The sequence below is a fragment of the Pseudomonas sp. FW305-3-2-15-C-LB1 genome, assembly GCF_058787615.1.
The window spans coordinates 1-52,490 of sequence record NZ_JBYSZX010000024.1 but is presented as its reverse complement, the minus strand read 5'-3'; the positions used below and the strand labels follow the sequence as shown (position 1 = coordinate 52,490).

The following is a 52,490-nucleotide window of genomic DNA, read 5'->3' as shown; positions in this document are numbered from 1 at the left end:
TTTTGTCCCACACCGGCACATGTGGCTCGATGTCCTTTTCCTCCAACATCCAGGCCAGCATCGACGCGGTACCGTAACCCGGGCAGGCGAATCAAGCTGTACGCCTTTCCGTCGGTTCCCGGCTCGAGCACGCCCCGTTGCAGCAGCTCCTTGTTCACCGCACTGATATTCATGCCCTTGAAGATTTCAGCCCTCCAGGCTTCCGGCAGCACGTAGTAGGTGTTGGTGGTGTGCAGTGCGTCCCCCATGCCGTGTTCCAGGGTCTTGCGAAAGCCCAGCCGATCAATCGTGCGTGGGCCGTGTTCATCGATTTTTGCGGCAGCAGATTCCCAGCGGGTAAAGCGGCTTTCTCCAAACCGCTCAATGACCTGTCTCAGCCGCGCCAAAATCGCATCACCCTCGAAATTTCCGGCGCCGCCATGCTCGGCCAGCCACGCATGCAGACACACGCGCGCGGCGGTCGTGGCTGTGCCGTCAGGCCAGCCGGTGACGCCGAAAGCGGTGGCCAACTCTCCGGCCGCTGCTGCGAGGCCAAAGCGAAGGGCTGCACGCTGGGCCTGTCCACTGGCCGATGCGGGTAGGTTTTGTGTGATGAACTGCTCCACCGTGCGGCGAACGATCACCGACCATCTGAGCATTTCTCCAGGCGCGCACAGTGCGTGCAGGAAGGCGGTGAGGGGTGTGCCGTAGTATTTGGCTACACGGACCTTGAGCGCATCGGAGAGGGCAGCAGCGTCCTCAAAACCGTTCAGCTCATCGAACATGCCGAGGCCTTTGCTCTTGTCAGCTGGCAGGGCGAGCATGCGAACTTCCATACCGGCTTTCAGCTCTTTGTTGACGTCTGCCATGTGCTGCGCCAACGTCTTCTCGCCCGTAGAGAGAAACAGCAAGCGCCACGCCTGCACGTAAGCGGGGTTTGTGCACGACTTTCCTCTTCCTAACGCCCGCAACCCTCCAGACTGGCCGCCGGAAATCTCTCGCCACAGATACTAACTTTCATCTCCAGGCGCTCCTGAGCTACTTTTTCTCCGTCGCTTCCAACCCAGCGACCGGACTTGAGAATCCGAGAAACAATAGGCGCATAGGCGCAACCATCCATTAGACTGTTGGCGCTTTTTTGTGCCCGCATGTCTGTGTCATGGTGGCTATGCGTGGGAGACCTTCGGGTCTGCCGGGTTCCTATTGTCCCGGTTTCTCAGCCCGCGCATAGCTGCCACCCATTCGCATGAGAAACGAACGTGGTAGCTCTCTACATTAGGAGCTTGAGCAATGAGCGTTTCTGATAGGTCGTACCCTCGCAATCCCACAACCCACACCTCCGCCCACTTGGGAGGTGCCCAATGATCAACCCACCTCTCAACAAAACCCTCGGCGTCATCACCTTCTCCAACTGCGGCAAACAGCCCAGCCTCCACCACCTATTCCGCGTCAATTCCGGCGTACCCATTCGCGATGCCCTTGAGCATGCCTCCGAGCTTCTCCATTGTTCAAAAATGCTGGCATTGGATGCAGCCATGGACAAAGGCGCAGATCGCTATGCCTGGGCGGCGCATTATTTGGGGGAGATGGCGAAGGCGGTGGTGGATGATTTGGCGAATGGGATGTTGCCGAATAGGGTGGCGGAGGAGGGGGATTCGGTTGAGGTATAGGCAGGTGGTTTGACGGTGTTGGGGCTGCCGCAATCGCAGGCAAGCCAGCTCCCACATTTGGACTGTGTTTCAGGTTGGAAGTGGGCGGTGGGGGATGAATCCGCTGGTGCCACTTTTCTACAGGCGAAAAAAAAGACCTTGAATTTCAAGGTCTTTTTTTAAGATGGTGCCCCGAGGGAGACTCGAACTCCCACTCCTTTCGAAAACGGATTTTGAATCCGCCGCGTCTACCAATTCCGCCATCAGGGCTCAATGGCGGCGAAGTATAGAGAGGTGATTACCGTTGGTCAATCACGTTTCATGGTCAATTTTGACTATTTCCGCTAGACTTCCCGGCCCTGCTAGACGAACCCCATCATGCGCGTTGCTGACTTTACTTTTGAGCTCCCTGATTCGCTGATCGCTCGCCACCCTTTGGCCGAGCGTCGCGCCAGTCGACTGCTGACCCTGGACGGGCTCAGCGGTGCCCTCGCACACCGTCAATTCACTGATTTGCTTGAGCATTTGCGCCCAGGCGACTTGATGGTGTTCAACAATACCCGGGTGATTCCGGCGCGGCTGTTTGGCCAGAAAGCCTCCGGCGGCAAGCTGGAAATCCTGGTGGAGCGGGTGCTGGACAGCCATCGCGTGCTGGCCCATGTGCGCTCCAGCAAGTCGCCGAAACCGGGCTCCAGCATCCTCATCGATGGCGGTGGCGAGGCCGAGATGGTCGCGCGCCATGATGCGCTGTTCGAGCTCAAGTTCGCCGAAGAGGTGTTGCCGCTGCTGGAACGTGTCGGCCATATGCCGTTGCCTCCTTATATAGACCGCCCCGACGAAGACTCGGACCGCGAGCGCTATCAGACGGTGTACTCCCAGCGCTTGGGCGCCGTCGCTGCACCGACTGCCGGGCTGCATTTCGACCAGCCGCTGCTGGATGCGATTGCGGCCAAGGGCGTCGAGACCGCCTATGTGACCCTGCACGTGGGGGCCGGGACGTTTCAGCCGGTGCGTGTGGATAACATCGAAGACCACCATATGCACAGCGAGTGGCTGGAAGTCAGCCAGGACGTCGTGGATGCCGTGGCTGCATGCAAGGCGCGTGGCGGGCGGGTGATCGCGGTGGGCACCACCAGCGTGCGCTCCCTGGAGAGTGCGGCGCGTGATGGCGTGCTCAAGCCGTTCAGCGGCGACACCGATATCTTTATCTACCCAGGCCGGCCGTTCCATGTGGTCGATTGCCTGGTCACCAACTTCCATTTGCCGGAATCCACGCTGTTGATGCTGGTGTCGGCATTTGCCGGTTATCCCGAGACCATGGCCGCATATCAAGCCGCCATCGACAATGGATACCGTTTTTTCAGCTACGGTGATGCGATGTTTATCACCCGTAACCCGGCGCCACGCGGCCCAGAGGAACAACTATGAGTCGTATGTCGTTTGAATTGCTCGCCACCGACGGTAAAGCCCGTCGTGGTCGCCTGACTTTCCCGCGCGGCACCGTCGAGACCCCGGCCTTCATGCCCGTGGGCACTTACGGCACCGTAAAAGGCATGCTGCCGCGTGACATCGTCGCCACCGGCGCCGAGATCATCCTCGGCAACACCTTCCACCTGTGGCTGCGCCCGGGCACGGAAGTGATCAAGAAGCACGGCGACCTGCATGACTTCATGAAGTGGCAAGGCCCGATCCTGACCGACTCGGGTGGTTTCCAGGTGTTCAGCCTGGGCGCCATGCGCAAGATCAAGGAGGAGGGCGTGACCTTCGCCTCGCCGGTGGACGGTTCCAAGGTGTTCATGGGCCCGGAAGAGTCGATGCAGGTGCAGCGTGACCTGGGTTCCGACATCGTGATGATTTTCGACGAATGCACGCCGTACCCGGCTGACGAAGACGTCGCGCGGATTTCCATGGAGTTGTCCCTGCGCTGGGCGCAGCGATCGAAGAATGCCCATGGCGACAACACCGCGGCGCTGTTCGGCATCGTCCAGGGCGGCATGCATGAAAGCCTGCGCAAACGCTCGCTCGAAGGCCTCGACAAGATCGGCTTTGACGGCCTGGCCATCGGCGGTCTGTCGGTGGGCGAGCCCAAGCACGAGATGATCAAGGTACTGGATTACCTGCCGGGCCTGATGCCGGCTGACAAACCTCGTTACCTTATGGGCGTTGGCAAACCGGAAGATCTCGTAGAGGGTGTGCGCCGCGGTGTGGACATGTTCGATTGCGTGATGCCAACCCGTAATGCCCGCAATGGGCATCTGTTCATCGATACAGGCGTGCTGAAGATCCGTAACGCGTTCCATCGCCATGATGATTCGCCGCTGGATCCCACCTGTGACTGCTACACCTGCCAGAACTTCTCCCGTGCTTATCTGCACCATCTGGACAAGTGCGGGGAAATGCTGGGTAGCATGTTGAATACCATCCACAATTTGCGTCACTACCAAGTCCTGATGGCTGGTTTGCGCGAGGCTATTCAACAGGGTACATTGGCCGCCTTCGTCGATGCCTTCTATGCCAAGCGCGGGCTCCCTGTGCCGCCCTTGGACTGAGTTTTCCGACCCTAAGATTCACTATTTGCAACTGGAGTGCTAAATGAGCTTTTTTATCTCTAACGCCATGGCTGATGCCGCTGCGCCTGCCGCTGCCGGTCCTATGGGCGGTGGTTTCGAGTGGATTTTCCTGGTCGGCTTCCTGGTCATCTTCTACCTGATGATCTGGCGTCCACAGGCCAAGCGCGCCAAAGAGCAGAAAAACCTGCTCGGCAGCCTGCAAAAAGGCGACGAAGTGGTGACCACTGGCGGTATCGCCGGCAAGATCACCAAGGTTTCCGATGCTTTTGTGGTCCTGGAAGTCTCCGACACCGTAGAAATGAAGTTCCAGAAGGGCGCCATCGCCGCCACGCTGCCAAAAGGCACGCTCAAAGCGATCTGAGTAACAACCTTTACCAATCGACGGGGCGCGCAAGGCGCCCCGCGTTATAAGCGGGCGGCGTGATGCTGAACAAATACCCTCTGTGGAAATACGTACTGATCCTGGCGGTGCTGGCGATCGGTTTTATTTATTCCGCTCCCAATCTTTATCCTGATGACCCGGCGATCCAGATCACTGGCGCCAGCACTTCGCTGCAGGTCAATCAGGCCGATCTGGACCGTGCGAGCAAAGCGCTCACCGACGCGGGTATCCAGGTCAAGGCGGCAACATTGGCGGCGGGTGCCAAAGGCGGCTTGTTGCGCCTGACCAAGGCAGAAGACCAATTGCCGGCCAAGGACGTCGTACGCAAGGCCATGGGTGATGACTATGTGGTCGCGCTCAACCTGGCACAGACCACCCCACAATGGCTGCGCAGCATTGGCGCGCACCCGATGAAGCTGGGCCTGGACTTGTCCGGTGGTGTGCACTTCCTGCTGGAAGTCGACATGGACAAAGCCCTCGACGCGCGCCTGAAAGTCTACGAAGGCGACGTGAAGAGCCTGCTGCGCAAAGAGAAGCTGCGCTATCGCAGCCTGCCGCAGTTCAACGGTGCCATCCAGCTGGGCTTCTCTGACGAAGCGTCCCGCGAGCAGGCCCGTGCGCTGGTGCGCAAGAACTTCAACGATTTCGACATCGTACCGGCCGACCTCAATGGTCAGCCTGTACTGCGCCTGGCGATGACGCCGGCCAAGATCGCGGAAATCCGTGAATACTCCATCAAGCAGAACTTGACCACGGTGCGTAACCGCGTCAACGAGCTGGGTGTGGCCGAGCCGATCGTCCAGCGCCAGGGCGCCAACCGCATCGTGGTTGAGCTGCCGGGCGTGCAGGACACGGCTGAAGCCAAGCGTATCCTGGGCAAGACCGCCAACCTGGAATTCCGTCTGGCGGCCGAGCCGGGTGCTACCCGCGCCACTGCCGAGGAGTTCGAGTTCCGCGAAGGCAATCGTCCTCCTGCACTGATTGAGCGTGGCTTGATCATCACCGGTGACCAGGTCACCGACGCCAAGGCCGGTTTCGACTCCCAGCACGGTACGCCTGAAGTGAACATCCGCCTGGATGGCCATGGCGGCGACCTGATGAGCCGCGCCACGCGCAGCAACGTCGGTCGCAGCATGGCGGTGATCTTCATCGAGCAGCGCCCTGTCACCACTTACACCAAGCAGATGGTCGACGGCGTCGAGAAGGACGTGCCGGTCCAGACCTTCAAGGAAGAGAAGAAGATCATCAGCCTGGCGACCATCCAGTCGCCGCTGGGTGCTCAATTCCGCATCACTGGCCTGAACGGCCAGGGTGAATCGTCTGAGCTGGCCCTGTTGCTGCGTGCCGGTGGCCTGGCGGCGCCGATGTACTTCGCTGAAGAACGTACCATCGGCCCGAGCCTGGGTGCCGACAACATCACCAAGGGTATCGACGCGGCGTTGTGGGGCATGCTGTTCGTGTCGCTGTTCATCATCGCCATCTACCGCTTCTTCGGCATCATCGCCACCGTGGCCCTGGCGGGCAACATGGTGATGCTGCTGGCCCTGATGTCGCTGCTGGGCGCTACACTGACCCTGCCAGGTATCGCCGGTATCGTACTCACCATGGGTATGGCGGTAGACGCCAACGTACTGATCTTCTCGCGGATCCGTGAAGAGATCGCGGCGGGGATGACCGTACAGCGTGCAATCAACGAAGGCTTCGGCCGGGCATTTACCGCGATTCTCGACTCCAACCTGACCACGTTGCTGGTCGGCGGGATTCTCTTTGCCATGGGCACTGGCCCGGTCAAAGGTTTTGCGGTGACCATGTCCCTCGGTATCTTTACCTCGATGTTCACGGCCATCATGGTGACCCGCGCAATGGTCAACCTGATCTTTGGCGGACGTGACTTCAAGAAGTTGTGGATTTAAGGGGCTGCCATGTTACGTACAATCAACTTCATGGGCGTTCGCAACATTGCGTTCGGCGTCACCGTGCTCCTTACCGTTCTGGCGTTGTTCAGCTGGTTCCATAAGGGCCTGAACTACGGTCTGGACTTTACCGGCGGTACGCTCATCGAGCTGACCTACGAGAAGCCTGCCGACGTTACCCTGGTGCGCAACGAGCTGGTCAAGGCCGGCTATCACGAAGCCATCGTGCAGAGCTTCGGTGCGACCACCGACCTGCTGGTGCGTATGCCGGGCGAAGACCCGCAACTGGGTCACCAGGTGGCCGAGGCCTTGCAGAAGGTCGGCGGCGACAACCCGGCGTCGGTCAAGCGCGTCGAGTTCGTCGGCCCGCAAGTGGGTGAAGAGCTGCGCGACCAGGGCGGCCTCGGCATGCTGATGGCGCTGGTCGGCATCATGATCTACCTGGCCTTCCGCTTTCAGTGGAAGTTCGGTGTTGGCGCGATTGTGTCGCTGATCCACGACGTGATCGTGACCGTGGGTATCCTGGCGTACTTCCAGGTGACCTTCGACCTGACCGTACTGGCGGCTGTACTGGCGATCATTGGTTACTCGCTCAACGACACCATCGTGGTATTCGACCGGGTTCGCGAGAACTTCCGCGTACTGCGCAAGGCGTCGCTGATCGAGAACATCAACATCTCCACCACCCAGACCCTGTTGCGCACCATGGCGACCTCGATCTCCACGTTGCTGGCGATTGCGGCGCTGATGATCTTTGGCGGCGACAACCTGTGGGGCTTCTCACTGGCACTGTTCATCGGCGTACTGGCGGGTACCTATTCGTCGATCTACATCGCCAACGTGGTGCTGATCTGGCTGAACCTCAACAGCGAAGACCTGATCCCTCCGACCAGCACTGGCAAGGAGGTCGACGACCGTCCTTGATGGGCGCTTGTTGATCCGCTGTTACAAAAAAGGCACGAGTATTGAACTCGTGCCTTTTTTTTTGCTCCAAGGCTGGGTATAGCGCGGATCTTTCGATCCGTTTGTGATGGTCAGGAGGTTCACGTGAACAAGTCGTTACTGGTTGGTGCGGTATTGGGTGCTGTCGGTGTGACTGCCGGGGGTGCTGTTGCCACCTACAGCCTGGTAAAAAGCGGCCCTGAGTATGCGCAAGTGCTGGCAGTGCAGCCGGTGAAAACCCAGATAAAAACCCCGCGCGAGGTCTGCAAGGACGTCGCCGTGACCCGGCAGAAGCCGGTGCAGGATCAGCATCAGATCGTCGGCACTGTGGTAGGTGCACTGGCCGGTGGCCTGCTCGGCAACCAGGTCGGTGGCGGTAATGGCAAGAAGCTGGCTACGGTAGCCGGTGCGGTGGGTGGCGGTTACGCCGGTAACAAGGTTCAGGAAGGTATGCAGAACCGCGATACCTACACCACCACGCAAACCCGCTGTAACACCGTCAACGACATCAGCGACAAGGTGGTCGGCTATGACGTGCGTTACAACCTGGATGGCAAGGAAGGCACCGTGCGTATGGATCGTGATCCAGGTGGCCAGATCCCGGTCGACAAAGAAGGTCGTCTGATCCTGGGTCAGAACCAGCAGTAATCCCAGGCACAAAAAAAAGCACCCCTCGGGGTGCTTTTTTGTGCTCGCTCGCTTAACGCTTCAGCGAAGCCGGCAGGTGCGGCTGGATCGCCGTCAGTACTGCCTTGAAGCATTTGGTGTTGCCGGCAACCACGTGGCCTTTTTCAAGGAAGTCGTGGCCACCGGTGAAGTCGCTCACCAAGCCGCCTGCTTCCTGGATCAGCAGAGCGCCTGCCGCCATGTCCCACTCGGACAGGCCCGACTCCCAGAACGCATCAAAACGACCGGCGGCCACATAAGCCAGGTCCAGGCTTGCTGCGCCAGCGCGGCGAATACCAGCGGTCTGGCCAACCAGGGCGCGGAACATGCCCAGGTAGTTTTCCAGGTTGTCCATCTGGTCGTCACGGAACGGGAAGCCGGTACCCAGCAGGGCGCCGTCCAGACTGGTGCGGCCGCTGACGCGCAGGCGACGACCGTTCAACTGGGCGCCACGGCCACGGCTGGCGGTGAATTCTTCCTGGCGGACTGGGTCGAGTACAACGGCGTGTTCCAGGCGGCCACGGTATTTGCACGCGATGCTCACGGCAAAGTGTGGGATGCCGCGCAGGAAGTTGGTGGTGCCATCCAGTGGGTCGATGATCCACAGGTAGTCTTCGCCTTCACCGCTGCCTTTGTGCAGGCCGGTTTCTTCACCGAGGATGCCGTGGGTAGGGTAGGCCTTGCGCAGGGCGTCGATGATTTTCTGTTCGGCGGCGCGATCAACCTCGGATACGTAATCCTTGGCGTCTTTTTCGTCGACCTTGATGGTATCCAGGCGCTCGATGGAGCGGAAGATCAATTCACTGGCGCTGCGGGCGGCGCGCAGCGCGATATTCAGCATGGGCTGCATGGATGTGTCACCTAAGGTTGTTAAAGAAAGCCGAGCATTCTAGCAGAAACTTTCTTCAGGTGAAGGACGACGTTAGCTTTCATGGCATAACCTTAGGCTGTTCTGTAAGATTTGCTCCCCTTTCCCGTGTCCGAGAGCGCCTCCCTTGCTGCAAAACATTCGTGTCGTCCTGGTCAATACCAGTCATCCCGGCAACATCGGCGGGGTGGCGCGAGCCATGAAAAACATGGGGCTGACGCGCCTGGTGCTGGTCGACCCGCGCGTGTTCCCGCATCACGAGGCCGATGCCCGTGCATCCGGCGCCAATGACCTGCTTGAAAAAGCCCAGGTCGTCGCCACCTTGGAAGACGCCTTGGTCGGCTGCAACCTGGTACTTGGCACCAGCGCCCGTGACCGTCGCATCCCCTGGCCACTGCTGGATCCGCGTGAGTGCGGCACCAAGGTGGTGGAAGAGGCCGCTGGCGGCGCTGAAATCGCCTTGGTGTTTGGTCGTGAAGACTCCGGCCTCACCAATGAAGAGCTGCAGCGATGTCATTACCACGTGCACATCCCATCAGACCCCGAGTTCAGCTCGCTGAACCTCGGGGCAGCGGTGCAGGTGTTGACTTACGAAGTGCGCATGGCCTGGCTGGCCGCTGCTGGCCAGCCGAGCAAGGTAGAGAAGGACGAGGTTGCCTCGACCAAAAGTGGCGAACTGGCCACCATGGACGAGCTGGAACGGTTTTATGAGCACCTGGAGCAAACCCTGGTGGCCATCGAATTCCTCGATCCGGAAAAACCACGGCACTTGATGGCGCGCCTGCGTCGCCTTTACGGACGCAGCTCGGTCAGCCGGGCGGAAATGAATATATTGCGTGGCATCCTCACGGAAACCCAGAAAGCGGCCCGTGGCGAGCTTCTAAAGCGGAAGGATTAAAAATGTTCGAGCGTCTGCGAGAAGATATCCAGAGTGTTTTCCACCGTGACCCGGCGGCGCGCAACGCCTTTGAAGTGCTGACCTGCTACCCGGGCATGCATGCGATCTGGATTCACCGCCTGTCCGGCGCCTTGTGGGGCATGGGCTGGAAATGGCTGGCGCGGCTGGTGTCGAACTTCGGCCGTTGGTTGACCGGGATCGAGATTCACCCGGGCGCCAAAGTCGGGCGCCGTTTCTTTATCGACCATGGCATGGGCATCGTGATTGGCGAGACCGCCGAAATTGGTGATGACGTCACCCTTTATCAGGGCGTGACCCTGGGCGGCACCAGCTGGAACAAAGGCAAGCGCCACCCGACGCTGGGTGATGGCGTGGTGGTGGGGGCGGGCGCCAAGGTGCTCGGTCCGTTCACTGTCGGGGCGGGCGCCAAGGTCGGTTCCAATGCTGTCGTGACCAAGGCCGTGCCTCCGGGAGCGACCGTAGTCGGTATTCCAGGCCGGATCATCGTCAAGCCGGAAGCCGGCGACGAGCAGGAGGCCAAGCGCAAGGCCATGGCCGAGAAGATCGGTTTCGATGCTTATGGTGTCAGCGAGGACATGCCGGACCCGGTGGCGCGTGCGATCGGCCAGTTGCTCGACCATCTGCAGGCGGTGGACGGCAAGTTGGAGGGTATGTGCGGTGCGCTGAAGGATCTGGGCAGCCCTTACTGTGCGAAAGATCTGCCTGAGTTGCGCGAAGAAGACTTCGCCGAGATCAAGGACGAGGCTGCGTCCAAGGCCGGCTGAGACCTTTCTGTGGGAGGGGGCTTGCCCCCGATAACAATGTGTCATTCACCACTTTCGTGGCTGGTACACCGCTATCGGGAGCATGCTCCCTCCCACATTTTGGTCTCCGTTGATCCAGCGATCTCCATCCGCCCCTGTTCTCGCTGTTCGTCGTCGACCCATCCTGCTATGATTCGCGCGCCCTTTTTACGGGTAATCCTGACTAAAGTACTAGGTCTTATAGTTGACTTAAATACTCGGGAATCGCATACTTGCTCCCATTCTGAAACACCTTGGTACTTGTCCATGAGACTGACTACAAAAGGCCGATACGCGGTGACCGCCATGCTCGACTTGGCTTTGCACGCGCAAACTGGGCCGGTGTCCCTGGCCGATATCTCTGAGCGCCAAGGCATTTCCCTGTCCTACCTCGAGCAACTGTTCGCCAAATTGCGTCGCAGCAACCTGGTTTCCAGTGTGCGTGGGCCGGGTGGTGGCTATCAGTTGTCCCGCGACATGCAGGGCATTCAGGTCGCCCAGGTGATCGACGCGGTCAACGAATCCGTCGACGCCACCAAATGCCAGGGGCTGGGTGATTGCCACGCCGGCGACACCTGCCTCACGCACCACTTGTGGTGTGACTTGAGCCTGCAGATCCATGAGTTTTTGAGTGGTATCAGCTTGGCTGATCTTGTGACTCGCCGTGAGGTGCAAGAAGTAGCCCAGCGTCAGGACCAGCGCCGTTGCAACACCAAGGCGCCGCGTCTGGACAAGATCGAAGCGTCCGCCGTCGAGTGACAGCCGAAGAGCTAACGGCGCGCCAGCCAGCCTGATTTAGGAGAAAGTCCATGAAATTGCCGATTTACCTTGATTACTCAGCGACCACCCCGGTTGATCCGCGTGTCGCGCAAAAGATGAGCGAATGCCTGCTGGTTGACGGAAACTTCGGCAACCCGGCCTCCCGTTCCCACGTGTTCGGCTGGAAGGCCGAGGAAGCGGTCGAGAACGCTCGTCGCCAGGTGGCTGACCTGGTGGGTGCAGACCCGCGTGAAATCGTCTGGACCTCCGGTGCCACCGAGTCCGACAACCTGGCTATCAAGGGCGCGGCGCATTTCTACGCGACCAAAGGCAAGCACCTGATCACCACCAAGATTGAGCACAAGGCTGTCCTCGACACCATGCGCCAACTGGAGCGTGAAGGTTTCGAGGTCACCTACCTCGAGCCGACCACCGACGGTATCGTCACCCCGGCCATGATCGAAGCCGCGCTGCGTGAAGACACCATCCTGGTTTCCGTGATCCACGTGAACAACGAAATCGGCACCATCAACGACATCGCGGCCATCGGCGAGCTGACCCGTTCCAAGGGCATCCTGCTGCACGTCGACGCTGCACAGTCCACCGGCAAGGTCGACATCGACCTGTCGAAACTGAAAGTCGACCTGATGTCGTTCTCGGCCCACAAGACCTACGGCCCCAAAGGCATCGGCGCCCTGTACGTGAGCCGCAAGCCACGTGTGCGCATCGAAGCCACCATGCACGGCGGCGGTCACGAGCGCGGCATGCGTTCGGGCACCCTGGCGACCCACCAGATCGTCGGCATGGGCGAAGCCTTCCGCGTGGCCAAGGAAGACATGGCTGCCGAAAACGTGCGCATCAAAGCGCTCAGCGACCGCTTCTACAAGCAGGTCGAAGGCCTTGAAGAGCTGTACATCAACGGCAGCATGACCGCCCGCGTACCGCACAACCTGAATTTGAGCTTCAACTACGTCGAAGGCGAGTCGCTGATCATGGCGCTCAAGGACCTGGCGGTTTCGTCCGGTTCGGCCTGCACTTCCGCGTCCCTTGAGCCTTCGTACGTACTGCGCGCCCTGGGCCGCAACGACGAACTGGCACACAGCTCGATCCGCTTTACGTTCGGCCGTTTCACCACCGAAGAGCAAGTCGACTACGCCGCGCAGAAAGTCTGCGAAGCCGTCAACAAGCTGCGCGTCCTGTCGCCGCTGTGGGACATGTACAAAGACGGTGTCGATATTTCCAAGATCGAGTGGGCGGCACACTAACTATAGAAGCCGCCACCCCAGCTCTGTAGGAACGTGGCGGAAAACGCAGGCGTTTCTACAGGGTTCCAGAGCGGCCCTGATGAGTGAGGATTCAGTACCATGGCTTACAGCGAAAAGGTCATCGACCACTACGAAAACCCGCGCAACGTCGGCAAGATGGACGCGGAAGATCCTGATGTCGGCACCGGCATGGTCGGCGCTCCGGCGTGCGGCGATGTGATGCGCCTGCAGATCAAGGTCAACGACGCTGGCGTTATCGAAGACGCCAAGTTCAAGACCTACGGTTGCGGTTCGGCTATCGCCTCCAGCTCCCTGGCGACCGAATGGATGAAAGGCAAGACCCTGGATGAGGCTGTCACTATCAGCAACACCCAGCTGGCCGAAGAGCTGGCCCTGCCGCCCGTGAAAATCCACTGCTCGGTACTCGCAGAAGACGCCATCAAGGCGGCCGTTCGCGACTACAAGCAGAAGAAAGGCTTGATCTAAGCATTTGGCGACGAGTAAGGAGTCAACGATGGCTATCAGCATGACAGAAGCGGCTGCGCAGCACATTCGCCGCTCCCTGAATGGGCGCGGTAAAGGTGAGGGGATTCGTCTGGGTGTTCGCACCACGGGCTGTTCCGGCCTTGCCTACGTGCTGGAGTTTGTCGACGAGGTGGTTGCGGAAGACCAGGTGTTCGAAAGTCACGGCGAGAAAGTGATTATCGACCCCAAGAGCCTGACCTACCTGGACGGCACCGAACTCGATTTCGTCAAGGAAGGGTTGAACGAAGGCTTCAAGTTCAACAACCCCAACGTACGCGGTGAATGTGGCTGCGGCGAAAGCTTCAACATCTGAGGCTATTCGTGGGTACTCCTTGTCATTTCGCTTTATTCGAGCTGCAGCCGAGCTTTCGGCTTGACCTTGAGCAGCTTGCCACGCGCTACCGAGAACTGGCGCGTGGCGTGCACCCGGACCGCTTCGCTGACGCTTCCGAGCGTGAGCAGCGCCTGGCGCTGGAGCAATCGGCCAGCCTCAACGAAGCCTATCAGACGCTCAAAAGCCCCCCGAAACGCGCGCGCTACCTGCTCGCGATGAACGGTGGCGAGTTGCCGCTGGAAGTGACCGTGCATGATCCGGACTTCCTGATGCAGCAGATGCAGTGGCGCGAAGAACTCGAAGACTTGCAGGACGAGGCCGATCTGGCTGGTGTTGCAGTCTTCAAGCGTCGTCTGAAAACCGCCCAGGATGAGCTCAACGAAAGCTTCGCAGCCTGTTGGGATGATGCAGCGCAACGTGAGCAGGCCGAACGCCTGATGCGGCGCATGCAGTTCCTCGACAAGCTCACCTACGAAGTGCGCCAGCTAGAAGAGCGCCTCGACGATTAACCCCGTGTGCTGCCCGTGATGCACGCCTGATAGACAGATAAGACCTGATTACCATGGCCCTACTGCAAATCGCCGAACCCGGCCAAAGCCCTCAACCGCACCAGCGTCGCCTGGCGGTCGGGATTGACCTGGGCACCACCAATTCCCTGGTTGCTGCCTTGCGCAGCGGCCTGTCCGAGCCGCTGCCGGACGCTGATGGCCAGGTGATCCTGCCCTCTGCCGTGCGCTATCACGTTGATCGTACCGAAGTGGGTGAGTCGGCCAAGCTGGCGGCGTCTTCCGACCCTTTGAATACCGTGCTGTCGGTCAAGCGCTTGATGGGTCGTGGTCTGTCCGACGTCAAGCAATTGGGCGACCAGTTGCCGTACCGCTTTGTCGGTGGCGAATCCCATATGCCGTTCATCGACACCGTCCAAGGCCCGAAAAGCCCTGTGGAAGTCTCGGCCGATATCCTCAAGGTACTGCGTCAGCGCGCGGAAAAGACCCTGGGCGGCGAACTGGTCGGCGCGGTGATCACCGTTCCCGCTTATTTCGATGATGCCCAGCGCCAAGCTACCAAGGATGCGGCCAAACTTGCCGGCCTGAACGTGCTGCGCCTGCTCAATGAGCCGACCGCTGCAGCCGTGGCCTATGGCCTGGACCAGCATGCCGAAGGCCTGGTTGCCATTTACGACCTGGGCGGTGGCACCTTTGATATATCGATTTTGCGCCTGACCGGCGGCGTCTTCGAAGTGCTGGCCACTGGTGGCGACAGCGCCCTGGGCGGCGACGACTTCGACCACGCCATTGCGGGTTGGATCATCGCCAGCGCCGGCTTGTCTGCCGACCTGGACCCGGGCGCGCAGCGCAACCTGCTGCAGACCGCTTGCGCGGCCAAGGAAGCGCTGACCAATGCGGCAAGCGTTGAAGTTTCCTACGGCACTTGGTCAGCTCAGCTGACCCGCGAAGCCTTCGATGCGCTGATCGAGCCTATGGTCGCCCGCAGCCTGAAAGCCTGCCGCCGTGCCGTACGTGATTCCGGTATCGAACTGGAGGACGTGGGTGCAGTGGTCATGGTCGGTGGTTCCACCCGCGTACCACGCGTGCGTGAAGCCGTCGCCGAAGCCTTTGGCCGCCAGCCGCTGACTGAAATCGACCCGGACCAGGTGGTCGCCATCGGCGCCGCGATCCAGGCAGACACCCTGGCCGGTAACAAGCGCGATGGTGGCGAACTGCTGCTGCTCGACGTGATCCCGCTGTCCTTGGGGCTGGAAACCATGGGGGGGCTGATGGAGAAGGTGATACCACGCAACACCACCATCCCCGTCGCCCGTGCCCAGGATTTCACCACTTACAAAGATGGCCAGACGGCCATGATGATCCATGTGCTGCAAGGCGAGCGCGAGTTGATCAGTGACTGCCGCTCCCTGGCGCGCTTCGAATTGCGCGGCATTCCGGCGATGGTGGCTGGCGCGGCAAAGATTCGCGTGACCTTCCAGGTCGACGCCGACGGCCTGCTCAACGTCGCTGCGCGTGAGTTGGGTTCGGGCGTTGAAGCCAGCATCCAGGTCAAGCCGTCCTACGGCCTGACCGACGGAGAAATCGCCAAGATGCTCAAGGACTCGTTCCAGTATGCCGGTGACGACAAGGTCGCTCGCGTGCTGCGCGAGCAACAAGTGGATGCCCAGCGCCTGCTCGAAGCGGTGCAGGGTGCCCTTGATGCCGACGGCGAGCGCCTGCTGGATGCCGAAGAGCGCATGGTCATTGACCTGCAGATGCAGGAACTGGCCGAGCTGATGAAAGGCAACGATGGCTACGCCATCGAGCAACAGACCAAGCGCCTGTCGCAAGTGACAGATGCCTTTGCCGCCCGCCGCATGGATCAGACGGTGAAAGCCGCACTGGCCGGGCGCAACCTGAATGAAATCGAGGAATAATCAATGCCGCAGGTCATTTTTCTGCCACACGCCGAGCATTGCCCGGACGGTATGGTCGTGGAGGCTGAGACCGGCAAGTCCATCCTCGAAGTTGCCCATGACAACCACATCGAGATCGAAAGTGCCTGCGGCGGTGTCTGCGCCTGCACCACCTGTCACTGCATCATCCGCGAGGGTTTCAATTCCCTGGAAGAAGCAGACGAGCTGGAAGAAGACTTTCTTGACCGTGCCTGGGGCCTGGAAGCGACTTCTCGCCTAAGCTGTCAGGCAAAGGTCGGTACGGAAGACATCACCGTCGAAATCCCGAAATATTCCCTCAACCATGCAGCCGAAGCGCCGCATTGATTCAAGGAAGTGTCATGAGTCTTAAATGGGTTGATGTGCAAGAGATCGCTATCCTGTTGGCCGACGCCAACCCGGATCTGGATCCTTACTCCCTGAACTTTGTAGCTTTGCGTGACATGGTCATGGCGCTGCCAGGGTTCGAAGATGAGCGTGATCGCGGTGGTGAGAAGGTCCTGGAGGCTATCCAGACTGCCTGGAAAGAAGAACAGGACTGACGCCTCCCTTACGCAGTTAGGCAATACCCAATAACCCGCGTATAATTCGCGGGTTTAATTTTTCGTAAATTACCGTTTCTGGAGTTACACCATGGCTGTTCAACGTACTTTCTCCATCATCAAGCCTGACGCTGTTGCAAAAAACGTCATCGGCGAGATCACCACTCGTTTCGAAAAAGCCGGCCTGAAGGTTGTAGCTTCGAAACTCAAGCAACTGTCCAAGGCTGAAGCTGAAGGCTTCTACGCTGAGCACAGCGCTCGTGGCTTCTTCGGCGACCTGGTTGCCTTCATGATCTCCGGTCCTGTTGTTGTTCAGGTTCTGGAAGGCGAAAACGCTATCGCTCTGAACCGTGAGCTGATGGGCGCTACCAACCCTAAAGAAGCCGCTGCCGGCACCATCCGTGCTGACTTCGCCGAGTCCATCGACGCCAACGCTGTACACGGTTCGGACTCCGAAGCCGCTGCTGCTCGCGAAATCTCGTACTTCTTCGCCGCTACTGAAGTAACCGCTCGCTAAGCATCGGCTTAAAGAGTGAGGGTGAATCCATGACGACATCGACTGTAAAAACCAACCTGCTGGGGCTGACCCAGCCGGAAATGGAGAAATTCTTCGACTCAATCGGGGAGAAGCGTTTCCGTGCCGGTCAGGTAATGAAATGGATTCACCACTTTGGCGTCGATGATTTCGACGCCATGACGAACGTCAGCAAGGCCCTGCGCGACAAGCTCAAGGCCATTGCCGAGGTACGTGGTCCGGAAGTGGTCAGCGAGGACATCTCCAGCGACGGCACCCGTAAATGGGTGGTGCGCGTTGCGTCCGGCAGCTGTGTCGAGACCGTGTACATTCCCCAGGGCAAACGCGGCACCTTGTGCGTTTCGTCCCAGGCAGGCTGTGCCCTGGACTGCAGTTTCTGCTCCACCGGCAAGCAAGGCTTCAATAGCAACCTCACCGCCGCCGAAGTGATCGGCCAGGTGTGGATTGCCAACAAATCCTTTGGCAGCGTCCCGGCGACCGTCGACCGTGCCATCACCAACGTGGTGATGATGGGCATGGGTGAGCCGCTGCTGAACTTCGACAACGTGGTTTCGGCCATGCACCTGATGATGGACGACCTGGGCTACGGCATCTCCAAGCGCCGTGTAACCCTGTCCACCTCCGGCGTGGTGCCGATGATCGATGAGCTGTCCAAGCACATCGACGTCTCCCTGGCGTTGTCGCTGCACGCACCCAATGACGCATTGCGTAACCAATTGGTGCCAATCAACAAGAAGTATCCGCTTAAGATGCTGCTCGAATCTTGCCAGCGCTATATGTCGTCCCTGGGCGAAAAGCGCGTGCTGACCATCGAGTACACCTTGCTCAAGGACATCAATGACAAGGTTGAGCACGCGGTCGAGATGATCGAGTTGCTCAAGGACACCCCGTGCAAGATCAACCTGATTCCGTTCAACCCGTTTCCACATTCTGGCTACGAGCGGCCGAGCAACAACGCCATCCGTCGTTTCCAGGATCAACTGCACCAGGCCGGCTACAACGTCACCGTCCGCACCACCCGTGGTGAAGACATCGACGCCGCCTGTGGTCAATTGGTCGGGCAGGTGATGGACCGCACCCGCCGCAGCGAGCGCTATATCGCCGGACGCGAAGTGAACGCCGCCGACGATTTGCCGCTGATCGCTGTGAATCGAATCTGAGAGAGGAACTCTATGCCCTTGCGCCTTGCGCTGCTTTTACTTTTTACCGGTCTTGCGGCCGGTTGTGTTTCATCGGGCCATGACAGCCCTTTGCAAACCGGTAAAGGCCGTGATGAGGCGCGAGTTGCCTATGTGCAACTGGGCTTGGGTTACCTGCAACAAGGCATGAGCGAGCAGGCCAAGGTGCCGTTGAAGAAGGCCCTTGAGCTGGACAGCCACGACGCCGATGCCAATGCCGCACTGGCCCTGGTGTTCCAGGCCCAGGCCGAGCCTGAACTGGCTGACCGCTATTTCCACAAGGCCCTGGCCGCACGCCCTGCCGATCCGCGGCTGCTGAACAACTACGGCAGTTTCCTGTTTGCGCAGGAACGTTATGAGCAGGCAGCCCTTTATTTCCAGCAAGCCAGCGCCGATACCCTCTATCCTGAGCGTTCGCGGGTGTTCGAGAACCTTGGGGTCACCTCGATCCGCCTCGGCCAGCGCGACAATGCTCGCCGGCAACTGGAAAAAGCCCTGCATTTGAACGGTCGTCAGCCTCGGGCATTGCTCGAAATGGCTGAGATATCCTTTGATGACAGGCATTATGTGCCGGCACGTGACTATTACGAACGTTTTAGCCTGCTCAGCGGGCAAAATGCACGTAGTCTATTGCTCGGTGTGCGACTGGCGACGGTTCATGAAGAACGCGACAAGGCCGCACGTTTTGGCCAACAACTCGAACGACTCTATCCCGGTACGCCGGAATATCAGCAATACCTGTCGGAGCAATGATGAAAGCGGCGCACCCGGAAGTTGTAGCAGCTAATCGCGTAAACCCAGGCGACACCTTGCGTCAGGCCCGCGAAAGCAATGGTTGGTCGCTGGCGGAAGTGGCCCTCAAGCTCAATTTGACCACTACATCCCTGGGCAACCTGGAAGCTGGCGCGTTCGATAAGCTGCCTGGGCATACCTTCGCCCGCGGCTATATCCGTGCCTACGCCAAGCTGCTGGGGATCGACCAGGCAGTTTTGGTCCAGGAATTCGACCAGTTCACCGGCACCGACTCCCAGGGCAGCAATGTGCATGGCTTGGGTCGCATCGAAGAGCCGGTGCGGGTTTCCCACACGATTTTGCGAATTGTCAGCCTGCTGCTGCTGATCGCTGTCATTGGTGGCGGTTTTGTCTGGTGGCAAGACCAGACCTCCCAGCGCACCAAGGACCTGACCAGCAACGCCATGGAGCACGTCGAAGTCGAAAGCGCCGACGGCACCACCCAGATTCATCCGCTGGACGAGCCGGAAGACCAGGCTGTAGCAGAAGGCCAGACCACGCCTGAAGCGCCGCTTGCCACTGAGCAGCCTGCACCGGAAACCCCGCCTGCCTCGACCGCTGTCGCACCGGCTCCCGCGACGCCTGCAGCTCCGGCCCACACCCCGGCCGCTCCTGTACAGGCGCCAGCGACTCAGGCCCAGACCGCCCCGGCAGCGATTTCGCCACCTACCACCCCAGCGTTGATCGCCGGTGATGGCCGCGTACAGATTACCTTCGTCGCCGACTGCTGGACGCAAGTCACCGACGGCAATGGCAAAGTGCTGTTTAGCGGTCTGAAGCGTAAGGGAGATACGCTCGACCAAGGCGGCAAGCCTCCTTTGACGCTGCGTCTGGGCTTTGCCCGTGGCGCGCAAGTGGCCTACAACGGCCAGCCTGTGGACGTAGCGCCGTTCACCACCGGCGAGACCGCTCGCCTGAAGTTGGGACAATAGTCATGCACGGCGAATCTCCAATCAAACGTCGCGTATCGCGCAAAATCTGGGTCGGCTCGGTGCCGGTGGGTGGCGACGCCCCCATCGCCGTACAGAGCATGACCAACAGCGACACCAATGACGTGGCCGCCACCGTTGCTCAGATCAACCGCCTGGAAGCCGCTGGCGTGGACATCGTGCGCGTTTCAGTGCCGGACATGGACGCTGCCGAGGCCTTCGGTCGCATCAAGCAACAGGTCAAGGTGCCGTTGGTTGCCGACATTCACTTCGACCACAAGATCGCCTTGCGCGTGGCCGAGCTGGGCGTGGACTGCCTGCGTATCAACCCGGGCAACATCGGCAGCGAAGCCCGTGTGCGTGCGGTGGTGGATGCTGCTCGCGATCGAGGCATTCCGATCCGCATCGGCGTCAACGCCGGTTCCCTGGAAAAAGACCTGCAAAAGAAATACGGCGAGCCGACCCCGGCCGCGCTGGTTGAATCTGCGCTGCGCCACGTCGAACACCTTGAGCGCCTGAATTTCCAGGACTACAAGGTCAGCGTAAAGGCCTCCGACGTGTTCATGGCGGTAGAAGCCTACCGCCTGCTGGCCAAGGAGATCGTGCAGCCGTTGCACCTGGGTATCACTGAAGCCGGCGGTTTACGCTCAGGCACAGTGAAATCTGCGGTGGGTCTCGGTATGCTGCTCGCCGAAGGGATTGGCGATACTATCCGCATCTCCCTGGCGGCAGACCCCGTAGAGGAAGTGAAGGTCGGTTACGACATTCTCAAATCCCTGCGTTTGCGTTCCCGAGGCATCAACTTCATTGCCTGCCCGAGCTGCTCGCGGCAGAACTTCGACGTGGTGAAAACCATGAACGAACTGGAAGGACGCCTCGAAGACCTGCTGGTGCCGCTGGATGTTGCGGTGATCGGATGCGTGGTCAACGGTCCGGGTGAAGCCAAAGAGGCGCACATCGGCCTGACCGGCGGCTCACCGAACCTGATCTACATCGACGGCAAACCGTCGCATAAGTTGACGAATGACAATCTGGTGGATGACCTCGAAAGACTGATCCGCGAGAAAGCGGCCGAAAAGGTCGCGGCTGACGCAGCGCTGATCGCGCGCGGCTAAGAACGAATTTAAGGATTTGATGTGAGCAAGTCTCTGCAAGCCATTCGTGGCATGAACGACATCCTTCCGGAGCAGACGCCGCTGTGGCGCTACTTCGAGGGCACTGTTGCGCGCCTGCTGGATAACTACGGTTACAAGCAGATCCGCATGCCGATCGTCGAGTTCACCGAGCTGTTCAAGCGCTCCATCGGTGAAGTGACCGACATCGTCGAAAAAGAGATGTACACCTTTGAGGACCGCAACGGCGACTCCCTGACCCTGCGTCCGGAAGGCACTGCCGCGTGCGTGCGCGCCGTACTCGAACATGGTCTCACCGGTGGCGGCCAGCCACAGAAGCTGTGGTACATCGGCCCGATGTTCCGCCACGAGCGCCCGCAGAAAGGTCGCTATCGCCAGTTCCACCAGATCGGCCTGGAGGTGTTCAACCTCGACGGTCCGGACATCGACGCCGAGCTGATCGTGCTGACCTGGCGCCTGTGGGGCCTGCTGGGCATCCGCGACGCGGTCAAGCTTGAGCTCAACAGCCTGGGCACCAGCGAGTCCCGGGGCCGCTATCGCGTGGCCCTGGTCGAGTACCTGTCCGCCCACCTGGACAAGTTGGACGAAGACAGCCAGCGCCGCCTGAAAACCAACCCGTTGCGCGTCCTTGATACCAAGAACGCCGACACCCAGGCCGTGCTGGTCAACGCGCCGAAAATGGCCGATTACCTGGACGACGAATCCCGCATCCACTTCGAGGGCCTCAAGGCTCGCCTGGAGGCAGCCGGTATTCCTTACGTCATCAATCCAAAGTTGGTGCGTGGCCTCGATTACTACAGCAAGACGGTCTTCGAGTGGGTCACCGACAAGCTTGGCGCCCAGGGCACCGTGTGTGCCGGTGGCCGCTACGACGGCCTGGTCGAGCAGATGGGCGGCAAGCCGACCACCGGCGTGGGTTTTGCCATGGGCATCGAGCGGCTGATCCTGCTGCTGGAAACCCTGGAGCAGGTCCCGGAAGAGATCTCCCGCCAGGTGGATGTGTACCTGTGCGCCTTTGGCGAGGCCGCTGAACTGGCTGCCCTGGCCCTGAGCGAACAAGTACGCGATCAACTGCCGAACCTGCGCCTGCAGGTCAACGCCGGCGCCGGCAGCTTCAAGAGCCAGTTCAAGAAGGCCGACAAGAGCGGTGCGCTGTATGCACTGATCCTCGGCGAAGACGAACTGGCCCAGCAAGTGATAGGTTTCAAACCCCTGCGTGGCCAGGGTGAGCAACAGAACATTGCCTTTGATGCGCTCGCTGCGCACTTGGCCACCTGCGTCGTGCAGGGTTGAAGCTGTCGAACAGCCGAATTTAGCGATTAAGGAGTATTGGGGTGTCGAGTACTGATGATGAGCAACTGGCCGAGTTCAAGGACTGGTGGCAGCGCAACGGCAAGCCCCTGGTTACTGGCGGTCTGCTGGCTTTAGTGGTGGTGTTCGGCTGGCAGGCCTGGACCAAGTATCAGGCCAACCAGTCCCAAGGCGCCTCGATCCTCTATCAGCAATTGCTGGAAACCACCCTGACGCCGGACGGCAAGCCCGACCCTGCGCAGGTTGCAGACCTGGCCGGTAAGCTGAAGAACGAATTCGGCGGTAGCACCTACGCCCAATACGGCAGCCTGTTCGTCGCGAAGGTCGCGGTCGACACCGGCAAGCTGGACGACGCCGCCGCTGAGTTGAAGGCCATCGCCGACAAGCCGACCAACCCGACCCTGGGTGAAATCGCACGTCAGCGCCTGGCCCAGGTACTGGCGGCACAGAACAAGGCTGACGAAGCACTCAAACTGCTCGACGGCGATGCTGACAAGGCATTTGTAGCCACTCGCGAAGAGCTCAAGGGCGACCTGTTGGTCCAATTGGGTCGTACCGACGAAGCCAATGCTGCGTACAAGAAAGCCAAGGCGGCGCTGTCTGATGAAGCGGCGGTCGGTGGCTTACAAATCAAGCTGGACGACTTGGCCAAAGGGGATGCGTGACGTGATCCGTTGGAAACATGCAGCATTGCTGGCTCTGGCCATTCTGGCCGCGGGTTGCAGCAGCAACAGTAAAAAAGAACTGCCGCCTGCGGAGCTGACCAGCTTCAAGGAAGAAGTGGTCCTGCAAAAGCAGTGGAGCCGCTCCATCGGTGACGGCCAGGGTGAAACCTACAACATGCTGGTACCGGCTATTGACGGTGAAAATATCGTCGCCGCCGACGTGACCGGCGTCGTCATTTCCATGGATCGCATGAACGGCGACGTGAAGTGGAAGAAAGACCTCGAAATTCCGGTATCCGGCGCCGTAGGCGTAGGTTACGGCATGGTCTTGCTCGGCACGCTCAAGGGCGAAGTCGTGGCGTTGGATTCCAGCACCGGTGAAGAGAAATGGCGCGCTCGCGTGACCAGTGAAGTGCTCGCACCGCCTGCCACCAACGGCGATATCGTCGTGGTGCAAACCCAGGATGACCGTGTGATCGGCCTTGACGCCAGCACCGGCGAACAGCGTTGGTTGTACGACAGCACCCCGGCGGTGCTGACGTTGCGTGGTACCAGTGGTCCGATTGTGACCAACAATCTGGCCGTTGCAGGCCTGTCGACCGGTAAAGTGGTCGCCCTGGATACCCAGAACGGCGTGCCGGCGTGGGAAACCCGTGTGGCCATCCCGCAAGGTCGTTCCGAACTGGACCGCGTGGTGGACATCGATGGCGGCCTGCTGCTGTCGGGTGAAACCCTCTACGTCGCCACTTACCAGGGCCGTGTTGCGGCACTGGACCTGCAGAGCGGCCGCGTCAACTGGCAGCGTGATGCTTCCAGCTACGCCGGTGTCGCCCAAGGGTTTGGCAGCGTCTACGTCAGCCTGGCGTCCGGCACCGTTGAAAGTGTCGACGAGCGTTCCACCACGGCACTGTGGAGCAACGATTCCCTGGCGCGCCGCCAGTTGTCGGCACCGGAAGTGTTCTCCAGTTATGTCGCGGTCGGCGACTTCGAAGGCTACCTGCACCTGTTGAGCCAGGTGGACGGTCGTTTCGTCGGTCGTGAGCGTATCGACAGCGACGGCCTGCGTGCGCGTCCGCTGGTGGTGGGTAACATGCTTTATGTGTATGGCAACAGCGGCAAGCTGGAAGCCCTGACCATCAAGTAAGAACTATGCTTGGGGTAATACCCAGGCGGCCCCGCTCAGGCGGGGCATGCGGCATTTGATTATGCTGCCCCGAGCACCAGCCGCTGCCCTGCAGCGGCTTTTGTATTTTCTGAAATAACGAAGTGGAGAGCCGCATGGTTCCCGTAATCGCCCTGGTGGGCCGACCTAACGTCGGCAAGTCCACCTTGTTCAACCGCCTGACCAGGACTCGCGACGCCATCGTCGGCGACTTGTCCGGTCTGACCCGTGATCGCCAATACGGTGAGGCAAAGTGGCAAGGGCGCTCCTACATTATCGTCGACACCGGTGGTATCTCCGGTGACGAGCATGGCATGGACGAAAAGATGGCCGAGCAGTCGCTGCTGGCCATTGAAGAAGCCGATGTCGTGTTGTTCCTGGTGGACGCCCGTGCGGGCTACACCGCTGCCGACCAGATGATTGGCGAGCACCTGCGCAAGCGCAACAAGCGTTCCTATCTGGTCGCGAACAAGATCGACAACATCGATCCTGAAGCTGCCCGTGCCGAATTCAGCCCGATGGGCCTGGGCGATGCGATCCCGGTCGCAGGTGCCCACGGTCGTGGTATCACCCAGATGCTGGAAATTGCCCTGCGCGATTTCCCCAAGGATGACGTCGAGGAGGAAGAGGGCGAAGAGGAAATCGTTGCCGAAGGTGAGGAAGCCAAGCGCATTCCTGGCCCGAGCGAAAAAGACGGTATCAAGATCGCTATCATCGGTCGTCCCAACGTCGGCAAGTCGACCCTGGTCAACCGCATGCTCGGTGAAGACCGGGTCATCGTCTATGACCAGCCCGGCACCACCCGCGACAGCATCTACATCCCGTTCGAACGTAACGAGGAAAAGTACACGCTGATCGATACCGCCGGTGTGCGCAAGCGCGGCAAGATCCACGAGGAAGTCGAAAAGTTCTCGGTGGTCAAAACCCTGCAGGCGATCAAAGACGCCAACGTGGTGATCTTCGTGATGGACGCCCGCGAGGGTGTGGTGGACCACGACCTCAACCTCCTGGGCTTTGCCCTGGAGGCCGGTCGTGCCCTGGTGATCGCGATCAACAAGTGGGACGGCATGACGCCGAGCGAGCGCGACTTCGTCAAGGTCGAGCTGCAACGTCGCCTGTTCTTCGTCGAGTTCGCCGACATCCACTTCATCTCGGCACTGCACGGCACCGGCGTGGGCAACCTGTACGCTTCCGTGCAGAACTCGTTCAAGTCCGCAGTGACCCGCTGGCCGACCAACCGCCTCACCCAGATCCTGGAAGATGCGGTTGGCGAGCACGCGCCGCCGATGGTCAACAACCGCCGGATCAAACTGCGTTACGCCCACTTGGGTGGTGCCAACCCGCCGATTATCGTGATTCACGGTAACCAGATCGAGAAGGTGCCGAAGTCCTATGTGCGTTACCTGGAAAACACCTACCGCCGTGTCTTGAAACTGGTCGGTACGCCGATCCGTATCGAGTTCAAGGGTGGCGAGAACCCATACGAAGGCAACAAGAACACACTGACTGACCGTCAGGTGAACAAGAAGCGTCGTTTGATGACTCACCACAAGAAGGCCGACAAGAAGCGTCGCGATAAGAAGTAACGGCAGCTTCAAGTTGTCAGTTGCAAGAGAGGGCTCCTTTGGAGCCCTTTTTTGTGCCTGGTGGTTTGCCCCTTGACCTGCTTGCGGCTTGCAGCTTAAAACTTGCAGCTCACCCGAAGGGGGCTCCCATGATCACCAGCAAGCTGCCGAATGTCGGCACGACCATTTTCACCACCATGTCGCAACTCGCCGCCGAAACCGGTGCGCTGAACCTGTCCCAGGGCTTTCCGGACTTCAATGGCCCCCAGGGTTTGCTCGATGCGGTGGGCAAGCATATCGCTCTCGGGCACAACCAATACGCGCCCATGACCGGCCTGCCGGTGCTGCGCCAGCAGGTAGCCGCCAAGATCGCCCGTAGCTATGGCGCCACGGTCAATGCGGACACTGAAGTGACCATTACCCCTGGTGCTACCGAGGCGATCTTCTGTGCGATCCAGGCGGTGATTCGCCAGGGTGATGAAGTCATCGTGTTCGACCCCAGCTACGACAGCTACGAGCCTTCGGTGGAGCTGGCCGGCGGCCGTTGCGTGCACGTGCAACTGAGCCTGGATGGCTTCGCGCTGGACTTCGAGAAGATCGAGGCGGCGCTGTCACCGCGTACGCGGATGATCGTCCTCAATTCCCCACACAACCCGACCGGCGCGCTGATCAGCCGAGCCGAACTGGACCAGTTGGCCGAACTGATCCGCGACCGTGACATCTACCTGGTCAGCGATGAAGTCTACGAGCACCTGGTATTTGACGGTGTGCCCCACGTCAGTGTGCTGGCCCACGATGAGCTGTATCAGCGTGCGTTCGTGGTCAGTTCCTTCGGCAAGACTTACCACGTCACCGGTTGGAAAACCGGCTACGTCGTCGCGCCGCCGGCCCTCACCGCTGAACTGCGCAAGGTGCATCAATACGTCAATTTCTGTGGTGTAACCCCGCTGCAGTACGCATTGGCCGATTTCATGGCAGAACACCCGGAGCATGTCGACGAGTTGCCAGCGTTCTATCAGGCCAAGCGCGATCTGTTCTGCGACCTGCTGGTGCCATCGCGCTTCAGCTTCACCCCAGTGACCGGCACCTACTTCCAGCTGGTGGATTACTCACAGATCCGCCCGGACCTGGATGACGTCGCCATGTCACTGTGGATGACCCGCGAGCATGGCGTGGCGACGATTCCGGTCTCGGTGTTCTACCAGACCCCACCCCAAGGCCAGCGCCTGGTGCGCCTGTGCTTTGCCAAACGCGAGGAAACGCTGCAACAAGCGGCTGAAAAACTATGCGTGATCTGAGTGCACTGCCGAACCTGAACATCGCCCTGATCCAGACCAGCCTGGCCTGGCACGACCGCCAGGCGAACCTTGAGCACTTCGAGTTATTGTTGGAACAGGCGCAAGGTGCCGACCTGATCGTATTACCGGAGATGTTCACCACCGGTTTTTCCATGGAATCCGCGACCCTCGCCGAACCCGAGAACGGCCCGACCCACCGTTGGCTACAGGCACAGGCCGCGAAGTACAACGCCGTCATCACCGGTAGCGTGATCATCCAGGCTGCCGACGGCAGCCACCGCAACCGCCTGCTGTGGGCACGGCCGGATGGCGAGGTGTTGCATTACGACAAGCGCCACCTGTTCCGCATGGCCGGCGAGCACAACCACTACACCCCCGGTGAGCGCCAGGTGCAGTTCGAAGTGAAAGGCTGGCGTATTCGCCCGTTGATTTGCTACGACCTGCGCTTCCCGGTGTGGAGCCGCGATGCCCAGGACACCGACCTGCTGCTGTACACCGCCAACTGGCCGGGGGCGCGGCGCTCGCACTGGAACCGACTGCTGCCGGCGCGGGCGATTGAAAACCTGTGCTATGTGGCGGCGGTGAATCGGGTGGGCACGGATGGGAAGGGCTTTGCCTACACCGGGGACAGCCAGGTGTTGGACTTCCAGGGCGAGACCCTGCTGAGTGCCGGGGAGGCGGATGGGGTGTTCCAGGTCAATCTGGATGCAGCAGAGCTGGCAGCGTACCGCACGCGGTTTCCGGCGAACCTGGATGCCGATACTTTCCAGTTTGTCTGACAGACCGCTATCGGGGGCAAGCCCCCTCCCACATTTTGAATGTATTCACAAATTAAAGTGTGGGAGGGGGCTTGCCCCCGATGAGGCCCTCACAGACCACAAAAAACCAAAAAAAAGGCCCCAGGACTCATATCCAGGGGCCTTTCGCATTCAAGCAGACTGCTTACGCCGCCTTCGCTGCCAACTGGCTCAACGAACGGTTCAGCGCGCTGAACAGCGCCTTGAAACTGGCCGTGGTGATGTTTTCATCAATGCCCACGCCATGTACCGGACGCTCACCGTTCACACGCAGTTCGATGTAGGCCGCCGCCTTGGCGTTGGTGCCCGCACCGATCGCATGTTCGTTGTAGTCCATGATCTCGACGCCAATCGGCAAGCCGGCCACCAACGCTTCCAGGGCGCCGTTGCCTTTGCCTTTCCAGTGCAGGTTGGTTTCGCCCTGGCCCTTGCCCGAGACTTCCACCTCGACAAAGCTGTTGCCGTTTTCTTCCTGCAGGCGATGGCTGACCAGCGCATACGGGGTATTGGCTTGCAGGTATTCGCGCTGCAGCAAGGCGTAGATCTGCGGTGCAGTCATCTCAAGGCCCACGCGGTCGGTTTCGGCCTGTACCACCTGGCTGAATTCGATCTGCATACGACGTGGCAAGCTGATGTCGTATTCCTGTTCCAGCAGGTAGGCGATGCCGCCTTTGCCCGACTGGCTGTTCACGCGAATCACAGCCTCGTAGCTGCGACCGATGTCGGCCGGGTCGATCGGCAGGTACGGCACTTCCCACAGCGCATCGTCTTTCTGCTGGGCGAAGCCCTTGCGGATCGCGTCCTGATGAGAGCCGGAGAACGCGGTGTGCACCAGGTCGCCGACGTACGGGTGACGTGGGTGAACCTGAATCTGGTTGCACTCCTCGACGACCTTGCGCACGCCGTCGATGTCGGAGAAGTCCAGCTGCGGGTCGAGGCCCTGGGTGTACATGTTCAGTGCCACGGTGACCAGGTCGACGTTGCCGGTACGCTCGCCGTTGCCGAACAGGCAGCCTTCGACACGGTCGGCGCCGGCCATCAGGCCCAACTCGGTGGCCGCTACGCCGGTGCCGCGGTCGTTGTGGGTGTGCAGGCTGATGATCACGCTGTCCCGACGGTTGATATGGCGACCGAACCACTCGATCTGGTCGGCATAGATGTTCGGCGTGGCGCACTCCACAGTGGCCGGCAGGTTGAGGATCATCTTGTGCTCAGGCGTCGGGTTCCACACCTCGATCACCGCGTCACAGACTTCCTTGGCGAATTCCAGCTCGGTGGCACTGAAAGTCTCCGGGGAGTATTCGAAGGTCCATTGGGTTTCCGGCTGCTGGGCGGCGTATTTGACGAACAGCTTGGCCGCGTTGACCGCGATGGCCTTGATGCCTTCCTTGTCCTGGTTGAACACAATGCGGCGGAAGGACGGCGACGTGGCGTTGTACAGGTGCACGATGGCCTTCTTGGCGCCGCGCAGGGATTCGAAGGTGCGTGCGATCAAGTCTTCACGGCCCTGGGTCAGCACCTGAATGGTGGTGTCCTCGGGGATGTGGCCGTCTTCGATCAGGGTGCGCACGAAGTCGAAGTCGGTTTGCGAGGCAGCGGGGAACGAGGCTTCGATTTCTTTCACGCCGACGGCGACCAGGGTCTTCCAGAAACGCAGCTTTTTCACTGCGTCCATCGGCTCGATCAGCGACTGATTGCCATCACGCAGGTCGGAGCTGCACCAAATCGGCGCTTCGGTGATGGTCTTCGATGGCCAGGTGCGGTCCGGGATATCGATGGTCGGGAACGCGCGGTACTTCGAAGACGGGTCTTTGAGCATGCTCATCGGGAAATCCTTTGTTGTAGGGGCCGAGAAAAGGCGGCCTGCCGTAGAACTGTTTTTAGGGATAAAACGTAAAGACGAGGCAGATCGATTCAGCCTGGCAGTCGTGCGCTGACGAGGCACAGGCTGCGGTGCTGGCGGAGCTGAATGAGGGTGTGAGAGGTTTTCATAGGCTCAACCCTAACTGCCGGGGTGAAAGATGGCAAGCAGTCGCTAAAAATTGAGAGAACTTCTGTTATTGACCTGTGAAACGAGATTTATTGCCTGAAGATGGTCTGGCGGCTGGATTTAATTGCGCGCCCGTTGTCGAGCGCGCAATCGAGCCTTTCAGGGTTGGAACGCGCCGATAAAGATCGCCGGATCAACCCGCGCATCATTCAGGCTGACGTTCCAATGCATGTGCGGCCCGGTCGCCCGACCAGTCGAGCCGACCTTGCCCACCACTGCGCCGCGTGTGAGCTGATCGCCCACTTTCACGTCGATCTTCGACATGTGGCAGAACATGCTGATAAAGCCTTGGCCATGGTCGACGAACACGGTGTTGCCGTTGAAGAAGTAGTTGCCCACCAGAATCACTTTGCCATTGGCCGGCGTTTTGATCGGCGTACCGGCCGGCACGGCAAAGTCCAGGCCAGAATGGGGGTTGCGCTCTTCACCGTTGAAGAACCGCCGCACGCCAAACTTGCTCGACAGCGGCCCGTTCACCGGTTTGTCCAGCACCAGGTTGCTCGGCAGGTTAGGGCTGAAACTGCGGTAGGCCTTGAGCTGCACTGCCAATTCGCCTTCGATGCGCTTGAGCTGCGCAGGGTCAGGGTTTACCTGGCTTTTGTTTTTCAGGGTGATGCGCTGTTCCGGGTACTTTTTGTAGCCGACGATAAACGGCAGGTTGCGCCCGCCGCTGCTGATGCGCTCATTGCCCGGCTTGACCGTCAACGGAATACCGACAATCGCCAGCCAGGTGTCCGCTTCTTTCACCACCAATACAGGCTTGCCCTGGTACGTGGCTTTGGGCGCGGCAGCGGAAGGACCGAGTTCGACCACGGCAACCCCGCCAGGCACGGGCTTATTGAGGGTGCGGGAAATGTAGCTGTCGGCCTGCGCGTTAAAGGCAAGGCACAGCAGCATCAACACACTGAAGAGACGTGGCATCGATCAATCCAATAACGAAAGGGTGACGGGTGTCAGGTGGTTGTCTTCCACCCGCACCTGCAATTGGCCCTCACCGAGGCGCGCGGTCAGGCGCTGGCCGGTGTGGGTCTGCGCGGCATTGCGAATGGCCTGTCCGCGCTCGTCCAGCAGGATGCTGTAGCCACGGCCCAGGGTCGCCAACGGGCTGACCACATGCAGCGTCTGCATCTGGCTTTGCAGTTGCAGGCGCCGCGCCTTGAGGCCTTCGCGCATGGCGCGGGGCAGGCGTTCGGCGAGGCTGTCCAGGCGCTGGCGCAGCAGTGCCAGTTGGCGACCCGGGTGCTGGCCGGCAAGGCGCGTTTCCAGGCGGATCAGGCGTTCACGGCGGGTATTGAGGCTGCGCTCGAAGGCGCGGCGCAGGCGCATGTCCAGGTCGTCCAGGCGTTGGGCTTGCTGGCGCAGGCGTTCGCCGGGGTGACGCAGGCGCCGGGCCATGCCTTCCAGGCGCAGGCGGTCGTGGCTCAGGCGATTGCGCATCAGCAGCACCAGGCGGCGGTGCAGGTTTTCGACCTGGCGCACCAGGTGGCTGGCGTCTGGCGCGAGCAGTTCGGCTGCGGCGGAGGGCGTAGGAGCGCGCACGTCTGCCACGAAGTCGCTGATCGACACATCGGTCTCATGCCCGACGGCGCTGACGATCGGTGTGACGCAGGCGTCCACCGCACGGGCCACGGCTTCCTCGTTGAAGCACCAGAGGTCTTCCAGCGAGCCGCCGCCACGGGCCAGGATCAGCGCATCGAAGCCACGGGCATCCGCGAGTTTCAACGCGCGCACAATCTGCGGGATCGCTTCGCGGCCTTGCACGGCGGTGGGGATCAGGGTCAGTTCAATGTTGGGCGCACGGCGGCGGAACACACTGATGATGTCGCGGATCACCGCGCCGGTCGGCGAGCTGATAATGCCGATGCGTCGAGGATGCGCCGGCAGCGGCACCTTGCGTTCGGCACTGAACAGCCCTTCGGCGCTGAGCTTTTCCTTCAGCGCATCGAACGCCAGGCGCAACGCCCCATCACCGGCCGGCTCCACGGTATCGAGGATCAGTTGGTAGTCGCCCCGTCCCTCGAACAGCGAGACCTTGCCGCGCACTTTCACCGCCAGGCCATCCTTCAGCGCCTGGCGCACCCGCGCAGCGTTGTTGCGAAACAACGCGCAACGCACCTGGGCGCCGCTGTCCTTGAGGGTGAAATACACATGACCGGAAGCCGGGCGGGCGAGGTTGGAGATCTCGCCTTCGACCCAGATATTGGTGAACACGTCTTCCAGCAACACCCGCGCACGGCCGTTGAGCTGGCTGACAGTCAGGACTTCGCGGTCCAGGCCCAGACGGGCAAAAGGATCTTTAATCATGGGCGGCAGTTTATAGGCATTCGTGCAAGGTTTGGCAGAATTGCTCCACCAGCGCGCTCGGCGCCTGTGCGCAGGCCAACGCCACGGTGCTGAGGCAGTCCGGGTCGGCCAGGGGCAAAAAGTGCACGTTGGCGGGGGCGATGTCCTGCATGGATTTTGGTAACAAGGCAATACCGAAGCCGGCCTGGATCAGTTGCAGCTGGGTGGTCTTGCGCGACATCACTCGCGCGGCCTTGGGGAAAAATCCGGCACGCATGCACAACTCGGCTGACAGATAGCTCAAGCCGCCGCGCTGGGGATGGGGTATTGAAATAAACGCTTCGTCCTTCAATTGCCCTAGCTCGATGGGCGCCTGACTACGCGCTAACGCATGGTTGGGCGGTACGGCCAGCAACAGTTGCTCGTTATACAAAGGTATCACCCGAACCCCCTCGCGCTGACGCAGCACCGGCAAGCGCAGTACGCCTACCTCAAGGCGACCGTCGGCGATTTCTTCCAGCTGCGCTTCGGAGGACAGTTTGACGATATCCATCGACACCCCAGGGCAGCGTTCCAGCCAAGCGCTGATGCCCTGCAGCACAGGGCCGCTCATCGGCACAGTGCTCGAATGGCTCAGGCGCAGCGTGCCCAGTTCGCCATTGCCCACTTGGGTCGCCAGTTCGCTGGCCTTGAGTAGTTCACTCAGCAGGTTGCGGGCCCGCGGATAAAAGGCCTCACCTGCGGCCGTAAGGCGCGGTTGACGTGCGGTGCGCTCGAACAACGGGGTTTTCAGCTGGGTCTCCAGCTCCTTGATCTGTCGGCTCAAGGCTGACTGCGCCACAAACAGGCGCTCGGCGGCGGCACTGAAGCTGCCGCTGTCGGCGATTTCGACGAAGTACCGCAGTTGGCGGGTGGATATCACACGTCATGCCTTTTCGAGATAGGTAGAGGGTTTCGAAGATATTAGTCGCATCCCTCACCGATGGCTAAAGTGATGGCCATCTCTTGCAAGGAATACCCCATGAGCCCGGTTGAGCTGATGAGTCAGTGGTCGTTTGGCGGGATGGATTGGCTGGTGATCGGCCTGGGCATCGTCGTGGCCTATATCGTGTTCGGTATCGCGGGATTTGGCACCGCGTTGGTGGCGGGGCCGCTGCTGATCCTGTTCATGCCGTTGTCGAAGATCATCCCGCTGTTGGTGTTGCTGGATTTTGTCGCGGCGTTTGGCAACCTGCTGCAGTCGCGGCGCGATGTGAACAAGCCGGAGCTGCTGCGCTTGCTGCCGTGCATGGCGATTGGCTGCACACTTGGCGTGGTGTTTTTGCTCAACCTGCATTCGGACCTTTTGCTGTTGTTGATGGGCCTGTTTATCAGTGCCTATGCGATCTATAGCCTGGCGGTGAAGGCGCGGCCGACGCAGCTCGCTGCCAGGTGGTCAATACCCATGGGCACGGTGGGCGGATTGTTTGGTGCGTTGTTTGGCAGTGGCGGCTTTCTCTATGCGATCTATCTGAATAGCCGTCTCCCCAAAGACGCGGCGCGCGCCACCCAGAGTGCGTTGATCAGTTGCAGCACGGTGGTGCGCTTGAGCCTGTTCCTGATTGCCGGGGTGTACGCGGACCTGCCGCTGCTGATGTTGGCGCTTTGCCTGTTGCCGGCGATGGCCATGGGGCTGTGGTGTGGGCGCCGGTTGACGATGCGCATGTCGCGTGAGGCGTTTGTGCGGTTGGTGACGTGGTTGGTGCTGGCCAGCGGTATTGCATTGATCGGGCGGTATTTGAGTACTTGACCTGTTTTTTTCAGGGATTAAGCTGCCTGCCTTCACGGCCTCTTCGGGGGCAAGCCCTCACCCGCCCCAAAATGTGAGAGGGGGGCTTGCCCCCGATGACGCCAGACGCCACACCGCAGGACTCCCATGAACTCCCAAAGCATCCTTGTCCCGAAAATCTCCACCTTGCCCGTCCACGAACCCCGCGCCCGGGCGATCGTGCGCTGGCTGGTGCGCAAGAACATCATCAAGGAAGAGCTGACCACCTGTGGCCGCACCGGCAACCGCATGGGCTACGCCCTGGCCGATGGCGCCCGCGCCGTGGTGCTTTACCCGCAGGCACTGCCGTTCAACGAGCCGATCAATGGCCTGGAGATCATCTACAAGCGCTGCATCTACACGCCGGCCAAGGGCTTTCTCGAAGAAGCCGGTTGCCCGCAATGCCGCAAGGAAGTCGGCGAAGCGCTGTTCGAAAGCCTGGAAGACTGGATGCCCGGCCACACCGACAACTTCACCTGCCCGCTGTGTGGGTATGAAGACGACATCAACGGGTTCCTGTTCCTGCAGGAGTGCGGGTTTTCCAACCTGGGATTTATCTTCAACAACTGGGCGGAGGCAGGGTTCAAGCAAAGTTTTATCGACGAATTCGCCGATTGGCTGGACCAGAAGATGAGTTGGGTCAAAGTCGAGTTGTAACCCTTCTATCAGTATTCCCAAGTTTGTCAGAGTTTTACATTGAGCCCGACAGGGTGCATGTATATAATGGCGCGCTTCCATTTTCCCGCTCGGGAGCCCCCGCGATGCTGCGTATCAGCCAAGAAGCTCTGACATTCGACGACATTCTCCTAGTGCCCGGTTATTCCGAGGTGCTTCCTAACGAAGTCAGTCTCAAGACCCGCCTAACCCGTGGCATCGAGCTGAATATTCCCCTGGTTTCCGCTGCCATGGACACCGTCACCGAAGCCCGTCTGGCCATCGCCATGGCTCAGGAAGGCGGCATCGGCATCATCCACAAGAACATGACCATCGAGCAGCAGGCTGCCGAAGTGCGCAAGGTCAAGCGTTACGAAGCCGGCGTGGTGAAAGATCCGATCACCATCGAAGCCGACGCCACCGTGCGCGACCTGTTCGACCTGACCCGCCTGCACAACATCTCCGGCGTTCCGGTACTGCACGATGGCGACCTGGTCGGTATCGTCACTTCCCGTGACGTACGTTTCGAGAACCGTCTTGAAGTCACCGTCCGTGAAGTGATGACGCCCAAAGAGCGTCTGGTCACTGTCAAGGAAGGCGCCGACAAGAACGATGTGCGCGAGCTGCTGCACAAGCACCGCATCGAGCGCGTGCTGATCGTCGACGACAAATTCGCCCTCAAAGGCATGATGACCGTCAACGACATCGAAAAAGCCAAGGCTTACCCGCTGGCCAGCAAGGACGATCAAGGTCGTCTGCGCGTTGGTGCCGCCGTCGGTACCGGTAAAGATACCGGCGACCGTGTTTCGGCCCTGGTCGCTGCCGGCGTTGACGTGGTGGTGGTCGACACGGCCCACGGCCACTCCAAAGGCGTGATCGACCGCGTGCGTTGGGTCAAGCAGAACTTCCCTGAAGTACAGGTGATCGGCGGCAACATCGCCACCGGCGCAGCCGCCAAGGCCCTGGCCGAAGCGGGCGCCGATGCGGTCAAGGTCGGTATCGGCCCTGGCTCGATCTGCACCACCCGTATCGTCGCCGGTGTCGGCGTGCCGCAAATCAGCGCCATCGCCAACGTCGCCGCAGCCCTTGAAGGCACCGGCGTTCCGTTGATCGCCGACGGCGGCATCCGTTTCTCCGGTGACCTGTCCAAGGCCATCGTAGCCGGTGCTTCCTGCGTGATGATGGGCTCGATGTTCGCCGGTACCGAAGAAGCGCCAGGCGAGATCGAACTGTTCCAGGGTCGTTCCTACAAGGCTTACCGTGGCATGGGTTCGCTGGGCGCCATGTCCCAGGCGCAAGGTTCTTCCGACCGTTACTTCCAGGACTCCTCGGCAGGCGCCGAGAAGCTCGTCCCGGAAGGCATCGAGGGCCGTGTTCCTTACAAAGGCACCCTGAGCGCGATCATCCATCAACTGATGGGCGGCCTGCGTTCCTCGATGGGCTACACCGGCAGCGCCGACATCGAAGAAATGCGCACCAAGCCAGAGTTCGTACGGATCACCGGCGCCGGCATGGCTGAATCCCATGTCCACGACGTGCAGATCACCAAGGAAGCGCCAAACTACCGCGTAGGTTGAGGCTTCCAGCAAAATGTTAAGTAACCGGGGCTGTTCTTCAGCCCCGAGTTGTTTCTGATTCATTAGACGAGACTGACTTCATGGCCCTCGACATTCACGCCCACCGCATCCTGATCCTCGATTTCGGTTCCCAGTACACCCAGCTGATCGCCCGCCGCGTGCGCGAAATCGGCGTGTACTGCGAACTGCATCCGTTCGACATGGACGACGAAGCGATCCGCGAATTCGCACCGAAAGGCGTCATCCTCGCCGGTGGCCCCGAGTCCGTGCACGAAGCCAACAGCCCGCGTTGCCCGCAAGCGGTATTCGACCTGGGCGTACCGGTCTTCGGTATCTGCTACGGCATGCAGACCATGGCCGAGCAACTGGGCGGCAAGGTTGAAGGTTCCGAGCTGCGTGAATTCGGTTATGCCCGTGTCGACGTGGTCGGCAAGAGCCGCCTGCTGGACGGCATCGAAGACCACGTCGACGCCGACGGCCTGTTCGGCCTCGACGTATGGATGAGCCATGGTGACAAGGTCACCAAAATGCCGCAGGACTTTCACATCCTGGCCAGCACCCCGAGCTGCCCGATCGCCGGCATGTTCAGCGACGAGCGCCGCTACTACGGCGTGCAGTTCCACCCGGAAGTGACCCACACCAAGCAAGGCGGCCGCATCCTGTCGCGCTTCATCCTCGACATCTGCGAGTGTGAGGCCCTGTGGACGCCGTCCAAGATTGCTGAAGATGCCATCGCCCAGGTTCGCGCCCAGGTCGGCACCGATAACGTCTTGCTCGGCCTGTCCGGCGGTGTTGACTCCTCCGTGGTCGCAGCCCTGCTGCACAAAGCCATCGGCGACCAGCTGACTTGCGTATTCGTCGACAACGGCCTGCTGCGCCTGCACGAAGGCGAGCAGGTGATGGCCATGTTCGCCGAGAACATGGGCGTCAAGGTGATCCGCGCCAACGCCGAGGACCAGTTCCTCAACAACCTGGCCGGCGAGTCCGACCCGGAGAAGAAGCGCAAGATCATCGGTCGCACCTTCATCGACGTGTTCGATGCCCAGTCCAGCAAACTGGACAACATCAAGTACCTCGCCCAGGGCACCATCTACCCCGACGTGATCGAGTCGGCCGGCGCCAAGAGCGGCAAGGCCCACGTGATCAAGTCCCACCACAACGTGGGTGGCCTGCCGGAGGAAATGAACCTCAAGCTGGTCGAACCGCTGCGCGAACTGTTCAAGGACGAAGTCCGCCGCTTGGGCCTGGAACTGGGCCTGCCGTACGACATGGTCTACCGCCACCCATTCCCGGGCCCGGGCCTGGGCGTGCGGATCCTCGGTGAAGTGAAGAAGGAATACGCCGACCTGCTGCGTCGCGCCGACCACATCTTTATCGAAGAACTGCGCAAGGCCGACTGGTACCACAAAGTCAGCCAGGCGTTCGTGGTGTTCCAGCCGGTGAAATCGGTTGGCGTGGTCGGTGACGGCCGTCGTTACGCATGGGTCGTGGCCCTGCGTGCGGTGGAAACCATCGACTTCATGACCGCCCGTTGGGCGCACCTGCCATACGAACTGCTGGAGACCGTCAGTGGCCGTATTATCAATGAGATCGAAGGCATTTCGCGCGTGACGTATGACGTGTCGAGCAAGCCGCCGGCGACGATTGAGTGGGAGTGATCCTGCGGTAGCAGGTGAGCGTTGAATAACAAAACCCCGGTCATGTGCCGGGGTTTTGTGCTTTTGGTGTTTGTTTACCGCCGCGCAATATCCGAAAAATAAAACTTATCCAACGTATGCCGCGACTCGGTGTACTCGAACTGCCGCCCGTCCTGCAAAAACGTCTGGTTGCTCACCACGATCACATGGCTCTGACCCTCAAGGTCCAGGTGCGTCTGGTCGTCCTTGCCGCGCGGCAGGGCTTCGATGGTGCGTTGGGCGTAGGCGATTTGCAGCTGCAACGTCTGTTCGATAAACGCGTAGATCGACTGCTCGGCAATCGAGCGGTCCAGGCCGGGGATCACGTCGGCCACGAAGTGGTTGATGTCGAGGATCACCCGTTTGCCGCCGATGCGCCGTACCCGTTTGATGCGGGTGATCAGGGTGCCGGGTTCGGCTTCGATGTGTTGCAGCAGTGAGTCTTCCAGTGGGAACTGAGTGAATTCGACCACTTCGGTGCGTACGTCGTCGCCCAGGTCGGCATGGGTTTCGTGGAAGCTGACGATGCCGCCCAATTGGAACTCGATCGGGTTGGGCGACAACACGAACGTGCCCTTGCCGTGGATCTTTTGCGCAAACCCGCGCTCCTGCAACTGCTCGATGGCGCGACGCACGGTGCCTCGGCTGGCCTGGTAGCTGTCCATCAGTTCGGTTTCGGAGGGGAGGCGCGTGCCGCGTTGCAGGCGTTCAGTGGTGATGCTGGCAAGCAGATCCGTATAGATCTGGTTGTATTTGCTCATGGGGATGGCTCTTTGCCGGGGTTGCGGTCAAGGCAGGAACCTTAGTGGCAGAGAGGCGGTTTGTCCATTAGACCCTTGGTTCATGCGGCTTGCAGCGACGCGCTGTCCTACAAAAGATAAACAATATGTAACTCGTACAGACGAGTTGTTGCTTTAACTCGTACAGACGAGTACTTTTGCCCTCGGCGTGCTGCCAATGACTGCCCCCAATAAAAAAAACCAAAGTGGAACCCAAGCATGAGCCACGACTATTCCAATATCGCCCGCGAGATTCTCGAGAACCTCGGGGGCAGCGACAACCTTGAGCAAGCTGCCCACTGTGTGACCCGTCTGCGCCTGGCGCTCAAGGACCCGAGCCTGGTCAACAGCAGCGCGCTGAACCAGGTGGATCTGGTCAAGGGCTCGTTCTTTACCGGCGGTCTGTTCCAGGTGGTGATCGGCCCCGGCGAAGTGGAGAAGGTCTACGCCGCCCTGCGTGAACAGACCGGCCTCGCCGCCGCGACCATCGCCGACGTGAAGAAGAAGGGCGCCGACAAGACCAACGCCATGCAGCGCCTGGTGCGGGTGTTCTCCGATGTGTTCATGCCGATCCTGCCCGCGCTGATCATCGCCGGCCTGTTGATGGGCGTGAACAACCTGATGGGCGCCAAGGGCATGTTCATCGAGGGCAAGACGCTGCTGGAGGCTTATCCGGACCTGGATGGCCTGTGGAGCCTGATCAACCTGATGGCCAACACCTCGTTTGTGTTCCTGCCGGCCCTGGTGGGCTGGTCGGCGGCCAAGCGGTTTGGCGGCAGCGAAATCCTCGGCATCGTGCTCGGCCTGATGCTGGTGCACCCGGACCTGCTCAACGCCTGGAACTACGGCAAGGCGGTGGCTGGTCTCGACGGCCAGAGCCTGCCGTACTTCGATATCTTCGGTTGGTTCAAGATTGAAAAAGTCGGTTACCAGGGGCAGATCCTGCCGATCCTGATGGCGGCCTACGTGATGAGCGTCATCGAGAAATGGCTGCGGGCGCGGGTGCCCAACGCGATTCAACTGCTGGTCGTGCCGATCACCACCATCGTTGTGACCGGCGTGCTGGCCCTGGCCATCATCGGCCCGGTGACCCGTCACCTCGGCATCCTGATCACCGAAGGCGTGGTCACCCTGTTTGACCTGGCGCCGATGGTCGGCGGGGCGATTTTCGGCCTGCTGTATGCGCCGCTGGTGATCACCGGCATGCACCACATGTTCCTCGCCGTGGACCTGCAACTGATCTCCACCCAGGGCGGCACTTTCATCTGGCCGATGATCGTCATGTCCAACCTGGCCCAGGGCAGCGCCGCGCTCGCGGTGTTCTACACCACCCGTAATGCACGGGACAAAAGCATGGCCTCGACCTCGGCAATTTCCGCGTACTTCGGCATCACTGAACCTGCGATGTTTGGTGTGAACCTGCGCTTCAAGTTCCCGTTCTATGCAGCGCTGCTCGGCTCGGCGCTGGGCAGCATTTTCCTGTCGCTGAACAAGGTGCAGGCGTCGGCCATCGGCGTCGGTGGCTTGCCTGGATTCATTTCGATCATTCCGCAGTACATCCCCAGCTTTGTTATCGGGATGGTCATCGCGATCGTGGTGCCGTTTGTCCTGACCTGTGCGTTGAGCATGAAAATTGTTCGGCCTGGATATCGCGTCGCCTGAACCATCGCAATCGGGGGCAAGCCCCCTCCCACATTGAAACGCATTTCAAATGTGGGAGGAGGCTTGCCCCCGATGAGGCCCGAAAGGCCTGCACAGCAATCAACTGAAGGAACCCACCATGCAAGACTGGCAACACTCGGTGATCTACCAGATCTACCCCAAAAGCTTCCACAGTCACGCGGGTAACGCCACCGGTGACCTGCTGGGCATCGTGGACAAGCTCGACTACCTCAAATGGCTGGGCGTGGACTGCCTGTGGATCACCCCATTCCTGCGCTCGCCGCAACGCGACAACGGCTACGACATCAGCGACTACTACGCCATCGACCCCAGCTACGGGACCATGGCCGACTGCGACTTGCTGATCAGCGAAGCGGCCAAGCGCGGCATCAAGCTGATGCTCGACATCGTGGTCAACCACACCTCCATCGAGCACGAATGGTTCCAGCAGGCACGCAGCAGCCTGGACAATCCGTACCGCGACTTCTACATCTGGCGCGACCAGCCGAACAACTGGGAATCCAAGTTCGGCGGCTCGGCCTGGGAGTACGAGGCGCAAACCGGCCAGTACTTCCTGCACCTGTTCGACCACACCCAGGCCGACCTGAATTGGGACAATCCCAAGGTGCGCGCCGAGGTGTTCAAGCTGATGCGCTTCTGGCGCGACAAGGGCGTGGGCGGTTTCCGCCTGGATGTGATCAACCTGATCTCCAAGCCCGCCGATTTCCCCGAGGACACCAGCGACGGCCGCCGTTTCTACACCGACGGCCCGAACGTGCATGAATATCTGCAGGAAATGCACCGCGAAGTCTTCGAGGGACATGACCTGATCAATGTCGGCGAGATGTCGTCCACCAGCCTCGAGCACTGCATTCGCTACTCCAATCCCGCGTCGAAAGAACTGTCGATGACCTTCAACTTTCATCACCTGAAAGTCGATTACCCGAACCTGCAGAAGTGGGTGAAGGCTGACTTCGACTTCCTGCAGCTCAAGCAGATCTTCTCTGACTGGCAGTTGGGCATGCAGGCCGGTGGCGGCTGGAACGCGCTGTTCTGGTGTAACCACGACCAGCCGCGGGTGGTCTCGCGTTTCGGCAATGACGGTGAACATCGCGTGGTCTCGGCCAAGATGCTCGCCACCGCGCTGCACTTTCTCCAGGGCACGCCGTATGTGTACCAGGGCGAAGAACTGGGCATGACCAATCCGGGCTTTGACCGGATCGAACAGTACCGCGATGTGGAGACCCTGAACATCTTCCGACTCAAGCGTGATGCGGGGGAATCCGAGGCGTCGAGCATGGCGGCGATCATGCAGAAGTCCCGCGATAACGGCCGTACGCCGATGCAGTGGAATGCCGACAGGAATGCCGGTTTCAGCAGCGGAGAACCCTGGATCGGCATTCCGGCCAATGCCTCCATCATCAACGTCGAAAGCCAACGGGATGACCCCGAGTCCGTGCTGCATCACTACCGCGCATTGATTGCGTTGCGCCGTCATGAACCGCTGATCCAGGAAGGTATTTATCGCGAGCTGCTGCAAGGCCACTCGCAAGTCTGGGCGTACCTGCGCGAAGGCCATGGCGAACGCCTGCTGGTGCTGAACAACTTCTACGGCACGCCCTGCGAAATCCAACTGCCGGACAACGTGATCAACCAGGCGACTGAACAACGCCTGCTGATCAGTAACTACCCCCACTGCCCGGCGCGAACGGGCACGGTTGCATTACGCCCTTACGAATCGTTCGTGCTGCACCTCAAGGACTGAGACCCGCTGTAACCCCGTGTGGGAGCACGGGGCGCTGCAAAAAACATAATAAAAATATCGGAGTGCTTTATGAAAACAACAATAAAGCTGGGCCTCGTTGCGTCTTGTCTAAGCCTGCCTCTTGGCGTTCAAGCCTTGGAATTTGCGGGTTACGTGCGCAGTGGCGCGGGGACGTCGACGGGCAGTGGCCCACAGCAGTGTTTCCAATTACCCGGGGCGCAAACCAAATACCGTCTGGGCAACGAGTGCGAGCAGTACGCCGAACTGGAGTTGCGCCAGGACCTGCTCACCCTCGACGACGGCTCGGTGCTCAGCGTCGATGCCATGGCATCGCTCTACAACAAGTACGACCGCGCGCTGAAGTTCCAGGGCGAAAACAACGGCACCGCGCGCATGCCGCAGATGTATGCGCAGTGGTCCAACCTGCCAGCCCTTAATGGCGGTTCGCTGTGGGCCGGCCGGCGTTACTACAAACGTAACGACATCCATATCTCTGACTTCTACTACTGGAACCAGAGCGCCACGGGCGGTGGTATCGAGGACGTGCTGATCGGCGACCTCAAGTACAGCTATGCCATTTCCCGCAAGGACAACCTGTACCAGAAGGAATACGCCACCCGTCACGACTTCAACGTCGCGGGCTTCAAGACCAACCCTGGCGGCGAGCTGGAACTGGGCCTGAGCTACATCGAAAAAGCCGGCGGGCGCGACACCAACAGCGGTTGGGCGCTCACCGCGCAGCACGTGCAAAAACCTTTCCTGGGCGGCAAGAACAAGTTCGCCTTGCAGTACGGCGAAGGCCCCGGCACCGGCCTGGGTTACACCGGCAATACCTTGCTGGACAACAGCAGCAAAAGTTACCGCGCCGTGGAGTTTTTCGATTGGCAGGTGACCCCGCGTTTCGGTGGGCAGATCGAAGCGGTATACCAGAAGGATATTCGTCCGGGCAGCCAGGACCAGACCTGGATGTCCCTCGGTGTGCGTCCGGCGTACGCCATCAGCGAACAGTTCAAACTGGTCGCCGAGCTTGGGCATGATCAGGTCGAGGCTACGGGCGGGACGCGCAAACTGAGCAAATTCACCTTCGCTCCGACCTGGTCGCCCAAAGGCCCGGATTTCTGGGCGCGGCCGGAGGTGCGCTTGTACTACACCTATGCCACCTGGAACGAAGCGGCCAAACGTGCGGCGAATGAATTGGCGGCGGGGTCGGCGTTGTCCGATACCGGCTCGTATGGCACGGCGCGGCATGGGTCGAACGTTGGTGTGCAGGTTGAGTATTGGTGGAAGTGACCCTTCCTCCGCTCAATGATATCTACGGAACAAAACAACAGGTGAAGTCATGACCACAACTCAACCCCTGGAATTACTGGCGCCCTTGTCGGGTGTGCTGCTGGCGCTGGACAAGGTGCCCGACCCGGTCTTCTCCAGCCGCCTGATCGGCGATGGCCTGTGCATCGACCCCACGTCGCAGACCCTCTGCGCGCCATTGGCCGGGACGATCAGCAATATCCAGGACAGTGGTCATGCCGTCAGCATCACCGACGACAACGGCGTCCAGGTGCTCATGCACATTGGCCTGGACACCGTGAACCTGGCGGGCAAGGGCTTCACCCGGTTGGTGCAGGAAGGCCAGCGGGTGGAGGCCGGGCAGCCGTTGATCGAATTCGATGCCGACTACGTGGCGCTCCATGCGCGCAGTCTGCTGACCTTGATGCTGGTGGTCAGCGGCGAGCCGTTCAGTGTGTTGGCCACCGATGGTGTGGAGGTCGGCCAGCCGTTGCTGCAGTTATCCCCCGGTGAAGCCGTTGGCGCAGTGGACGAGGAGGAGGGCGATGCGCTGTTCTCCAAGCCGTTGACCTTACCCAATGCCAACGGTTTGCACGCCCGGCCGGCGGCGGTGTTCGCCCAGGCGGCGAAGGGGTTCAAGGCGAGCATCTACCTGCACAAGCAAATCCAGAGCGCCAACGCCAAGTCGCTGGTGGCAATCATGGCGTTGCAAACGGTACAGGGCGACAGCTTGCAGGTGAGCGCAGCAGGGCAAGATGCCGAAGAGGCGATCAAGGCGCTGGTGGCCTTGTTGGCTGAAGGTTGTGGCGAGGTAATTGCGAGCGTTGCCGAGCCCGTCGAAATTCAGTCGTCGGCGACCGTGCTGCGGGGTGTGTGTGCATCGCCGGGTTCGGCGTTTGGCCAGGTCGTTCAAGTGACTGAGCCTGAACTGACCATCATTGAGCAAGGCACGGGGGAAGCCACCGAACGTGCTGCCTTGGCGCGTGGCCTGCTGGCTGCCACTGAGGCATTGCAGGCGTTACGGGACAAGGCTGCCGGCAGTGCCCAGGCCGAGATTTTCCGCGCTCACCAGGAATTGCTTGAAGACCCGACCTTGCTGGAACAAGCCCACCGTTTGTTGGCGGAGGGCAAGAGCGCCGCGTTTGCCTGGAACAGTGCGACGCTCGCGACCGTCAAGCTATTCCAGGGGCTGGGCAACGCGCTGATCGCCGAGCGCGCGGCTGACCTGGCCGACGTCGGCCAGCGTGTGCTGAAACTGATCCTGGGCATTCAGGACAACGCCTGGGACTTGCCGGAGCGCGCGATCCTGATCGCCGAGCAATTGACCCCTTCGCAGACGGCCAGCCTGGATACCCGCAAAGTGCTGGGGTTCGTCACCGTTGGCGGCGGCGCGACCAGCCATGCCGCCATCCTTGCCCGCGCCCTCGGCCTACCGGCCATTTGCGGTGTTCCAACCGAGGTACTGGGGCTGGCCAATGGCAAACAGGTGTTGCTCGACGCCGACAAGGGCGAGTTGCACCTGGAGCCGGACCTGGCCGAAATCGAGCGACTGGACATTGCGCGCAAGCAACAGGCGCTCCGCCATCAGCGCGATGTGGCACAGGCGTCTTTGTCCGCCACCACCCGCGATGGCCATCACGTCGAAGTCACCGCCAACGTGGCCTCGTTGCAGGAGGTGGAGCAATCCCTGACCCTGGGTGGCGAAGGTGTCGGCCTTCTGCGCTCGGAATTCCTCTACCTGGATCGCAACCGTGCGCCAGGCCCCGATGAACAAGCGGCCACCTACACCGCCATCGCCCGTGCCCTGGGCACCGAGCGCAACCTGGTGGTGCGCACCCTGGACGTCGGCGGCGACAAGCCGTTGGCCTATGTGCCGATGGACGCCGAAACCAACCCGTTCCTCGGCCTGCGCGGTATCCGCCTGTGCCTGGAGCGTCCTGAGCTGCTGCGCGAACAATTCCGTGCGATCCTCGCCAGCGCAGGCTTTGCGCGGCTGCACATCATGTTGCCGATGGTCAGCCTGCTGTCGGAGCTGCACCTGGCCCGCAGGATGCTTGAAGAGGAAGCACTGGCGCTGGGGCTTACCGAGCTGCCGAAGCTGGGCATCATGATAGAAGTGCCGTCCGCCGCGCTGATGGCGGATGTGTTCGCGCCCCATGTGGACTTTTTCTCCATCGGCACCAACGACCTGACCCAATACACCCTGGCCATGGACCGCGACCACCCGCGCCTGGCCAACCAGGCCGATAGTTTCCACCCGGCGGTGCTGCGCCTGATCGCCACCACGGTCAAGGCCGCCCATGCCCATGGCAAGTGGGTGGGGGTGTGCGGTGCGCTGGCTTCCGAAGCGCTGGCCGTGCCGGTGCTGATCGGGCTGGGCGTGGACGAGTTGTCGGTCAGCGTGCCGTTGATCCCCACCATCAAGGCCACCGTGCGCGAACTGGACCTGGCCGACTGCCAGATCATCGCCCGTCAGGTACTGGGCCTGGAAGAAGCCGCCCAGGTGCGTGAGGCCTTGCGCCAATATCACGCAGCCACCGTTGAAACCTCACCTGTCATGGAGCTTTGAGCATGTTCGAGAAATTACAGCGGGCGTTCTGGAAAGCCCTGACGCCGGATTTGATTGCCGAGACCGTAGCAACACCGACGCAGAGTCTATTGCCGGCCGAAGTAATCAGCGCGTTGGGTGGCGCGGACAACCTCAAAACGCAGCAGCGTGTGGCGCTGACGCGGGTGCGGGTGCAGTTGCAGGATGCGGGGCGGTTGGATGAGGTGGCTTTGAAGGCGGCCGGTGTCGCAGGGGTGATGGTGTTAACAGGCGGCGTAGTCCATCTGCTCACCGGTCTCTAATCCAAATAGAAATCAAAATGTGGGAGGGGGCTTGCCCCCGATTGCAATGTATCTGTCAGCTTATTTGTAGCTGACACACCGCTATCGGGGTGCAAGCCCCCTCCCACTGGGTTTTGCTGTGTTCTTACAACTGTGGGTTGTCTTCCGGCGGCTTGGTCTTGTCGATACCCGGCACATGCAAGTTGCCTTCGACCACCTGGTTGCCCTCCAACTGCGGCTGGGTCACCCAGGTGAGGATGTCGTAGTAACGCCGGATGTTTGCCACAAAGTGCACCGGCTCACCGCCTCGCGCATAGCCGTAGCGGGTCTTGCTGTACCACTGCTTCTGCGACAGGCGCGGCAGCATCTTTTTCACATCCAGCCACTTGTTCGGGTTCAGGCCTTCGCGCTTGGCCAGCGTGCGCGCATCCTCCAGGTGGCCGGTGCCAACGTTGTAGGCGGCGAGGGCGAACCAGGTGCGATCCGGTTCGGCGATGCTGTCGTCCAGTTCATCCTTGATCTTGGCCAGGTATTTGGCGCCGCCCATGATGCTTTGCTTGGGATCCAGGCGGTTGGACACGCCCATGGCCTGGGCGGTGTTCTGGGTCAGCATCATCAGGCCACGCACGCCGGTCTTGGAGGTGACGGCCGGCTGCCACAGCGATTCCTGATAGCCGATGGCGGCCAGCAGGCGCCAATCGACCTTTTCTTCCTTGGCATAGGCGCGGAAGTGTTTCTCGTACTTGGGTAAACGCTGCTGCAGATGCTGGGCGAAGGTGTAGGCACCCACATAGCCGAGCACGTCGACGTGCCCGTAGTAGCGGTCTTTCAGACGCTGCAACGTGCCGTTCTTCTCGACTTTATCCAGGTAACTGTTGATCTCGTTGAGCAGGCTGTTGTCATCACCGGCAGCGACAGCCCAGCTCTGGTTGCTGGCGTCGCCCAGGTCGAACGCCACGCGTACGTTGGGGAAGTACACCTGGTTCATCGCCACTTCGTTGGAGTCCACCAGGGTCAGATCGATTTGCCCCTCGTCCACCATGCGCAGCAGGTCGACTACCTCAACGGCGTCGGATTCTTCGTATTCAATTGCAGGATTCTGCTTCTTCAGCGCCGCCAATTGTTCGGCGTGGGTGCTGCCCTTGAGCACCATGATCTTCTTGCCCACCAGGTCCGCCGCGTTCGTCGGGCGGGACTGGCCATTGCGGTAGATGATCTGCGGAGTGACTTCCAGGTAAGGGTGGGAGAAACGTACCTGCGCCTTGCGCTGTTCGCTGCTGACCAGGCCGGCGGCGGCGAGGACCGGGCCGTTGGGTTTGCCCAACTGGCCGAACAGGTCGTCGAGGTTGTCGGCGGTCTCGATCTCCAGCTTCACGCCCAGGTCGTCGGCGAAGCGCTTGACCAGTTCGTACTCGAAACCGGTTTCACCGTTGCGGTCCTGGAAATAAGTCGCCGGGCTGTTCCGGGTGATCACCCGCAAGACGCCATCCTCCTTGATTCGCTCGAGCGTGCTGGGTTTATCAACACAGGCGCTGAGCATCAGGAAGAGTCCGGTGGCGATGAGCCATTTGGCGCATCGCGGTCGCAAAGCCGTTGGGGAGAACATCTGCGCAGTATACGCAAACGGCCCACGGCGCCATATCTCGACAGCGTGGGCGTTGTCTGCTAGCGCCGGCAAAACTGTGCTGCAACCCGCAGAAACGCGGCTTGGCGAGGGATTGTGACGGTTAAAATAACTGCGCCGAATGCCCCTCATGACCCGGCGAAAGGGGTGCAATCCGGCCAACTGACGTTCGGCGGCAGCCACCGGTAGCGTTTCGGGTGCCGTTGGCGGCGGTTTACGCTAGAATGCACGGCCTCAAAGCACACCCCCTTCCCGAGGCTGTCCCGAAGATGTTGATCCTGCGCGGCGCTCCTGCCCTTTCTGCCTTTCGCCACAGCAAGCTCCTTGAGCAACTGAGCCAGAAGGTTCCAGCTGTTACAGGCCTGTACGCTGAATTTGCTCACTTCGCCGACGTTACCGGCGTGTTGAACGCCGACGAACAGCAAGTGCTCGCACGCCTTCTGAAGTACGGCCCAAGCGTTCCGGTCCAAGAGCCTGATGGCCGCTTGTTCCTGGTGCTGCCACGGTTCGGCACCATCTCGCCCTGGTCGAGCAAGGCCAGCGATATCGCCCGTAACTGCGGCCTGGAGAAAATCCAGCGTCTGGAGCGTGGTATCGCTTTCTACGTCGCGGGCCAGTTCAGCGATGCCGAGGCCGAGCTGATCGCCAGCAGCCTGCACGACCGCATGACCCAGATCATCGTCAGCCAGCTGGAACAGGCTGCCGGCCTGTTCAGCCATGCCGAGCCCAAGCCGCTGACCGCGATTGACGTGCTCGGCGGTGGCCGCGCCGCCCTCGAGAAGGCCAACACCGAGCTGGGCCTGGCCCTGGCCGAAGACGAGATCGACTACCTGGTCAACGCCTTCAACGGCTTGAAGCGCAACCCGCACGACATCGAACTGATGATGTTCGCCCAGGCCAACTCCGAGCACTGCCGTCACAAGATCTTCAACGCCAGCTGGGACATCGACGGCGAAAGCCAGGAAAAAAGCCTGTTCGGCATGATCAAGAACACCTACGTGATGCACAGCGAAGGGGTTCTTTCTGCTTATAAGGACAACGCCTCGGTGATCGTCGGCTCCGTCGCCGGCCGTTTCTTCCCGGACCCTGAGACCCGCCAGTACGGCGCGGTCCAGGAGCCGGTGCACATCCTGATGAAGGTCGAGACCCACAACCACCCGACCGCGATTGCCCCGTTCCCGGGCGCAGCCACCGGTTCCGGCGGCGAAATTCGCGACGAAGGTGCTACCGGTCGCGGCGCCAAGCCCAAGGCGGGCCTCACCGGTTTCACCGTGTCCAACCTGCAGATCCCGGGTTTCGAACAGCCGTGGGAAGTGCCGTACGGCAAGCCTGAGCGCATCGTCACCGCGCTGGACATCATGATCGAAGGCCCGCTGGGCGGCGCTGCGTTCAACAACGAATTCGGGCGTCCGGCGCTGACCGGTTACTTCCGGACCTTCGAACAATCCATCACCACCCCGCGTGGCGATGAAGTGCGCGGCTACCACAAGCCGATCATGTTGGCCGGCGGCATGGGCAACATCCGTGAAGAACACGTCAAGAAAGGCGAGATCCTGGTCGGCTCCAAGCTGATCGTGCTCGGCGGCCCGGCGATGCTGATCGGCCTCGGCGGCGGCGCGGCGTCCTCCATGGCCACCGGCACCAGCTCGGCAGACCTGGACTTCGCTTCGGTACAGCGCGAAAACCCGGAGATGGAACGCCGCTGCCAGGAAGTCATCGACCGTTGCTGGCAGTTGGGTGACAAGAACCCGATCAGCTTCATCCACGACGTCGGCGCGGGCGGTTTGTCCAATGCCTTCCCGGAACTGGTCAACGATGGCGACCGGGGTGGCCGCTTCGAACTGCGCAACATTCCAAACGACGAGCCGGGCATGGCCCCGCACGAAATCTGGAGCAACGAATCCCAGGAACGCTACGTACTGGCGGTTGGCACAGAAGACTTCGCGCGCTTCCAGGCCATCTGCGAACGCGAGCGCTGCCCGTTTGCCGTGGTCGGCGAAGCCACTGCCGAACCGCAGCTTACCGTCACCGACAGCCACTTCGGCAACAGCCCGGTGGACATGCCGCTTGAAGTGCTGCTGGGCAAAGCCCCGCGCATGCACCGTTCGGCGGTACGTGAAGCCGAGCTGGGCGATGACTTCGACCCAAGCCAACTTGAACTGGCCGACAGCATCGAACGCGTGCTGCACCACCCGGCCGTGGCGAGCAAGAGCTTCCTGATCACCATCGGCGACCGCACCATCACCGGCCTTGTGGCACGTGACCAGATGGTCGGCCCGTGGCAAGTGCCGGTGGCTGACGTTGCCGTCACCGCCACCAGCTTCGACGTCTACACCGGTGAAGCCATGGCCATGGGCGAACGTACGCCGCTGGCCCTGCTGGATGCGCCGGCGTCAGGCCGCATGGCAATCGGTGAAACCCTCACCAACATCGCGGCGTCGCGCATCGGCAAGCTGTCCGACATCAAGCTGTCGGCCAACTGGATGTCCGCTGCCGGCCACCCGGGTGAAGATGCGCGCCTGTACGACACCGTCAAGGCGGTCGGCATGGAACTGTGCCCTGAGCTGGGCATCACCATTCCGGTGGGCAAGGACTCCATGTCCATGGCCACCCGTTGGAACGAAGACGGCGTCGACAAGACAGTCACCTCGCCGCTGTCGCTGATCGTCACCGGTTTTGCACCGGTTACCGACATCCGCCAGACCCTGACCCCGCAACTGCGCATGGACAAGGGCACCACCGACCTGATCCTGATCGACCTGGGCCGTGGCCAGAACCGCATGGGCGCGTCGATCCTGGCGCAGACCCATGGCAAGCTCGGCAAGCAGGCTCCGGACGTCGATGACGCCGAAGACCTCAAAGCCTTTTTTGCCGTGATCCAGGGCCTCAACGCCGACGGTCACCTGCTGGCTTACCACGACCGTTCCGATGGTGGCTTGCTGACCAGCGTTGTCGAGATGGCCTTCGCCGGTCACTGCGGCCTGAATATCGTGCTCGACAGCGTTGCCGAGGATGCGTCCGAGATCAACGGCATCCTGTTCAACGAAGAGCTGGGCGCAGTGATCCAGGTTCGCCAGGACGCGACCCCGGACGTACTCGCCCAATTCAGCGCCGCTGGCCTGGACGACTGCGTGGCGGTGATCGGCCAGCCGATCAACAACGGCGAGATCAACATCTCGTTCAATGGCGACACGGTGTTTGCCGGCCAGCGCCGCTTGCTGCAACGCCAGTGGGCCGAGACCAGCTACCAGATCCAACGCCTGCGTGACAACGCCGACTGCGCCGAGCAGGAATTCGACGTGATCCTGGAAGAAGACAACCCGGGCCTGAGCACCAAGCTCAGCTTCGACGTCAACCAGGACATCGCCGCGCCTTACATCAAGAAAGGCATTCGTCCACAAGTTGCCGTACTGCGTGAGCAGGGCGTCAACGGCCAGGTGGAAATGGCGGCGGCGTTCGATCGCGCTGGCTTCAATGCGATCGACGTGCACATGAGCGACATCCTCGCCGGTCGCGTTGACCTCAACGAGTTCAAGGGCCTGGTGGCCTGCGGCGGTTTCTCCTACGGCGACGTGCTGGGTGCCGGTGAAGGCTGGGCCAAGTCGGCCCTGTTCAACAGCCGTGCGCGCGATGCGTTCCAGGGCTTCTTCGAGCGCAACGACAGCTTTACCCTGGGTGTGTGCAACGGTTGCCAGATGATGTCCAACCTCAGCGAACTGATCCCGGGCAGCGAGTTCTGGCCGCACTTTGTGCGCAACCGTTCCGAGCAGTTCGAAGCCCGTGTTGCCATGGTGCAGGTGCAGGAGTCCAACTCGATCTTCCTGCAAGGCATGGCCGGTTCGCGCATGCCGATCGCCATTGCCCACGGTGAAGGCCATGCCGAGTTCGCCAGTGAAGAAGCCTTGCTTGAAGCTGACCTGTCCGGCACCGTCGCCCTGCGTTTCGTCGACAACCACGGCAAGGTCACCGAGACTTACCCGGCCAACCCGAACGGCTCGCCGCGCGGGATCACCGGCCTTACCAGCCGCGACGGTCGCGTGACCATCATGATGCCGCACCCGGAGCGTGTATTCCGCGCCGTGCAGAACTCGTGGCGTCCGGAAGAGTGGAACGAAGACGGCGCCTGGATGCGCATGTTCCGCAACGCCCGCGTGTGGGTGAACTAAGGCCGTGTACAAGCTCAGCTTCTTCGTGCCCGACAGCCACGTGGAGACGGTGAAAACCGCTGTCTTCGCAGCGGGTGGCGGGCGCATCGGCAACTACGACAGCTGCGCCTGGCAAGTGCTGGGCCAGGGCCAATTCCGCGCGTTGGACGGCAGTCAGCCGTTTATCGGGCAGGTGGGCCAGGTTGAAGTGGTTGAAGAGTGGAAGGTTGAGCTGGTGGTGGCGGATGAGTTGATTGTGGCGGTTGTGGCTGCGTTGAAACTCAGTCACCCCTACGAGACACCGGCGTATGAGGTGTGGCAGTTGGCGGATTTTTGATTCGCACGCTGCAAAAACAAGAAACCCGCTGGGCCGGGACTGTCAGATTTTTTGTGTGCGGGCCGGTAACGGCCTGCCGTCAGGCAGGCCCTAATTCTCACCAGGTTGGCCT

General features: G+C 60.8%; 46 protein-coding genes, 1 tRNA gene and 1 pseudogene. 39 read left to right on the top strand and 9 right to left on the bottom strand.

Going from position 1 to position 52,490, the window contains the following annotated elements:
- Positions 1-74: 74 nt before the first annotated feature.
- Positions 75-956, bottom strand: a pseudogene (locus tag AC3WP7_RS28410) (DUF927 domain-containing protein); the annotation flags it as partial.
- A gap of 384 nt (positions 957-1,340) precedes the next feature.
- Between AC3WP7_RS28410 and AC3WP7_RS28405 the strand changes: the two are divergent.
- The gene (locus tag AC3WP7_RS28405) at positions 1,341-1,649 is read left to right on the top strand and encodes a DUF3077 domain-containing protein (RefSeq protein ID WP_092249230.1); all 309 of its coding nucleotides are present in this window, start codon (positions 1,341-1,343) and stop codon (positions 1,647-1,649) included.
- Positions 1,650-1,813: 164 nt separating this feature from the next.
- Here AC3WP7_RS28405 and AC3WP7_RS28400 read toward each other — a convergent pair.
- A tRNA-Leu gene (locus AC3WP7_RS28400) sits at positions 1,814-1,898 on the bottom strand.
- Between the two features lie 108 nt (positions 1,899-2,006).
- Here AC3WP7_RS28400 and queA point away from each other — a divergent pair.
- The 6 genes from queA (at position 2,007) to AC3WP7_RS28370 (ending at position 8,083) form a co-directional block, all read left to right on the top strand.
- Entirely contained in the window at positions 2,007-3,056 is a 1,050-nt protein-coding gene (queA, locus tag AC3WP7_RS28395; RefSeq protein WP_102591900.1) for a tRNA preQ1(34) S-adenosylmethionine ribosyltransferase-isomerase QueA, read from the top strand.
- Between the two features lie 5 nt (positions 3,057-3,061).
- A complete protein-coding gene (gene tgt / locus AC3WP7_RS28390; RefSeq protein ID WP_003175976.1) occupies positions 3,062-4,177 on the top strand; it encodes a tRNA guanosine(34) transglycosylase Tgt in 1,116 nt (371 codons plus the stop codon).
- Between the two features lie 43 nt (positions 4,178-4,220).
- On the top strand, positions 4,221-4,559 hold the full coding sequence (gene yajC, locus AC3WP7_RS28385) for a preprotein translocase subunit YajC (protein ID WP_003175975.1): 339 nt from the start codon (positions 4,221-4,223) through the stop codon (positions 4,557-4,559).
- Positions 4,560-4,621: 62 nt separating this feature from the next.
- The gene (secD, locus tag AC3WP7_RS28380) at positions 4,622-6,493 is read left to right on the top strand and encodes a protein translocase subunit SecD (RefSeq protein WP_058423382.1); all 1,872 of its coding nucleotides are present in this window, start codon (positions 4,622-4,624) and stop codon (positions 6,491-6,493) included.
- A gap of 9 nt (positions 6,494-6,502) precedes the next feature.
- Positions 6,503-7,417, top strand: a complete 915-nt coding sequence (gene secF, locus AC3WP7_RS28375; protein WP_058423381.1) for a protein translocase subunit SecF — start codon at positions 6,503-6,505, stop codon at positions 7,415-7,417.
- A 123-nt stretch (positions 7,418-7,540) separates the two neighbouring features.
- Positions 7,541-8,083 carry a glycine zipper 2TM domain-containing protein gene (locus tag AC3WP7_RS28370; protein WP_092249227.1) on the top strand — a complete coding sequence of 181 codons (543 nt, stop codon included), beginning with the start codon at positions 7,541-7,543 and terminating at the stop codon, positions 8,081-8,083.
- Positions 8,084-8,135: 52 nt separating this feature from the next.
- On the opposite strand, the gene suhB is transcribed toward AC3WP7_RS28370, so the two are convergent.
- Positions 8,136-8,951 (bottom strand): type III secretion system regulator SuhB, encoded by an 816-nt coding sequence (gene suhB, locus AC3WP7_RS28365; protein WP_003175971.1) that lies wholly within the window; start codon positions 8,949-8,951, stop codon positions 8,136-8,138.
- A gap of 145 nt (positions 8,952-9,096) precedes the next feature.
- On the opposite strand from suhB, the gene trmJ reads away from it, so the two are divergent.
- From trmJ to AC3WP7_RS28260, 21 genes are all read left to right on the top strand, one after another.
- Positions 9,097-9,867 (top strand): tRNA (cytosine(32)/uridine(32)-2'-O)-methyltransferase TrmJ, encoded by a 771-nt coding sequence (gene trmJ, locus AC3WP7_RS28360; protein ID WP_092249224.1) that lies wholly within the window; start codon positions 9,097-9,099, stop codon positions 9,865-9,867.
- Between the two features lie 2 nt (positions 9,868-9,869).
- Positions 9,870-10,652, top strand: a complete 783-nt coding sequence (gene cysE, locus AC3WP7_RS28355; protein ID WP_058423379.1) for a serine O-acetyltransferase — start codon at positions 9,870-9,872, stop codon at positions 10,650-10,652.
- Positions 10,653-10,937: 285 nt separating this feature from the next.
- Positions 10,938-11,429 (top strand): Fe-S cluster assembly transcriptional regulator IscR, encoded by a 492-nt coding sequence (gene iscR, locus AC3WP7_RS28350; protein WP_003194020.1) that lies wholly within the window; start codon positions 10,938-10,940, stop codon positions 11,427-11,429.
- A gap of 50 nt (positions 11,430-11,479) precedes the next feature.
- Positions 11,480-12,694, top strand: coding sequence for an IscS subfamily cysteine desulfurase (locus tag AC3WP7_RS28345; RefSeq protein WP_058423378.1), 1,215 nt, complete (start codon positions 11,480-11,482; stop codon positions 12,692-12,694).
- 99 nt (positions 12,695-12,793) lie between these two features.
- Positions 12,794-13,180, top strand: a complete 387-nt coding sequence (gene iscU, locus AC3WP7_RS28340) for a Fe-S cluster assembly scaffold IscU (protein WP_028617851.1) — start codon at positions 12,794-12,796, stop codon at positions 13,178-13,180.
- Between the two features lie 28 nt (positions 13,181-13,208).
- The gene (gene iscA, locus AC3WP7_RS28335; protein WP_003175963.1) at positions 13,209-13,532 is read left to right on the top strand and encodes an iron-sulfur cluster assembly protein IscA; all 324 of its coding nucleotides are present in this window, start codon (positions 13,209-13,211) and stop codon (positions 13,530-13,532) included.
- A gap of 8 nt (positions 13,533-13,540) precedes the next feature.
- Positions 13,541-14,062, top strand: coding sequence for a co-chaperone HscB (gene hscB / locus AC3WP7_RS28330; RefSeq protein WP_028617850.1), 522 nt, complete (start codon positions 13,541-13,543; stop codon positions 14,060-14,062).
- Positions 14,063-14,115: 53 nt separating this feature from the next.
- Entirely contained in the window at positions 14,116-15,978 is a 1,863-nt protein-coding gene (hscA, locus tag AC3WP7_RS28325) for a Fe-S protein assembly chaperone HscA (RefSeq protein ID WP_092249218.1), read from the top strand.
- A 3-nt stretch (positions 15,979-15,981) separates the two neighbouring features.
- A complete protein-coding gene (fdx, locus tag AC3WP7_RS28320) occupies positions 15,982-16,323 on the top strand; it encodes an ISC system 2Fe-2S type ferredoxin (RefSeq protein ID WP_003175958.1) in 342 nt (113 codons plus the stop codon).
- 14 nt (positions 16,324-16,337) lie between these two features.
- Complete coding sequence (gene iscX, locus AC3WP7_RS28315; protein ID WP_016977667.1) at positions 16,338-16,538, top strand: Fe-S cluster assembly protein IscX; 201 nt, start codon at positions 16,338-16,340, stop codon at positions 16,536-16,538.
- A 91-nt stretch (positions 16,539-16,629) separates the two neighbouring features.
- Positions 16,630-17,055: a nucleoside-diphosphate kinase gene (gene ndk, locus AC3WP7_RS28310; protein WP_003175956.1), complete on the top strand. Its 426-nt coding sequence runs from the start codon at positions 16,630-16,632 to the stop codon at positions 17,053-17,055.
- Positions 17,056-17,084: 29 nt separating this feature from the next.
- Positions 17,085-18,233, top strand: a complete 1,149-nt coding sequence (rlmN, locus tag AC3WP7_RS28305) for a dual-specificity RNA methyltransferase RlmN (protein ID WP_071489247.1) — start codon at positions 17,085-17,087, stop codon at positions 18,231-18,233.
- Between the two features lie 12 nt (positions 18,234-18,245).
- Positions 18,246-19,004 carry a type IV pilus biogenesis/stability protein PilW gene (gene pilW / locus AC3WP7_RS28300; protein ID WP_093128403.1) on the top strand — a complete coding sequence of 253 codons (759 nt, stop codon included), beginning with the start codon at positions 18,246-18,248 and terminating at the stop codon, positions 19,002-19,004.
- Positions 19,004-19,975 (top strand): RodZ domain-containing protein, encoded by a 972-nt coding sequence (locus AC3WP7_RS28295; RefSeq protein ID WP_093128406.1) that lies wholly within the window; start codon positions 19,004-19,006, stop codon positions 19,973-19,975. Before pilW ends, AC3WP7_RS28295 begins: the two co-directional genes overlap by 1 nt.
- Before the next feature lie 2 nt (positions 19,976-19,977).
- Positions 19,978-21,087, top strand: coding sequence for a flavodoxin-dependent (E)-4-hydroxy-3-methylbut-2-enyl-diphosphate synthase (ispG, locus tag AC3WP7_RS28290; protein ID WP_071489250.1), 1,110 nt, complete (start codon positions 19,978-19,980; stop codon positions 21,085-21,087).
- 21 nt (positions 21,088-21,108) lie between these two features.
- Positions 21,109-22,398, top strand: a complete 1,290-nt coding sequence (gene hisS / locus AC3WP7_RS28285; protein ID WP_092249206.1) for a histidine--tRNA ligase — start codon at positions 21,109-21,111, stop codon at positions 22,396-22,398.
- A gap of 41 nt (positions 22,399-22,439) precedes the next feature.
- Complete coding sequence (locus AC3WP7_RS28280; RefSeq protein WP_032890712.1) at positions 22,440-23,081, top strand: YfgM family protein; 642 nt, start codon at positions 22,440-22,442, stop codon at positions 23,079-23,081.
- The gene (gene bamB / locus AC3WP7_RS28275) at positions 23,074-24,225 is read left to right on the top strand and encodes an outer membrane protein assembly factor BamB (protein ID WP_071489252.1); all 1,152 of its coding nucleotides are present in this window, start codon (positions 23,074-23,076) and stop codon (positions 24,223-24,225) included. Before AC3WP7_RS28280 ends, bamB begins: the two co-directional genes overlap by 8 nt.
- 134 nt (positions 24,226-24,359) lie before the next feature.
- A complete protein-coding gene (der, locus tag AC3WP7_RS28270; RefSeq protein WP_058423368.1) occupies positions 24,360-25,829 on the top strand; it encodes a ribosome biogenesis GTPase Der in 1,470 nt (489 codons plus the stop codon).
- Positions 25,830-25,957: 128 nt separating this feature from the next.
- Positions 25,958-27,106: a pyridoxal phosphate-dependent aminotransferase gene (locus AC3WP7_RS28265; protein ID WP_102591899.1), complete on the top strand. Its 1,149-nt coding sequence runs from the start codon at positions 25,958-25,960 to the stop codon at positions 27,104-27,106.
- On the top strand, positions 27,094-27,885 hold the full coding sequence (locus AC3WP7_RS28260; protein WP_092249200.1) for an amidohydrolase: 792 nt from the start codon (positions 27,094-27,096) through the stop codon (positions 27,883-27,885). Before AC3WP7_RS28265 ends, AC3WP7_RS28260 begins: the two co-directional genes overlap by 13 nt.
- A 163-nt stretch (positions 27,886-28,048) precedes the next feature.
- Here the strand turns inward: AC3WP7_RS28260 and leuA are convergent, their stop codons facing one another.
- The 4 genes from leuA to AC3WP7_RS28240 all read right to left on the bottom strand — a co-directional run bounded on the left by leuA (position 28,049) and on the right by AC3WP7_RS28240 (position 33,158).
- Positions 28,049-29,728: a 2-isopropylmalate synthase gene (leuA, locus tag AC3WP7_RS28255; RefSeq protein WP_071489254.1), complete on the bottom strand. Its 1,680-nt coding sequence runs from the start codon at positions 29,726-29,728 to the stop codon at positions 28,049-28,051.
- A gap of 324 nt (positions 29,729-30,052) precedes the next feature.
- Entirely contained in the window at positions 30,053-30,874 is an 822-nt protein-coding gene (locus tag AC3WP7_RS28250; protein ID WP_071489255.1) for a M23 family metallopeptidase, read from the bottom strand.
- A 3-nt stretch (positions 30,875-30,877) separates the two neighbouring features.
- On the bottom strand, positions 30,878-32,257 hold the full coding sequence (xseA, locus tag AC3WP7_RS28245) for an exodeoxyribonuclease VII large subunit (protein WP_102591898.1): 1,380 nt from the start codon (positions 32,255-32,257) through the stop codon (positions 30,878-30,880).
- 10 nt (positions 32,258-32,267) lie between these two features.
- Complete coding sequence (locus tag AC3WP7_RS28240; protein ID WP_102591897.1) at positions 32,268-33,158, bottom strand: LysR family transcriptional regulator; 891 nt, start codon at positions 33,156-33,158, stop codon at positions 32,268-32,270.
- 99 nt (positions 33,159-33,257) lie between these two features.
- On the opposite strand from AC3WP7_RS28240, the gene AC3WP7_RS28235 reads away from it, so the two are divergent.
- The 4 genes from AC3WP7_RS28235 (at position 33,258) to guaA (ending at position 37,932) form a co-directional block, all read left to right on the top strand.
- Positions 33,258-34,025, top strand: coding sequence for a sulfite exporter TauE/SafE family protein (locus AC3WP7_RS28235; RefSeq protein ID WP_093128414.1), 768 nt, complete (start codon positions 33,258-33,260; stop codon positions 34,023-34,025).
- 126 nt (positions 34,026-34,151) lie between these two features.
- The gene (locus tag AC3WP7_RS28230) at positions 34,152-34,700 is read left to right on the top strand and encodes a sugar ABC transporter ATPase (protein WP_093128416.1); all 549 of its coding nucleotides are present in this window, start codon (positions 34,152-34,154) and stop codon (positions 34,698-34,700) included.
- 104 nt (positions 34,701-34,804) lie between these two features.
- Entirely contained in the window at positions 34,805-36,274 is a 1,470-nt protein-coding gene (gene guaB / locus AC3WP7_RS28225) for an IMP dehydrogenase (RefSeq protein WP_010207937.1), read from the top strand.
- An 80-nt stretch (positions 36,275-36,354) separates the two neighbouring features.
- Entirely contained in the window at positions 36,355-37,932 is a 1,578-nt protein-coding gene (gene guaA / locus AC3WP7_RS28220) for a glutamine-hydrolyzing GMP synthase (RefSeq protein WP_092249186.1), read from the top strand.
- 74 nt (positions 37,933-38,006) lie between these two features.
- On the opposite strand, the gene treR is transcribed toward guaA, so the two are convergent.
- Positions 38,007-38,711: a trehalose operon repressor gene (treR, locus tag AC3WP7_RS28215; RefSeq protein WP_102591896.1), complete on the bottom strand. Its 705-nt coding sequence runs from the start codon at positions 38,709-38,711 to the stop codon at positions 38,007-38,009.
- Between the two features lie 237 nt (positions 38,712-38,948).
- Here treR and treP point away from each other — a divergent pair, with 237 nt between their 5' ends.
- The 5 genes from treP to AC3WP7_RS28190 all read left to right on the top strand — a co-directional run bounded on the left by treP (position 38,949) and on the right by AC3WP7_RS28190 (position 46,293).
- Positions 38,949-40,391: a PTS system trehalose-specific EIIBC component gene (gene treP / locus AC3WP7_RS28210; RefSeq protein WP_093125001.1), complete on the top strand. Its 1,443-nt coding sequence runs from the start codon at positions 38,949-38,951 to the stop codon at positions 40,389-40,391.
- A 118-nt stretch (positions 40,392-40,509) separates the two neighbouring features.
- The gene (treC, locus tag AC3WP7_RS28205; RefSeq protein WP_092246707.1) at positions 40,510-42,156 is read left to right on the top strand and encodes an alpha,alpha-phosphotrehalase; all 1,647 of its coding nucleotides are present in this window, start codon (positions 40,510-40,512) and stop codon (positions 42,154-42,156) included.
- A gap of 69 nt (positions 42,157-42,225) precedes the next feature.
- Positions 42,226-43,446 (top strand): maltoporin, encoded by a 1,221-nt coding sequence (locus AC3WP7_RS28200; protein ID WP_093125005.1) that lies wholly within the window; start codon positions 42,226-42,228, stop codon positions 43,444-43,446.
- A 49-nt stretch (positions 43,447-43,495) separates the two neighbouring features.
- Positions 43,496-46,012 (top strand): phosphoenolpyruvate--protein phosphotransferase, encoded by a 2,517-nt coding sequence (gene ptsP, locus AC3WP7_RS28195; RefSeq protein WP_102591895.1) that lies wholly within the window; start codon positions 43,496-43,498, stop codon positions 46,010-46,012.
- A 2-nt stretch (positions 46,013-46,014) separates the two neighbouring features.
- Positions 46,015-46,293 carry a PTS sugar transporter subunit IIB gene (locus tag AC3WP7_RS28190; RefSeq protein ID WP_071489269.1) on the top strand — a complete coding sequence of 93 codons (279 nt, stop codon included), beginning with the start codon at positions 46,015-46,017 and terminating at the stop codon, positions 46,291-46,293.
- A 124-nt stretch (positions 46,294-46,417) separates the two neighbouring features.
- Here AC3WP7_RS28190 and mltF read toward each other — a convergent pair whose 3' ends face one another.
- A complete protein-coding gene (gene mltF, locus AC3WP7_RS28185) occupies positions 46,418-47,878 on the bottom strand; it encodes a membrane-bound lytic murein transglycosylase MltF (protein WP_071489270.1) in 1,461 nt (486 codons plus the stop codon).
- Between the two features lie 287 nt (positions 47,879-48,165).
- Between mltF and purL the strand changes: the two genes are divergently transcribed.
- Together purL and AC3WP7_RS28175 are read left to right on the top strand one after the other, a co-directional pair.
- On the top strand, positions 48,166-52,062 hold the full coding sequence (gene purL, locus AC3WP7_RS28180; protein ID WP_102591894.1) for a phosphoribosylformylglycinamidine synthase: 3,897 nt from the start codon (positions 48,166-48,168) through the stop codon (positions 52,060-52,062).
- Positions 52,063-52,066: 4 nt separating this feature from the next.
- The gene (locus AC3WP7_RS28175) at positions 52,067-52,378 is read left to right on the top strand and encodes a YqfO family protein (RefSeq protein WP_015885716.1); all 312 of its coding nucleotides are present in this window, start codon (positions 52,067-52,069) and stop codon (positions 52,376-52,378) included.
- The last annotated feature ends 112 nt before the right edge of the window (positions 52,379-52,490 follow it).

Bases quoted from the DNA above. Each gene is read 5' to 3' on its own strand.
- ispG (WP_071489250.1), top strand. From the start codon at position 19,978: ATGCACGGCGAATCTCCAATCAAACGTCGCGTATCGCGCAAAATCTGG.
- tgt (WP_003175976.1), top strand. From the start codon at position 3,062: ATGTCGTTTGAATTGCTCGCCACCGACGGTAAAGCCCGTCGTGGTCGC.
- AC3WP7_RS28235 (WP_093128414.1), top strand. From the start codon at position 33,258: ATGAGCCCGGTTGAGCTGATGAGTCAGTGGTCGTTTGGCGGGATGGAT.
- mltF (WP_071489270.1), bottom strand. From the start codon at position 47,878: ATGTTCTCCCCAACGGCTTTGCGACCGCGATGCGCCAAATGGCTCATC.
- hscA (WP_092249218.1), top strand. From the start codon at position 14,116: ATGGCCCTACTGCAAATCGCCGAACCCGGCCAAAGCCCTCAACCGCAC.
- AC3WP7_RS28190 (WP_071489269.1), top strand. From the start codon at position 46,015: ATGTTCGAGAAATTACAGCGGGCGTTCTGGAAAGCCCTGACGCCGGAT.
- queA (WP_102591900.1), top strand. From the start codon at position 2,007: ATGCGCGTTGCTGACTTTACTTTTGAGCTCCCTGATTCGCTGATCGCT.
- AC3WP7_RS28345 (WP_058423378.1), top strand. From the start codon at position 11,480: ATGAAATTGCCGATTTACCTTGATTACTCAGCGACCACCCCGGTTGAT.
- cysE (WP_058423379.1), top strand. From the start codon at position 9,870: ATGTTCGAGCGTCTGCGAGAAGATATCCAGAGTGTTTTCCACCGTGAC.
- der (WP_058423368.1), top strand. From the start codon at position 24,360: ATGGTTCCCGTAATCGCCCTGGTGGGCCGACCTAACGTCGGCAAGTCC.
- iscA (WP_003175963.1), top strand. From the start codon at position 13,209: ATGGCTATCAGCATGACAGAAGCGGCTGCGCAGCACATTCGCCGCTCC.
- purL (WP_102591894.1), top strand. From the start codon at position 48,166: ATGTTGATCCTGCGCGGCGCTCCTGCCCTTTCTGCCTTTCGCCACAGC.
- iscX (WP_016977667.1), top strand. From the start codon at position 16,338: ATGAGTCTTAAATGGGTTGATGTGCAAGAGATCGCTATCCTGTTGGCC.
- AC3WP7_RS28265 (WP_102591899.1), top strand. From the start codon at position 25,958: ATGATCACCAGCAAGCTGCCGAATGTCGGCACGACCATTTTCACCACC.
- treP (WP_093125001.1), top strand. From the start codon at position 38,949: ATGAGCCACGACTATTCCAATATCGCCCGCGAGATTCTCGAGAACCTC.
- AC3WP7_RS28250 (WP_071489255.1), bottom strand. From the start codon at position 30,874: ATGCCACGTCTCTTCAGTGTGTTGATGCTGCTGTGCCTTGCCTTTAAC.
- secD (WP_058423382.1), top strand. From the start codon at position 4,622: ATGCTGAACAAATACCCTCTGTGGAAATACGTACTGATCCTGGCGGTG.
- xseA (WP_102591898.1), bottom strand. From the start codon at position 32,257: ATGATTAAAGATCCTTTTGCCCGTCTGGGCCTGGACCGCGAAGTCCTG.
- yajC (WP_003175975.1), top strand. From the start codon at position 4,221: ATGAGCTTTTTTATCTCTAACGCCATGGCTGATGCCGCTGCGCCTGCC.
- bamB (WP_071489252.1), top strand. From the start codon at position 23,074: ATGCGTGACGTGATCCGTTGGAAACATGCAGCATTGCTGGCTCTGGCC.
- iscU (WP_028617851.1), top strand. From the start codon at position 12,794: ATGGCTTACAGCGAAAAGGTCATCGACCACTACGAAAACCCGCGCAAC.
- guaA (WP_092249186.1), top strand. From the start codon at position 36,355: ATGGCCCTCGACATTCACGCCCACCGCATCCTGATCCTCGATTTCGGT.
- guaB (WP_010207937.1), top strand. From the start codon at position 34,805: ATGCTGCGTATCAGCCAAGAAGCTCTGACATTCGACGACATTCTCCTA.
- treR (WP_102591896.1), bottom strand. From the start codon at position 38,711: ATGAGCAAATACAACCAGATCTATACGGATCTGCTTGCCAGCATCACC.
- fdx (WP_003175958.1), top strand. From the start codon at position 15,982: ATGCCGCAGGTCATTTTTCTGCCACACGCCGAGCATTGCCCGGACGGT.
- secF (WP_058423381.1), top strand. From the start codon at position 6,503: ATGTTACGTACAATCAACTTCATGGGCGTTCGCAACATTGCGTTCGGC.
- rlmN (WP_071489247.1), top strand. From the start codon at position 17,085: ATGACGACATCGACTGTAAAAACCAACCTGCTGGGGCTGACCCAGCCG.
- ndk (WP_003175956.1), top strand. From the start codon at position 16,630: ATGGCTGTTCAACGTACTTTCTCCATCATCAAGCCTGACGCTGTTGCA.
- treC (WP_092246707.1), top strand. From the start codon at position 40,510: ATGCAAGACTGGCAACACTCGGTGATCTACCAGATCTACCCCAAAAGC.
- AC3WP7_RS28200 (WP_093125005.1), top strand. From the start codon at position 42,226: ATGAAAACAACAATAAAGCTGGGCCTCGTTGCGTCTTGTCTAAGCCTG.
- AC3WP7_RS28295 (WP_093128406.1), top strand. From the start codon at position 19,004: ATGAAAGCGGCGCACCCGGAAGTTGTAGCAGCTAATCGCGTAAACCCA.
- AC3WP7_RS28405 (WP_092249230.1), top strand. From the start codon at position 1,341: ATGATCAACCCACCTCTCAACAAAACCCTCGGCGTCATCACCTTCTCC.
- ptsP (WP_102591895.1), top strand. From the start codon at position 43,496: ATGACCACAACTCAACCCCTGGAATTACTGGCGCCCTTGTCGGGTGTG.
- AC3WP7_RS28230 (WP_093128416.1), top strand. From the start codon at position 34,152: ATGAACTCCCAAAGCATCCTTGTCCCGAAAATCTCCACCTTGCCCGTC.
- iscR (WP_003194020.1), top strand. From the start codon at position 10,938: ATGAGACTGACTACAAAAGGCCGATACGCGGTGACCGCCATGCTCGAC.
- pilW (WP_093128403.1), top strand. From the start codon at position 18,246: ATGCCCTTGCGCCTTGCGCTGCTTTTACTTTTTACCGGTCTTGCGGCC.
- suhB (WP_003175971.1), bottom strand. From the start codon at position 8,951: ATGCAGCCCATGCTGAATATCGCGCTGCGCGCCGCCCGCAGCGCCAGT.
- leuA (WP_071489254.1), bottom strand. From the start codon at position 29,728: ATGAGCATGCTCAAAGACCCGTCTTCGAAGTACCGCGCGTTCCCGACC.
- AC3WP7_RS28260 (WP_092249200.1), top strand. From the start codon at position 27,094: ATGCGTGATCTGAGTGCACTGCCGAACCTGAACATCGCCCTGATCCAG.